The 54687-nt window shown below is 68.8% G+C and carries 58 protein-coding genes, 1 tRNA gene and 1 riboswitch (1 of these 60 running past the window's edge); of the genes, 29 read left to right on the top strand and 30 right to left on the bottom strand.

The genetic code is table 11. The annotated features are described in order from the left end of the window. The first annotated feature begins 153 nt into the window (after positions 1-153). From AW272_RS00875 to AW272_RS00865, 3 genes are all read left to right on the top strand, one after another. On the top strand, positions 154-3219 hold the full coding sequence (locus AW272_RS00875) for a CdiA C-terminal domain-containing protein (RefSeq protein WP_066360073.1): 3066 nt from the start codon (positions 154-156) through the stop codon (positions 3217-3219). Position 3220: 1 nt separating this feature from the next. Then, a complete protein-coding gene (locus AW272_RS00870; RefSeq protein ID WP_066360070.1) occupies positions 3221-3607 on the top strand; it encodes a hypothetical protein in 387 nt (128 codons plus the stop codon). Between the two features lie 82 nt (positions 3608-3689). Further along, entirely contained in the window at positions 3690-5192 is a 1503-nt protein-coding gene (locus tag AW272_RS00865; RefSeq protein WP_066361166.1) for a DUF5722 domain-containing protein, read from the top strand. On the opposite strand, the gene AW272_RS00860 is transcribed toward AW272_RS00865, so the two are convergent. The 3 genes from AW272_RS00860 to AW272_RS00850 are packed head-to-tail and all read right to left on the bottom strand — an operon-like array spanning position 5177 to position 8164. Further along, positions 5177-6475, bottom strand: a complete 1299-nt coding sequence (locus AW272_RS00860; RefSeq protein WP_066360066.1) for an alpha/beta fold hydrolase — start codon at positions 6473-6475, stop codon at positions 5177-5179. The genes AW272_RS00865 and AW272_RS00860 overlap by 16 nt on opposite strands. Positions 6476-6533: 58 nt before the next feature. After that, positions 6534-7184: a response regulator gene (locus tag AW272_RS00855; protein ID WP_066360064.1), complete on the bottom strand. Its 651-nt coding sequence runs from the start codon at positions 7182-7184 to the stop codon at positions 6534-6536. Then, positions 7181-8164: a sensor histidine kinase gene (locus AW272_RS00850; RefSeq protein WP_066360062.1), complete on the bottom strand. Its 984-nt coding sequence runs from the start codon at positions 8162-8164 to the stop codon at positions 7181-7183. Before AW272_RS00850 ends, AW272_RS00855 begins: the two co-directional genes overlap by 4 nt. 25 nt (positions 8165-8189) lie before the next feature. On the opposite strand from AW272_RS00850, the gene AW272_RS00845 reads away from it, so the two are divergent. After that, positions 8190-8687 carry a C40 family peptidase gene (locus AW272_RS00845; RefSeq protein ID WP_245657153.1) on the top strand — a complete coding sequence of 166 codons (498 nt, stop codon included), beginning with the start codon at positions 8190-8192 and terminating at the stop codon, positions 8685-8687. A 5-nt stretch (positions 8688-8692) separates the two neighbouring features. Here AW272_RS00845 and AW272_RS00840 read toward each other — a convergent pair whose 3' ends face one another. Beyond that, positions 8693-9019, bottom strand: a complete 327-nt coding sequence (locus AW272_RS00840) for a rhodanese-like domain-containing protein (RefSeq protein ID WP_066360060.1) — start codon at positions 9017-9019, stop codon at positions 8693-8695. Between the two features lie 26 nt (positions 9020-9045). Continuing rightward, the gene (locus tag AW272_RS00835; protein ID WP_066360059.1) at positions 9046-9924 is read right to left on the bottom strand and encodes an Fpg/Nei family DNA glycosylase; all 879 of its coding nucleotides are present in this window, start codon (positions 9922-9924) and stop codon (positions 9046-9048) included. Positions 9925-9950: 26 nt separating this feature from the next. Here AW272_RS00835 and AW272_RS00830 point away from each other — a divergent pair, with 26 nt between their 5' ends. Continuing rightward, entirely contained in the window at positions 9951-10598 is a 648-nt protein-coding gene (locus AW272_RS00830; RefSeq protein ID WP_066360058.1) for a GOLPH3/VPS74 family protein, read from the top strand. Here AW272_RS00830 and AW272_RS00825 read toward each other — a convergent pair. Further along, a complete protein-coding gene (locus AW272_RS00825) occupies positions 10595-11803 on the bottom strand; it encodes an LCP family protein (RefSeq protein ID WP_245657152.1) in 1209 nt (402 codons plus the stop codon). The genes AW272_RS00830 and AW272_RS00825 overlap by 4 nt on opposite strands. 243 nt (positions 11804-12046) lie before the next feature. Here AW272_RS00825 and AW272_RS00820 point away from each other — a divergent pair, with 243 nt between their 5' ends. Together AW272_RS00820 and AW272_RS00815 are read left to right on the top strand one after the other, a co-directional pair. Continuing rightward, complete coding sequence (locus AW272_RS00820; protein WP_066360057.1) at positions 12047-13468, top strand: hemolysin family protein; 1422 nt, start codon at positions 12047-12049, stop codon at positions 13466-13468. Continuing rightward, complete coding sequence (locus tag AW272_RS00815) at positions 13465-14463, top strand: CNNM domain-containing protein (RefSeq protein WP_083957787.1); 999 nt, start codon at positions 13465-13467, stop codon at positions 14461-14463. Before AW272_RS00820 ends, AW272_RS00815 begins: the two co-directional genes overlap by 4 nt. A gap of 273 nt (positions 14464-14736) precedes the next feature. Here the strand turns inward: AW272_RS00815 and AW272_RS00810 are convergent. Next, positions 14737-14819 (bottom strand) — tRNA-Leu (locus AW272_RS00810). Between the two features lie 107 nt (positions 14820-14926). On the opposite strand from AW272_RS00810, the gene AW272_RS00805 reads away from it, so the two are divergent. From AW272_RS00805 to pknB, 7 genes are all read left to right on the top strand, one after another. Then, positions 14927-15670 (top strand): FHA domain-containing protein, encoded by a 744-nt coding sequence (locus AW272_RS00805; RefSeq protein WP_061290275.1) that lies wholly within the window; start codon positions 14927-14929, stop codon positions 15668-15670. Between the two features lie 17 nt (positions 15671-15687). Further along, the gene (locus AW272_RS00800; protein WP_061290277.1) at positions 15688-16161 is read left to right on the top strand and encodes an FHA domain-containing protein FhaB/FipA; all 474 of its coding nucleotides are present in this window, start codon (positions 15688-15690) and stop codon (positions 16159-16161) included. Further along, a complete protein-coding gene (locus AW272_RS45495; protein ID WP_066360056.1) occupies positions 16158-17456 on the top strand; it encodes a Stp1/IreP family PP2C-type Ser/Thr phosphatase in 1299 nt (432 codons plus the stop codon). The genes AW272_RS00800 and AW272_RS45495 overlap by 4 nt, the downstream gene beginning before the upstream one ends. Continuing rightward, positions 17453-18841: an FtsW/RodA/SpoVE family cell cycle protein gene (locus tag AW272_RS00790; RefSeq protein ID WP_066360055.1), complete on the top strand. Its 1389-nt coding sequence runs from the start codon at positions 17453-17455 to the stop codon at positions 18839-18841. Before AW272_RS45495 ends, AW272_RS00790 begins: the two co-directional genes overlap by 4 nt. Then, positions 18838-20301 carry a peptidoglycan D,D-transpeptidase FtsI family protein gene (locus AW272_RS00785; RefSeq protein ID WP_066360053.1) on the top strand — a complete coding sequence of 488 codons (1464 nt, stop codon included), beginning with the start codon at positions 18838-18840 and terminating at the stop codon, positions 20299-20301. Before AW272_RS00790 ends, AW272_RS00785 begins: the two co-directional genes overlap by 4 nt. Beyond that, a complete protein-coding gene (locus AW272_RS00780; RefSeq protein ID WP_066360051.1) occupies positions 20298-21644 on the top strand; it encodes a serine/threonine-protein kinase in 1347 nt (448 codons plus the stop codon). Before AW272_RS00785 ends, AW272_RS00780 begins: the two co-directional genes overlap by 4 nt. Positions 21645-21708: 64 nt before the next feature. Next, positions 21709-23610, top strand: coding sequence for a Stk1 family PASTA domain-containing Ser/Thr kinase (gene pknB, locus AW272_RS00775; RefSeq protein ID WP_066360049.1), 1902 nt, complete (start codon positions 21709-21711; stop codon positions 23608-23610). A 78-nt stretch (positions 23611-23688) separates the two neighbouring features. On the opposite strand, the gene AW272_RS00770 is transcribed toward pknB, so the two are convergent. Genes AW272_RS00770 through AW272_RS00765 form a run of 3 tightly spaced genes read right to left on the bottom strand, consistent with a single transcriptional unit; the run spans position 23689 to position 25080 of the window. Beyond that, positions 23689-24255, bottom strand: coding sequence for an anthranilate synthase component II (locus AW272_RS00770; RefSeq protein WP_169807466.1), 567 nt, complete (start codon positions 24253-24255; stop codon positions 23689-23691). 4 nt (positions 24256-24259) lie between these two features. Further along, on the bottom strand, positions 24260-24415 hold the full coding sequence (locus AW272_RS43030) for a hypothetical protein (RefSeq protein ID WP_169807465.1): 156 nt from the start codon (positions 24413-24415) through the stop codon (positions 24260-24262). Positions 24416-24462: 47 nt separating this feature from the next. Beyond that, positions 24463-25080: a class E sortase gene (locus AW272_RS00765; RefSeq protein ID WP_066360047.1), complete on the bottom strand. Its 618-nt coding sequence runs from the start codon at positions 25078-25080 to the stop codon at positions 24463-24465. A 177-nt stretch (positions 25081-25257) separates the two neighbouring features. On the opposite strand from AW272_RS00765, the gene AW272_RS00760 reads away from it, so the two are divergent. Next, a complete protein-coding gene (locus AW272_RS00760) occupies positions 25258-25506 on the top strand; it encodes a cell division protein CrgA (RefSeq protein WP_066360046.1) in 249 nt (82 codons plus the stop codon). A gap of 74 nt (positions 25507-25580) precedes the next feature. Here AW272_RS00760 and AW272_RS00755 read toward each other — a convergent pair whose 3' ends face one another. Both AW272_RS00755 and AW272_RS00750 read right to left on the bottom strand, forming a co-directional pair. Then, positions 25581-26483, bottom strand: a complete 903-nt coding sequence (locus AW272_RS00755) for a rhomboid family intramembrane serine protease (protein ID WP_066360044.1) — start codon at positions 26481-26483, stop codon at positions 25581-25583. 87 nt (positions 26484-26570) lie between these two features. Next, a complete protein-coding gene (locus AW272_RS00750; protein ID WP_066360043.1) occupies positions 26571-27101 on the bottom strand; it encodes a peptidylprolyl isomerase in 531 nt (176 codons plus the stop codon). A 144-nt stretch (positions 27102-27245) separates the two neighbouring features. Between AW272_RS00750 and AW272_RS00745 the strand changes: the two genes are divergently transcribed. Then, positions 27246-27833: a hypothetical protein gene (locus AW272_RS00745; protein ID WP_157518089.1), complete on the top strand. Its 588-nt coding sequence runs from the start codon at positions 27246-27248 to the stop codon at positions 27831-27833. A 126-nt stretch (positions 27834-27959) separates the two neighbouring features. Next, on the top strand, positions 27960-29102 hold the full coding sequence (locus AW272_RS00740) for an AI-2E family transporter (RefSeq protein WP_066360041.1): 1143 nt from the start codon (positions 27960-27962) through the stop codon (positions 29100-29102). Here the strand turns inward: AW272_RS00740 and AW272_RS00735 are convergent. Next, positions 29099-29461: a hypothetical protein gene (locus AW272_RS00735; RefSeq protein WP_066360039.1), complete on the bottom strand. Its 363-nt coding sequence runs from the start codon at positions 29459-29461 to the stop codon at positions 29099-29101. The two genes, AW272_RS00740 and AW272_RS00735, sit on opposite strands and share 4 nt — an antisense overlap. An 85-nt stretch (positions 29462-29546) precedes the next feature. On the opposite strand from AW272_RS00735, the gene AW272_RS00730 reads away from it, so the two are divergent. After that, the gene (locus AW272_RS00730; protein ID WP_066360038.1) at positions 29547-30491 is read left to right on the top strand and encodes a GlxA family transcriptional regulator; all 945 of its coding nucleotides are present in this window, start codon (positions 29547-29549) and stop codon (positions 30489-30491) included. A 75-nt stretch (positions 30492-30566) separates the two neighbouring features. Here the strand turns inward: AW272_RS00730 and AW272_RS00725 are convergent, their stop codons facing one another. Then, the gene (locus AW272_RS00725; RefSeq protein WP_083957785.1) at positions 30567-31403 is read right to left on the bottom strand and encodes a DUF72 domain-containing protein; all 837 of its coding nucleotides are present in this window, start codon (positions 31401-31403) and stop codon (positions 30567-30569) included. Positions 31404-31552: 149 nt separating this feature from the next. On the opposite strand from AW272_RS00725, the gene AW272_RS00720 reads away from it, so the two are divergent. Together AW272_RS00720 and AW272_RS00715 are read left to right on the top strand one after the other, a co-directional pair. Further along, positions 31553-32881: an extracellular catalytic domain type 1 short-chain-length polyhydroxyalkanoate depolymerase gene (locus AW272_RS00720; protein ID WP_066360035.1), complete on the top strand. Its 1329-nt coding sequence runs from the start codon at positions 31553-31555 to the stop codon at positions 32879-32881. A gap of 55 nt (positions 32882-32936) precedes the next feature. Next, a complete protein-coding gene (locus AW272_RS00715; protein ID WP_066360033.1) occupies positions 32937-33422 on the top strand; it encodes a TspO/MBR family protein in 486 nt (161 codons plus the stop codon). Here the strand turns inward: AW272_RS00715 and AW272_RS00710 are convergent. Then, the gene (locus AW272_RS00710) at positions 33419-33796 is read right to left on the bottom strand and encodes an SgcJ/EcaC family oxidoreductase (RefSeq protein WP_066360032.1); all 378 of its coding nucleotides are present in this window, start codon (positions 33794-33796) and stop codon (positions 33419-33421) included. The genes AW272_RS00715 and AW272_RS00710 overlap by 4 nt on opposite strands. A gap of 88 nt (positions 33797-33884) precedes the next feature. On the opposite strand from AW272_RS00710, the gene AW272_RS00705 reads away from it, so the two are divergent. Both AW272_RS00705 and AW272_RS00700 read left to right on the top strand, forming a co-directional pair. Beyond that, positions 33885-34526, top strand: coding sequence for a response regulator (locus tag AW272_RS00705; protein WP_066360031.1), 642 nt, complete (start codon positions 33885-33887; stop codon positions 34524-34526). 51 nt (positions 34527-34577) lie between these two features. Further along, positions 34578-34982, top strand: a complete 405-nt coding sequence (locus AW272_RS00700) for a pyridoxamine 5'-phosphate oxidase family protein (protein WP_066360030.1) — start codon at positions 34578-34580, stop codon at positions 34980-34982. A gap of 51 nt (positions 34983-35033) precedes the next feature. Here AW272_RS00700 and AW272_RS44730 read toward each other — a convergent pair whose 3' ends face one another. Further along, on the bottom strand, positions 35034-35714 hold the full coding sequence (locus AW272_RS44730; protein WP_066360029.1) for a GAF domain-containing sensor histidine kinase: 681 nt from the start codon (positions 35712-35714) through the stop codon (positions 35034-35036). A 514-nt stretch (positions 35715-36228) separates the two neighbouring features. Here AW272_RS44730 and AW272_RS00690 point away from each other — a divergent pair. After that, positions 36229-37074 (top strand): acetate--CoA ligase family protein, encoded by an 846-nt coding sequence (locus AW272_RS00690; RefSeq protein WP_083957784.1) that lies wholly within the window; start codon positions 36229-36231, stop codon positions 37072-37074. A gap of 27 nt (positions 37075-37101) precedes the next feature. Here the strand turns inward: AW272_RS00690 and AW272_RS41615 are convergent, their stop codons facing one another. The 3 genes from AW272_RS41615 to AW272_RS00675 all read right to left on the bottom strand — a co-directional run bounded on the left by AW272_RS41615 (position 37102) and on the right by AW272_RS00675 (position 40729). Further along, on the bottom strand, positions 37102-37338 hold the full coding sequence (locus tag AW272_RS41615; protein ID WP_066360026.1) for a hypothetical protein: 237 nt from the start codon (positions 37336-37338) through the stop codon (positions 37102-37104). A 116-nt stretch (positions 37339-37454) separates the two neighbouring features. Beyond that, on the bottom strand, positions 37455-38450 hold the full coding sequence (locus AW272_RS00680) for a ribonucleotide-diphosphate reductase subunit beta (protein WP_066360024.1): 996 nt from the start codon (positions 38448-38450) through the stop codon (positions 37455-37457). Further along, positions 38450-40729: a ribonucleoside-diphosphate reductase subunit alpha gene (locus AW272_RS00675; RefSeq protein WP_066360023.1), complete on the bottom strand. Its 2280-nt coding sequence runs from the start codon at positions 40727-40729 to the stop codon at positions 38450-38452. The genes AW272_RS00680 and AW272_RS00675 overlap by 1 nt, the downstream gene beginning before the upstream one ends. Before the next feature lie 77 nt (positions 40730-40806). Further along, a riboswitch (cobalamin riboswitch) is annotated at positions 40807-41022 on the bottom strand. 101 nt (positions 41023-41123) lie between these two features. Between AW272_RS00675 and AW272_RS00670 the strand changes: the two genes are divergently transcribed. After that, the gene (locus tag AW272_RS00670; protein ID WP_157518086.1) at positions 41124-41903 is read left to right on the top strand and encodes an MBL fold metallo-hydrolase; all 780 of its coding nucleotides are present in this window, start codon (positions 41124-41126) and stop codon (positions 41901-41903) included. On the opposite strand, the gene AW272_RS00665 is transcribed toward AW272_RS00670, so the two are convergent. Beyond that, entirely contained in the window at positions 41877-42455 is a 579-nt protein-coding gene (locus AW272_RS00665) for a TetR/AcrR family transcriptional regulator (RefSeq protein WP_066360021.1), read from the bottom strand. The genes AW272_RS00670 and AW272_RS00665 overlap by 27 nt on opposite strands. Before the next feature lie 79 nt (positions 42456-42534). On the opposite strand from AW272_RS00665, the gene AW272_RS00660 reads away from it, so the two are divergent. Together AW272_RS00660 and AW272_RS00655 are read left to right on the top strand one after the other, a co-directional pair. Continuing rightward, positions 42535-43374, top strand: a complete 840-nt coding sequence (locus tag AW272_RS00660) for an SDR family NAD(P)-dependent oxidoreductase (protein WP_066360016.1) — start codon at positions 42535-42537, stop codon at positions 43372-43374. Between the two features lie 247 nt (positions 43375-43621). Further along, positions 43622-46072, top strand: a complete 2451-nt coding sequence (locus AW272_RS00655; RefSeq protein ID WP_245657151.1) for a DUF8508 domain-containing protein — start codon at positions 43622-43624, stop codon at positions 46070-46072. A gap of 68 nt (positions 46073-46140) precedes the next feature. On the opposite strand, the gene AW272_RS00650 is transcribed toward AW272_RS00655, so the two are convergent. Next, positions 46141-47223: an aldo/keto reductase gene (locus tag AW272_RS00650; protein ID WP_066360013.1), complete on the bottom strand. Its 1083-nt coding sequence runs from the start codon at positions 47221-47223 to the stop codon at positions 46141-46143. 88 nt (positions 47224-47311) lie between these two features. After that, complete coding sequence (locus AW272_RS00645; RefSeq protein ID WP_066360011.1) at positions 47312-47767, bottom strand: nitroreductase family deazaflavin-dependent oxidoreductase; 456 nt, start codon at positions 47765-47767, stop codon at positions 47312-47314. 71 nt (positions 47768-47838) lie between these two features. Between AW272_RS00645 and AW272_RS00640 the strand changes: the two genes are divergently transcribed. After that, positions 47839-48255: a MarR family winged helix-turn-helix transcriptional regulator gene (locus AW272_RS00640; RefSeq protein ID WP_066360009.1), complete on the top strand. Its 417-nt coding sequence runs from the start codon at positions 47839-47841 to the stop codon at positions 48253-48255. A gap of 4 nt (positions 48256-48259) precedes the next feature. Here the strand turns inward: AW272_RS00640 and AW272_RS00635 are convergent, their stop codons facing one another. The 4 genes from AW272_RS00635 to AW272_RS00620 are packed head-to-tail and all read right to left on the bottom strand — an operon-like array spanning position 48260 to position 51367. Beyond that, positions 48260-48745, bottom strand: a complete 486-nt coding sequence (locus tag AW272_RS00635; RefSeq protein ID WP_066360006.1) for a protein-tyrosine phosphatase family protein — start codon at positions 48743-48745, stop codon at positions 48260-48262. 53 nt (positions 48746-48798) lie between these two features. Further along, on the bottom strand, positions 48799-49329 hold the full coding sequence (locus AW272_RS00630; protein ID WP_157518083.1) for a hypothetical protein: 531 nt from the start codon (positions 49327-49329) through the stop codon (positions 48799-48801). Then, on the bottom strand, positions 49326-50693 hold the full coding sequence (locus AW272_RS00625) for an ATP-binding protein (protein WP_245657150.1): 1368 nt from the start codon (positions 50691-50693) through the stop codon (positions 49326-49328). The genes AW272_RS00630 and AW272_RS00625 overlap by 4 nt, the downstream gene beginning before the upstream one ends. After that, positions 50690-51367: a response regulator gene (locus AW272_RS00620; protein ID WP_066359998.1), complete on the bottom strand. Its 678-nt coding sequence runs from the start codon at positions 51365-51367 to the stop codon at positions 50690-50692. The genes AW272_RS00625 and AW272_RS00620 overlap by 4 nt, the downstream gene beginning before the upstream one ends. Positions 51368-51498: 131 nt before the next feature. On the opposite strand from AW272_RS00620, the gene AW272_RS44720 reads away from it, so the two are divergent. Beyond that, positions 51499-51822: a hypothetical protein gene (locus AW272_RS44720; RefSeq protein WP_066359996.1), complete on the top strand. Its 324-nt coding sequence runs from the start codon at positions 51499-51501 to the stop codon at positions 51820-51822. Next, positions 51819-52535, top strand: coding sequence for a class F sortase (locus AW272_RS40190; protein ID WP_083957783.1), 717 nt, complete (start codon positions 51819-51821; stop codon positions 52533-52535). The genes AW272_RS44720 and AW272_RS40190 overlap by 4 nt, the downstream gene beginning before the upstream one ends. Here AW272_RS40190 and AW272_RS00605 read toward each other — a convergent pair. The 4 genes in view from AW272_RS00605 to AW272_RS00590 are tightly spaced (at most 42 nt apart) and all read right to left on the bottom strand, a layout consistent with a single transcriptional unit that may run on beyond the window. Next, positions 52450-52779 (bottom strand): ArsR/SmtB family transcription factor, encoded by a 330-nt coding sequence (locus tag AW272_RS00605; RefSeq protein WP_066359993.1) that lies wholly within the window; start codon positions 52777-52779, stop codon positions 52450-52452. The genes AW272_RS40190 and AW272_RS00605 overlap by 86 nt on opposite strands. Then, a complete protein-coding gene (locus AW272_RS00600) occupies positions 52772-53200 on the bottom strand; it encodes an SRPBCC domain-containing protein (RefSeq protein ID WP_066359992.1) in 429 nt (142 codons plus the stop codon). Before AW272_RS00600 ends, AW272_RS00605 begins: the two co-directional genes overlap by 8 nt. Before the next feature lie 42 nt (positions 53201-53242). After that, positions 53243-53797 (bottom strand): dihydrofolate reductase family protein, encoded by a 555-nt coding sequence (locus AW272_RS00595; RefSeq protein WP_066359991.1) that lies wholly within the window; start codon positions 53795-53797, stop codon positions 53243-53245. Positions 53798-53810: 13 nt separating this feature from the next. Continuing rightward, on the bottom strand, positions 53811-54687 hold the 3' portion of the coding sequence (locus tag AW272_RS00590; protein WP_066359989.1) for an MFS transporter. It continues 320 nt past the right edge of the window; only the last 877 of its 1197 coding nucleotides appear in the window; its start codon lies beyond the right edge, outside the window; it ends in the stop codon at positions 53811-53813.

Below are 54687 nucleotides of genomic sequence, written 5' to 3'. Positions count from 1 at the left end.
TCTGAATATCGACTTCGGGGCGTTCGCCCATCGGTCGAGGGGGACGGCCTCGACCGGTGGCATTTCTTTTCGCGAAAACGGCACCGCCGGTCTTTCGCATGCCCGGACGCGCCCAAATCATCCGTGGTCAGCCGTACCGGCAAAAGGAGCACGATGAACCTAGTAAGGCGCTGTTCGTTCAGCGTCGTCGCACTGCTGGCGCTGTTCCTGTCGATTCTCGTCAGCACGCCCGCGCAGGCCGACCCGGCCAACCTGCTGTTCTCCTGGAAGTTCGGCGGCTACCCGGACGGCCCCAACTGCTCGATCTCCAGTTACGTCGCCTCGACCGTGACGTCGGGCCGGGTCCGCGTGTCCGGGGCGTTCCAGGGCTGCGACGAAAGCGGGGTGTACGGAAACGGCGACGGCGACCTGACCGTCACCGGCTGGGGGCCGCTCGAGGGCCCGAACGCGCGGCCGTTCAACCGCCGGGTCGGCGGGAGCGTCGGCACCGGCTGGTGTCCGGGACCGTGCTCCAACGTGGCCGACGTGCCGTGGGCCGGACCCGGCACCTACTGCGGCATGACGACCTATGGGGACACCGGCTACCTGATCAGGAACGGGAGCGACCCGTCACTGCGGCCCTGCCGCTACGTGTCGGGGGAGCCGCCGGTGTTCCCGCCGAACGAGATCCCCCCGGCGCCGACCGACCCGGTGCAGCCGCCGCCGGTCCCGCAGCCTGATCCGTCGGTGCCGATTCCCTGCCCGCAAATCTCCTCGATCAGCGCCGTACCGGACGGAACCGTCCTGCAGACCTGTGACACCGGCCGCGTGTACAAGGTGGTCGGCGGGGCGCCGCTGTGGATGACGAGCTGCCCCTCGGGCTTCTGCCCGGGGACGCCGGTCAAGGTCACCCAGGCGATCGTCGACGCCGGGCGGGCCTACCCGAGAGACGCGGCGACCGCCCGCGACGAGGCCGGCAACATCTTCAAGTTCGTCGGCGGCGCGCCGGTGCACCTGTCGAGTTGCACGGTCGGGTGCGGGAGCCCGATCTCCGTACCGGCCGGGACGCTGCAGCTGGTCCACCCGGCCAACCACATGCGGCAGCGGCCGGTGGACGCGGCGACCGCGCGCGACGAGGCCGGTCACGTGTTCAAGTTCGTCGGCGGCGCGCCGATCCACCTGTCGAGCTGCAGCGTGGGCTGCGGCAACCCCGTGCCGATCAACGGCTGGAGCGTCGCGAACCTCGACCACATGGACCCCCGCCCGGCCGACGGCTCCACCGCCAGCGACGAGGCCGGGAACATCTTCAAGTTCGTCGGCGGCGCACCCATCCACCTGTCGAACTGCAGCGTCGGCTGCGGCAACCCGGTGCCGATCACCGCGTGGAGCATCGTCTACTACGAGCACATGAACCCCCGCCCGGCCGACGGTTCGACGGCCAAGGACGAGTCGGGCAACATCTTCAAGTTCGTCGGCGGCGCACCCATCCACCTGTCGAGTTGCAGCGTGGGGTGCGGCAACCCCGTACCGATCAACGGGTGGAGCGTCGCGACGCTCGAACACATGAACCCGCAGCCCGCGGACGGTTCGACGGCCAAGGACGAGTCGGGCAACATCTTCAAGTTCGTCGGCGGCGCGCCCATCCTGCTGTCGAACTGCAGCGTGGGATGCGGCAACCCCGTGCCGGTCAACGGGGTGAGCCTGGCCCAGCTGGACCACATGAACCCGCAGCCCGTAGACGGTTCGACCGCCAAGGACGAGTCGGGGAATGTGTTCAAGTTCGTCGGCGGCGCGCCCATCCTGCTGTCGAACTGCAACGTCGAGTGCGGCAACCCGGTGGCGATCAACGGGGTCAGCGTGGCCACGCTCGACCACATGCGCCCGTTCCCGGCCGACAACGCCACCGTCGTGGACGAACGCAGCAGGACGTTCAAGTTCGCCGGCGGCGCACCACTGCTGATCACGAACTGCGGGGCCGGCTGCGGCAGCCCGGTGCTGGTCAACGCGGCCAGCATCGACAAGCGCGACCACATGCGCTCCGTCCCGGCCGACGGCACCCGCCTGACCACCTGGGACAGCCCCGCCAGGCAGTTCACCGTGAACGGCGGCGTGCCCGACCCGGGCGGATCCGGCGCGGGCGTGACCGTGAACCAGTATTCGGTGGACCACATCCTGCTCGACGGGACGCGGATCAAGGACGAGGCCACCACCAGCCAGGGAGCCGTCGTCGGCGGCGCGAAGATCCCCTTCATCAGCATGGACGAGCTCATCGCCGCCGGATACGGCGACAAACCGATGCTGGTGATCCCCACCCGGCTGTGGAACGCGTTGTCCACCCGCATCGAGGACGGCACCCGGCTCAAGAAGTCCGACACGGCGTCCCAGGCGGGCGTGGTCGGCGGCGCGAAGATCCCCTTCACCAGCGTGGAGGAGCTGACCGCCGCCGGATACGGCGACAAACCGATGCTGGTGATCCCCGCGCGGGTCTGGGACGCGCTACCCAGCAAGATCGCCGACGGGACCCGGATCAAGAACTCCGGTTCCGCCACCCAGGCGGGCGTCGTCGGCGGCGCGAAGATCCCGTTCACCAGCATGGCCGAGCTGGAGAACACCGGCTACGGCGCCAAACCCATGCAGATCGTTCCCGCCCGGGTGTTCGACGCGCTCCCGACCCGGATCGCCGACGGAACGCTCATCCGCAAGCCGGACGCGCCGCAGATCGGTCTGGTCATCGGCACCGGCCGGATCACCTTCCCGACCCTGCGGGACCTGCAGCTCAACGGACACGGCGACAAACCGATCCTGACCGTCCCGGCCCGCGTGTTCGACGCGATGCCGCCGGTCGGCTACATCGACGAGACCGAATCCCGGTTCGACAGTCCGCCCAACAGGGACCCGGAGCAGGAGCGCCGCGTGGCCGAGTTCCTCCAGGCCGAAGGCAAGTACGTCAAGGCGATCCCTTCCACCAACCAGAATCGTCAACCCGACTCGCTGATCGACGGGACGTTCCCGCTGGAGTTCAAACTGGTCACCACCGACAACCCGAACACGGTGCAGGGTCAGATCAGGAGCGCGAAGGGACAAGCGGTGAACGCCTTGATCGACTCGCGTGGCTACCCTCTGACGGAGGCGAACGCGCGCGAGGGGGTCCGCCGGTACCTGCAATTCACCACCGATCAGACGATGAAGTACCTCCGCATGGTGGGCGACGGTTTCGACATCGTGTGGACCTGGAGCTGACATGAGTTCGTACCACTACCTGTTCGTCCGGCCGCGCACGAATCCCGCGCGACTGCTGGAAGATCTCACCCCGCTGTTCGGTGCGGATTTCGAGCGGATCCACCGCGAGTACGCGGACTTCCGGGCGGTGGCCGGACAGGTAGTGGTCGAAGTCGCTTTCACCCATGGATTCGGGATCGAGCCTCAGTATGAGGACCGGGATATGCCGCTGTCGCGATATCCGATCTGCGTGACATTTCGCTTCAGCGAGAACGCGGTCACTCCGGGTGCCGAGGCGACGGCGGCTTGGCGTGGTTACCACGGGCTGGAAAAGCTCGGCGGATACGACCTGCTGCTTACTTACGACTTTCAGCAAGTACTGGCGGCATCGCCTCCGCTGGAGGGATAGCCGCACCTGTCGCGCTTCCACGAAAGGACAGCGTGTGATCTCCCACCGCTGGCGGTCGTTATCGGCCGCCTTTCTTCTCGCCATGCCCTTGATCACCGCAGTGCCCGCCGCCGCTGCGGCCCCCCTGCCCTACCCGACCCGAGATCCGTACCGGATCAAGTCCATCCAGCCCGACTCCTGGCCCGACAAGAACGAAATTTCAGGAAACGACGCCGGTGGAGTGGCGCTCAACTTCGTCTGGGCCGAATGGCAACCCACCCGGGCGACCGCGCCCTGCGCCCCCGGCGACCAGGAATACGACGGCCAGTGCTTCAGTGTCCCGGCCGCGCTCGACGCCGACGTCCGCGACTGGACCGCCCGCGGCCTGGCCGTCACCGCCGTCGTGTACGGCACGCCCGCCTGGGCCCGCGCCGGCAAGCCGTGCTCCCCGGCCGCCCCCGGTTTCGAGATCTTCTGTACGCCCAACGCCCCCACCGATTACGCCCGTTTCGCCGGGATGCTCGCCGACCGCTACGACGGCCTCCACGACCACGGCCGCATCGCCGACTTCGTGATCGGCAACGAGGTCAACAGCAACGCCTGGTTCGACATCGGCTGCGGCCAGGGCACCCGCTGCGACGTCACCCGCTGGCTGACCGAGATCGCCGCGAACTACAACGCCGCCTACGACAAGGTGATCGCCGAACAGCCGACCGCGAAGGTGCTCATCTCCCTCGACCACCAGTTTGGCGTGGAACTGGAACGCCCCGCCGCCTCGGACGCCACCCTGTCGGGCCAGACCGTCCTGCGCGGCCTGGCCGCCCGGGCGGGCGACCGCGCCTGGCGGGTGGCCTTCCACCCCTACGCGCCGGACCTGCGCAGCAACGTCTTCAGCGCCGACGACTACCCCTACGTCAGTTACGGCAATCTCGGCGCGCTGGTCGGCTGGTTGCGCGCCGACTTCCCCGCGCACGCCACCGAGGTGCAGCTCACCGAAAGCGGGGTGAACTCCCTGGCGCCGTCGTCACCACAACGCCAGGCCACCGCCGTGTGCGACTCGTTCCGCAACGTGCTGGGCACCCCCGGCATCGTCAACTACGTCTACCACCGCATGCGCGACCACCCCGACGAGGTCGCCGGCGGCCTGGCCCTGGGCCTCCGCAACGCCGACGGTTCCGCCAAACCGGCGTGGGCGACCTGGGCGCTCGCGAATCGCGGCGCCATGTCCTGCGGGTTCGAACGACTGCCGTACACGGCTCTGACCCGCGGCTACCACCCGAGTCGCGGCCACTGGGCGTCGTCCCGCCTGCTCCCGCCGGGATTCACCCCCGAATTCACCGTCAGGCTGGTCCGCGACGAGTCCTCCCCCGGCACGATCCCCCTGTACGAATGCCAGGTGGGCGGCCACAACCTCCTGACCGACGACCCGGGCTGCGAAGGACTCCGCCCGCTGGGCCCCGTCGGCGGCGTGTACACCGAACCGGCCCCCGGCCGGGTGCCCGTCTACCGCTGCTACATCCCCGGCAACGGCGACCACTTCATCGCCACCCGCCCAGACTGCGAAGGCCAGCGAACCGAACGCCTCCTGGGCTACGCGGTGGCCTGACAAACCAACGCGCCCCTGATCCCCTGCTGGTCCATATGCCGGACGACATGACCGGCCACGCAGGGGTTCAGGTGCACGACGTGCTGCGGGCTCTCCAGCTTGACCGTCGCGTGGCGCGGGAAGTGGGAGACCAGGGCGGCCGTCATGGCGTGATCGCCGCCGATCCCGCCGACGCCCAGCGCCGGGACCTCGGCGGCGAGAGGCCGGGGCGGGTTGGCGGGCTTGATCGGCCAGCCCGCGCAGAGCTGCGACTCGAAGCTGATGCCGCCGGAGTAGGGCGAGACGCGGTCCTCGTGCGCACGGCCCTTCACCATGGCGCGGTAGCTCTGGTAGCCGAGGGCGTCGGGGCAGCGGGCGGCCATCATCGCGGGCATCGTGAGGAAGCCCAGGCCCTTGCCGGCCTCCTCGAAGAACGAGTAGTCGCCGGCGGCGGCCCGCTGGATGCCGTCCTTGAGCTGCGGCCAGAGCCCTGGGGTGTTCAGGTAGGAGGCGAGGAACGGCTTGACGTACATACCCGAAGGCGCGTCGGCGACGATCTTCCGCCAGGTCGCCCGCACGTCACCGCAGTCACACCAGTCGGCGAAGGCGTCGAAGGCCGGGCCGGGCGGAGCCACGGGGGCGTCGGGGTCGGGTTCCGGCGGGCCGCCGATCTGGTCGGGCGTACCGTCGGCGGTGAAGGTGAGCACCCTCCCGGGGAACAGCCGGACGTAGGCGGTGGCCGCGATCCCCCCGTACGACCAGCCCAGAACGTGGACCCGATCGGCCCCGGCCAGGCGACGGACGGCGTCCATGTCACGGGCGACATCCAGGGAGTCGAGGTTCTCCATCAGCCCGGAGGCGTCGTCGGCGCGGCACTTCTCGACGGCCGCCCTCAGCGTGCGGGCCTGGGCGTCCCAGGTGGCCCGGTCGGGCGGGTCCTCGACGGTCGTGAGGGCGGGCGTCCGGCAGGAGGCCGGGAGGAGTTCCCCGGTGCCGCTGTTCCTGGGCTGGTAGCCGATGACGTCGTAGTGGTCGCGGATCGGGCCGTAGCGGCCGGCGTTCTCGCGGAGGGTGGCGACGCCGTCCTCGCCGGGCCCGCCGGGAGCGGTCAGGAGCGTGCCGCGCCGCTCGCCGGTGGCGGGCAGCTTGACCACCTGGCGTTCCAAGGACGGGCCGTCAGGCCGGTCCCAGTCGACCGGGACGGTGACGGTCGCGCAGAGGAGGCCGTCTCCGCAGGGGGTCCAGGTCGCCGGGGCGGCCGGGACGAGCGTGCTGAGCCCGAGGGCGAAAATGATCGTTTTCATGCATCCAGGCTCACCCGGAAGAGCTCGGCGGGCCTCCTGCTGACGTACCGGATCGCTTCTAGGACCCTGCTCCCATGGCCCTGACCAGCCCCGATTCGTAGGCGACCACCACGGCCTGGGCCCGATCGCGAGCGCCGATCTTGGCGAAGACGCTCGTGATGTGGTTCTTGACCGTCGACGGCGACAGCTCCAGATCGGTGGCGATCTCGCTGTTGGAGTGCCCGTGCGCGATGTACGTCAGGATCTCGCGCTCCTTGGGAGTCAGCTCCGCCAGCCGGGCCGGCCGCACCTTCGCGGCCCGCACGAACGACCCGATCAGCCGCGTCAGCAACCTCGGCGCGACCGTCGCCTCGCCCCGATGGACCACCCGGATCGCCGCGATCACATCCTCCGGCGACACGTCCTTGGGCAGGAACCCGGCCGCACCCGCGCGCAGCGCGTCCACGACCTGCTCGTCGAGATCGAAGTTGCTGAGGATGAGCACCTTGACCGGACTGACGGCGAGTTCGGCGGTGGCGGCCAGCCCGTCGACATGGGGCATGTGCAGATCCATCACCACGACGTCGGGCTCGGTCTCGCGGGCCAGCCGGACCGCCTGCGCCCCGTCGGCGGCCGCCCCCACGACCGTCATGTCACCGGTGGACTCCACGATCAGCCCCAGACCCTCACGGACCAGCGGATGATCGTCGGCGATCAGCACCCGGATCATGTGGGGATCCTCGCCCGCACCCGGAACCCTCCGGCGGGCTGAGGCCCCGCCCTCAGCACCCCACCACAGGCGGCGACCCGTTCGGCCATCCCCCGCAGCCCATATCCGCGCGGAGCGGGCGGACCTCCGGGCCCGTCATCCTGTACGTCAACCTCCACGCCCCCCTCCTCATAGGCGATGTGCACAGTCGCGGTCGCCCCCGAGGCATGCTTGCGGGTGTTCGTCAGCGCTTCCTGAACCAGGCGGTAGACGGCGTGATCAGCGGCCGGAGGCAGCTCGGCCGCCTCCCCGACGACCCGGTAGTCGACCGGCTGCCCGTTCTCCCGTGCCCTCTCGATCAGGCCGGGCAGCGCGGAGGTCCCGTAACTGGGCACCGGATCGCCGTCAGTGCGTAAGACATGAAGCAGCTGCCGCATTTCGGTCATCGCCTGACGCCCGGATTCTTCAGCCTTGTGAAGCAACGACTCGGACTTCTCCGGCTTCAACCTGGCCGCGCCCACCAGCACGTTCATGGCCGTGAGGTGGTGGGCGACCACATCATGGAGCTCCCTGGCGATACGCCGCCGCTCCTCCTTGATCAGCTCCGCCCGGTCCCGCTCCGCCATCTCCCGGCGCAGCCGCATGAGATGACCGGCGCCGACGAGGATGACCGGCCCCAGATTGACCGCTGGCCCGTAGTAGACCACCAGCCCGATGAGGGCGGCCGGCCAGGCGAAGCGGGCGGGCGCGTGACGTCCACAGGCATAGAGCGCACACGCCGACGCGGGCCCGAGCCACCAGAGAGGCCCGGCGGGCAGACTCGCCAGATGCGCGACGACTGTTATCGCGAATACGGGCAGCGGGAATCGACGCCGCCACAGCAACGCGACAGCCGTCACGAGAGCCAGCGCGATGATCGCCGCCGGGTGCATCGGCACTTTCGTCCCGAATGCGATCGCCAATTGAGAAACGGCGACGACAACGGCGAGCGCGATGTCCATGAGGGCCGCCTCTACCCTCGTACCGATGAAGATTCCCGTGATCGCCGCGCTTGTCCTGGCCGGTGCCGCCGCGTCCGTTCCCGTGCCGGACGCGCGGGACCAGATCCTCGCCTCCGCGCATGCCCTGATCGGCCGATATCCCTATTCATGGGGCGGCGGCCACGCCGGAGGCGCGGGCCCGTCGTTCGGCATCTGCCAGGGCTACCGGGGCGACATCAAGCCCTGCCCGGCCACCAAGACGCACGGCCTGGACTGCTCAGGCCTGACCCGCTGGGTCTACAAGATCGGCTACAACTACGACGTGCTCGGCCCCGGCACCACCGACGACCACGTGCGCCGCATGCGCCGGGTGAAGGTCCCGGCCCCCGGCGACCTGGTGTTCTTCGGTACGAAGAAGGGCACCCACCACGTGGGCGTCTACATCGGCAAGGGGCGGATGATCAACGCCTTCAAGACCGGGACGAGAGTCCGCATCGACCCGGTGAAGGCCCTCGACGACCTGCTCGGCTACTACCGCCTCTGAACCCGTCAGGCCACGTAGGGCGGCTGCGCATCGCTCTCGCTCTGCATCGGCAGCCCCGAAGCGGCCCACGACTGCATCCCGCCACCGACGTTGACGGCGTCCCAGCCCACGTGGTTGAGCCACGTGGCCGCCTGGGCCGATCGCCCGCCGACCCGGCAGATCACATAGACCGGCTGCCCCTGGGGCACCTCGCCCACCCGGTTCTGCAGCTCCCCGAGCGGAATGTGGGTGGCCGACGGCGCGTGCCCGGCCCGCCACTCGTCAACCTCACGCACGTCGAGCAGGTAAGCGCCCTCAGGCACACCGGTCGGCTGAACGTCCCGCAGAGTCATGGGCACAGTCTAGGGACAGCTGCTCCCTACTTGAGCAGTTTGCTCAGCCGCCGATCAGCGAGCGGTTTCCCGCCGGTCTGGCAGGTCGGGCAGTACTGCAGGGAGGAGTCGGCGAAGGACACCTCACGGATGGTGTCCCCGCAGACTTCGCACTTCTCACCGGTACGCCCATGCACCCGCAGACCCGACTTCTTCTCCGCTTTCAGGTCTTTGGCGGCGATCCCCCTGGCCCGCTCGATCGCGTCCCGCAGCGTCACGACGATGGCCTCGTACAGAGAGGCGATCTGCTCGGTCGTCAACGTCGAGGCGACTTTGAAGGGCGACATCTTCGCCGCGTGCAGGACCTCGTCGGAGTAGGCGTTGCCGATGCCGGCGATGACCTTCTGGTCGCGCAGCAGGCCCTTGATCTGGGTCCGCTTGCCTTCGATGAGAGAGGTGAGGGTCTCGACCGTGAAGGAGGGCAGCAGCGGGTCGGGGCCGAGGGCCGCGATGCCCGGCACGTCGTCGGGTGAGGTCACCACGTAGACGGCCAGACGTTTCTGCGTGCCCGCCTCGGTCAGTTCGAACCCGGGGGCGAGCCCGAGGTCGTCGGGGGCGAACCGCACGCGCAGAGCGAGCGGCCCTTTCCCCGGCCTGACCGGCTTGGCCCCGGAAAGATCGTCGCGCCACCGCAGCCAGCCGCCGCGGGCGAGGTGAAACACCAGGTGAATTCCGTCGCAGTCGAGGTCGAGGAACTTCCCGTGCCGCGCGACCGTCGTCACGGTGAGACCACCGAGGGCTCCAACTGAGGGTGAGACGGTCTTCAGCGCCGAAAACGCCGCCACGTCGACGGCCTGGACGACCTGACCGACCGCACGCTCCCGCAGGAACTCGGCCAGCGACTCCACCTCGGGCAATTCAGGCATAGTTCAGACTACGTAGGGACGGACACATGACCAGCATCATCGCCGAAGATGTCCTGCTTCTCGGTTACCACGAGAAGACGGGCCAGCCGACGATCGGCTCCACCGAGCTGAACGCGGGGCTCGCCGGCGCCATCCTGGCCGAGCTGGCGATCAGGGGCAGGATCAGCCTGGCTGACAAGAAGGTCGTCGTCACCGACAGCACGCCCCTGGGCGAACCGGAGCTCGACGGCGCGTTAGAGCGGATCGCGGCCGAGGCCAAGATCCGCAAGCCCGAGTGGTGGGTCGACAAACTCGAGGGCGCCAAGCTGCGCCAGCGCCTGCTCGTGCGGCTCGTCGAGGGCGGGGTGCTGTCGGAGGAGAAGGGCAAGATCCTCGGACTGTTCAAGACCGTCAAATACCCGGAGCTCGACGGGAGCGTCGAGAGGGCCGTCCGGGCGAGGGTGGAGAGCGTGCTGAGCGGCGCCGAGCCCGACGCGCGGACCGCCGTCGTCGTCGGGATCATGCACGCCACCAAGGCGCTGAAGAAGCAGTTCCCCGGCACCGACGAGGCCCGGGTGAAGGAGATCACCGAGGGCGACTGGGCCGGGGAAGGCGTGAAGCAGGCCATCGCGGCCGTGGAGGCCGCCGTGCTCATGGTTCTCACGACGGTCGTCATCGTCACGGCCGTGAGTTAGCCCTTCTCGAGCGCGTCCTTCGGCACCGGCAGGTCGGCCTCCAGGGCCTCGAACAGCTTGTTGGCCCTCGCGGCGTCCCACTTGACGACCGACTGGCCGTCGATGGTCGGCAGCGAACCGATCGGGACCGCCGTCGTCACCGGGTTGTTCTTCATGGCCAGGCCCAGCGACAGCAGATCGAACGGCCCGGTGCCGGACTCGACCGCGACCGACTCGGCGGCGCTGTTGGCCAGCGGGACGGCCGTGAACGGGTTGATCAAGGTGCCGGGGCTGGCGGCCTTCTTGACCACGGCCGAGAAGAACTCGCGCTGGCGCTGGGTGCGGTCGAAGTCGGGGATGGCGCCGGTCTTGCGGGTGCGGACATAGCCCAAGGCGGTGGGGCCGTCCATGATCTGGCAGCCCTTCTTGATGTTGAGGGCCGCCTTCGGGTCCTTGATCGCCTGCTTGGGGCAGATCTCGACCCCGCCGACCGCGTCGACGATGCCGACGAACCCGCCGAAGCCGATCTCCATGTAGTGGTCGATCCGGATGCCGGTGACCTGCTCGACGGTCTGGGTCAGCAGCTTGGGGCCGCCGAAGGCGTAGGACGCGTTGAGCTTGCCGCTGCCGTTGCCCGGGATCGGCACGTAGGAGTCACGCGGGAGGCTGACCAGGGTGGGCCGGCCGTCGCCTTCGGGGATGTGCAGCAGCATCATCGTGTCGGTGCGGCGGCCGACGGCGGAGCCGGTGCGGAGCTTCTTCTTCTCCGCGGCGCTCAGGCCGTCGCGGCTGTCGGAGCCGACCAGCAGCCAGTCTTGCCCCGGCGTCTCGGCGGGGCGGCCGTCGTAGTCGGTGAACGCCTCGACGTTGTTCATCTTGCCCTGGACGCTGAAGAACAGCGCGACGACCCCGATCAGCACCAGCGAGAGGAAGACCGCCACGCCGATGGCGATGTTCCGCCCGAGGCGGCGCGGCTTGCGAGGTCTGTCGCCCCCGCCGAAACCACCCACGCCGAAGGCGCCGCGGTCACCCCCGCCACCGGCATCCACCTTTGGCTCGTTCCCGCCGTTGAACATCCTGACCGGCGAGTCGCCCTTCCTCGGCTTGCCGTAGACCTTGGAACGGCCTTTGGGTTCGGGTCCCTTGACTTCCGGCTCGCGAACCGGGTAGGCCGGAGGCTCCAGCGGCCGCCGCACCATTCGCGTCGGCTCGTTGTCCTCAACCACGTTCCTCTACCCCCAGCTTGCCGACACCTGACACTCCCTTGACGGTACGCGCCTCAGACCCCCCGGGGCGGACCCGTTATCAAGGTTTTCCTATGGAAAAGTACACAGAGCTGATCCAGGAAACATCATCGGCCGGTCGGCCGTTACGGTTGAAGCACCCCTAGTTGAAAGGACCGTCGTGTCCGTTTCGGACCCCTGGAGTACCAGCCCGTGCCTTGGCACGGGTCCACGTGAGGCGATGAGATGACCATCGCCCTCGGCCTCCTCGCCGTCCTGCTCCTCACCTTGGCGACGGGATTCTTCGTCGCTCAGGAGTTCGCTTACGTCGCCGCCGACCGCGCACTGCTGCGCCAGCAGGCCGACACCAACCCCGCAGCTCAGCGGGCCCTCGAGGTCACCGGCCGGCTCTCCTTCATGCTGTCGGGCGCGCAACTCGGCATCACCATCACCACCCTGCTGGTCGGCTTCCTCGCGGAACCGGCCATCTCGGTGTCCCTGCGGGGGCCCCTCGAAGACCTCGGGGTGCCGGCGGGCGCCGTACCCGGCGTGAGCATCGCGATCGGCGTCGCCATCGCCACGATCATCCAGATGATCCTCGGTGAGCTGGCGCCCAAGAACCTCGGCATCGCCCGGCCCGAGCCGGTGGCGATGTGGCTGTCGCGCCCCACCATCATGTACTTGAAGATCTTCGGGCCGCTGATCCGGCTGTTCGACGGCGCGGCCACCCGGCTGGTCCGGCTGTTCGGCATCGAGCCCATCGAGGAGCTCGAACACGGCGCCACGCCCGAGGAGCTGCAACGCATCCTCGACGACTCCCGTGAGGCCGGCGACCTGCCGCCCCGGCTCGCCGACCTGCTCGAACGCGCCCTGGAGTTCGGCGACCGCACCGCGGAGGACGTCATGATCCCGCGTCCCCGCGTGGTCTCGCTGCGCGCCGACGCGCCGGTGTCGTCCCTGGTCGACGCGGTACGCGACCACGGCCACTCCCGCTACCCCGTGCGCGACGGCGACACCGACGACGTCGTGGGCGTCGTCGGCCTGCTCGACTACCTGGGCCGGGAGGGCGAGACGACGATCGCCGGCATCATGCGCACCCCGCTGCTGGTCCCGGCCTCGCTGCCGGTCCCGGTCCTGCTGTCGCGCATGTCCGGCGGCACCTTCGCCTGCGTCATCGACGAATACGGCAGCCTCGCCGGCGTCGTCACCATCGAGGACCTGGCCGAGGAACTAGTCGGCGAACTCGTCGACGAGAACGACCCCGAGCCGCTCGGCGTCACTGTCAACCCCGACGGCACGTGGGACGTGCCCGGCACGCTCCGCATCGACGAGGTCGACCGGGCGACCGGTGTCCTGCTGCCCGAGGACGACGGCTACGAGACCGTAGGCGGCCTCGTGCTGGCCGAGCTGGGCCGCATGGCCGAGCCCGGTGACGCGGTGACCGTCGCGACCGTCGAGGAGCACGACCTGCTCGACGACGACGAAGGTCCCCGCCACGCGCTGCTGACCGTGCTCGACGTGCACCGGCGGGTGCCTCAGATGATCCGCCTCTCGATCGCGGCCCTCGCCGCCGAGACGGTCGTCGAGGAGTCCGCCCACGAGAACACCGGTCCGCAGGACTACGCGCCCGAGCTGTTTTCGGCCCTGTTCCAAGGGAGGCCGGTGTGAGCTCCACGATGGCGCTCCTGCTCGGTGTCGTACTGCTGGCGTTGAACGGCTTCTTCGTGGCCGCGGAGTTCGCGGTGATCTCGGCCCGCCGCCACCGCCTCGAAGAGGCGGCCACCAGCCCGTTCGCCCGCATCGCCGCCAGGGCCGCCCTGCGCGGCAGCCGCCAGCTCTCGCTCATGCTGGCCGGCGCCCAGCTCGGCATCACGCTCTGCTCGCTGGGCCTGGGCATGGTGACCGAACCGGCGCTGCACCACCTGCTCGAACCGCTGCTGGCCGGCCTGCCCGAGAGCGTCGGAACCGCGATCTCGTACGTGCTGGCGCTCGCGATCGTCACCTTCCTGCACATGGTGGTCGGGGAGATGGCGCCCAAGTCGCTGGCCCTGACCCACCCCGAGTCGGCCGCCCTGGCCCTGGCGCTGCCGTTCCGCGGCTTCGTCTGGCTGGTCCGCCCGCTGCTGGCCGGGCTCAACGGGCTGACCAACGGCATGCTGCGCCTGTTCGGGGTCCGTCCCCGCGACGAGCTGGCCACCGCCCGCACACCTCACCAGCTCGCCGTGCTGGTGGCCGAGTCGGGCCGCATGGGCATGCTCGACCGCGACGAGCACGACCTGCTCACGCGGGCGCTGCGGGTGCAGAACCAGCCGGTCGAACGGCTGATGACCCCGATCGCCGACGCGGTCACGATCGCCGCCGACGCCCCGGCCGAACACGTGCACAAGACGGCGGTGGCGGCCAACCGGCTGCGCATGCTGGTGACCTCCCCTGAGGGCGTCAGAGGCGTGCTGCACGTCCGGGACAGCCTGGTTCATCCCGAGATGACCCCTGGGGAGCTGGCGACGCCCGTACCGACCCTCAAGGTCTCGACACCGATCCCCGACGCGGTGACCGCGCTTCAGGACGCGCGGGCGCAGCTCGGGCTGGTGGTCGACGAGCGTGGCGAGGTCGTCGGCGAGATCAGCGTGACGTCTCTCATCGGGGAACTGCTCACGGTGTGACCCCGGGTGTGAACACGGGCCGCTCCTGTCACAGGGAGCGGCCCATATTTCGGGATTTTCGGTCTCGCTTACTGAGACTTCGGGCAAACTTTTTCGTTCGATCCCGGGTGCAAGCGGTTTGAAAGCCGCGCTTCGGAGAATATGGATCAACGCCGTAGGGAACGGCCGTGAGTTTCGGAGGGATCCCCCGTGCGACCAGGGCCGTTGACCACCACAACGAAAAAACCCCGCCGGTGGAAGGCTTTCCTTCCGACCTGCGAGGTGAATTCTTTGTGGGCAAGGGGGGAGTTGAACCCCCACGTCCTTTCGGACACACGGACCTGAACCGTGCGCGTCTGCCATTCCGCCACTTGCCCTTGCGGGTGCGCCTCTTTTCGGCTGCCTGGAAAGGTTAGCACGGATCCGCCAGTGCCACTGAACCCGGATACGATCCGTGTAGACGATGGAGGAAGGGAGGTAGCCGGTGGGAGTCCTTCAGCGCTTCGAGCGCAGGCTCGAGGGTTTGGTTGAGGGGGCCTTCGCACGCGCGTTCAAGTCCGACCTTCAGCCCGTTGAGGTCGCGAGCGCGGTGCAGAGGGAGATGGACGACCGGGCCGCGATCGTCGCTCAGGGCAGAACTCTTGTCCCGAACGACTTCGTGGTCGAGCTGTCCACTACCGACAACGAGCGCCTCGAGGTGTACGCCGACAGCATCAGCCACGAGCTGGCCAACCTCGCGCGTGAATACGCCAAGGAGCAGGGCTACTCGTTCGTCGGACCCGTCCGGGTGCGTTTCGAGACCGCCGACGACCTCGCGGTCGGGCTGTTCCGGATCAGATCCGGAGTGATCCGCGGTGCGACGGTGGAGCAAGACGAGATCAGACAACCGGTCAGCGACGTTCCCGCGGCTCGCAAGAGCAGCGCGTTCGGTGGCCGGCCCCGCCTGCTGGTGTCCACCCAGGACGACCCGCAGGGCCAGCGGTCCTACGAGCTGACCACCCCGGTCACTCTGCTGGGCCGGGGGACCGATTGTGATCTACGGCTGGTGGATCCGGGCGTATCGCGGCATCATGCCGAGCTACGGGTCGAGGGTCAGCAGGTCGTTCTGGTGGATCTCGGTTCAACTAACGGCACCTTCGTCAACGGGCAGCCGGTCCGCAGGATCGAGATGCAGGACGGGACGAGGGTGACACTGGGGCGAACCACCCTGGTGTTCAAACGCGATTAAAGGTAGACAAACGGTCCATGTCCGAGCTCGCGCTGCTGCTGATCAGGCTCGCCTTCCTGGCGGTGCTCTGGTTCTTCGTCATTGCCGCGGTCGGCGTGATCCGGACAGACTTGTTCGGTCCGCGAACGGCTCCTTCCGCGAATCCGCGTAAGTTGCCCACCAAACCGGCGAAGAATATTCCTGCCAAGCCCAAGAGGGGGGAGCCGCGTCAAATGGTCGTCACAGGTGGCCCCCTGCAAGGGACCATCATCAACCTCACCGAACAGCCGATCACGATTGGCCGGGCGACCGACTCGACGCTCGTCCTGAGCGACGACTACGCGTCCAGCCGCCATGCCCAGCTCTTCCCCCAGGATGGCCAGTGGATCGTGGAAGACCTCGGCTCGACCAACGGAACCTATCTCGACCGTTCCAAAGTGACCCGCCCGACGCCGGTGCCTCTCGGGACTCCCGTCCGCATCGGCAAGACCGTCATCGAATTGCGCAAATGACAACAGCACTCCGATACGCCGCCCGCTCGGACGTCGGCCTCCTCCGTGAAGGAAACGAGGACTCGGCGTACGCAAGCGGCCGCCTTCTTGCCGTCGCCGACGGCATGGGCGGGCACGCACACGGCGAGGTGGCCTCCTCGGTCGCCATCGCCGCACTGTCGTCCCTTGACCGGGACGCCTACGGGAGTGACCTGGTCGGCACGATCGAGGCCGCGGTCCGCGACGCCAACCACCAGCTCCACACGATGGTGGCCCGCGATCCCAGCCTCAAGGGCATGGGGACCACGCTCACCGCCATGTTGTGGAACGGCACCCGGTTCGCGCTCGTCCATGTGGGCGACTCGCGGGCCTACCTGCTGCGCAACGGTGAGCTCTACCAGATCACCCACGACCACACACTCGTGCAGTCGCTGGTGGACGACGGCCGCATCACGCAAGAAGAGGCCGCCAACCACCCGCAACGCTCGATCCTCCTGCGCGCCCTCGACGGCAGCGGCGAGGTCGACCCCGACCTGCAGGACCGGGAAGCCCAGATCGGCGACCGCTACCTGCTGTGCTCGGACGGCCTGTCCACCGTCGTCAGCGCCGAGACACTCCATCACACGCTCTCCACCATCGACGATCCGGACGACGTGGTACGCCAGCTCATCGACCTGGCCAACCGCGGCGGCGGACCCGACAACATCACCTGCGTGCTGGCCGACGTCATCGAGACCGACGACGTGCAGCCGCTCAACCTCGTGGCGGCGGTGGTCGGGGCGGCCGGTTCCGGTCGCGGCCGGTCGGCACCGCCCGACAACCCGGCGGGCCGGGCCATGACGGTGACGGCGCCTCAGCCGGTCATCGTCGACCTGGAACTCGACGACAACCCCGCGCCGGAGGCCCTCGCGGCCTCCGGCCGCCGGGCCGTCGCCCGCAAGAGGCGCACCTGGCCGGTCGTCACGACGTTACTGGTCGTCGTCGTGGGGGTCCTGGGCGCCGGAGGCTACTTCGGCTACCAGTGGACCCAGAACCAGTTCTACGTCGGCGCCGACAACGGCCGCCTGGTCGTGTTCCAGGGGGTCGACGCCGACCTCGGATTCGTCTCGTTCAAGCACGTCGTCCACACCTCCGACCTGTCGGTCTCGGCTCTCCCCCAGGTGGAACAGGACAAGGTGCAGAGCGGGATCATGGTCAACAACGTCGACGCCGGCAAGGCGAAGATCGCCTCACTCACCGGCGGCACCGAGAGCCCGACGACGCCGGAGGCGTCCCCCAGTCCCGGTTCCGGCGACCCCTCGGAATCGCCGTCGTGACGACCGCACCCGTAGCGGAGGCGTCCGCCGTTCCGACGACCGACAAACGGCGAGGCGCGCAGCTGATCATGCTCGCGTTGGCGATCGTGGTCGTGATGGCCGCCTACGCGAGTGTCGGGCTCGGCATCGACGGCCAGATCCCCTCCGGCACCTTCACCTACGGCCTCGGCCTGGCCGCGCTGATGTTCGCCGCCTACGGCGTGCTGGCGAAATGGGCCCCCTGGGCAGATCCCCTGTTGCTTCCCCTGGTGACGCTGGTCAACGGGCTCGGTCTGGTCTTCATCTACCGGATCGAGCAAACCGGGCAGGCCGGTGCGTCGGCCTCACAGCAGATCTTGTGGACCGCGCTCGGCGTGGTGATGTTCTCCGCGACCCTGATCGTGTTGAAGGACCACCGGACCCTGCAGCGCTTCACCTACACGATGGGCTTCATCGGGCTCGCGCTGCTGGTCATGCCGCTGCTGCCGGTCATCGGCGACAGCGTCAACGGTGCGAGCATCTGGATCAGGATCGGCCCGTTCACCTACCAGCCGGCCGAGATGGCGAAGTTGGCCCTTGTCATCTTCTTCGCGGGCTATCTGGTCGCCAAGCGCGACGTGCTCGCCCTGGCCGGGCGGCGGCTGTTCTTCATCGACCTTCCCCGCGTGCGCGACCTCGGGCCCGTCATCATCACGTGGGGCCTCAGCCTCGGCGTGCTGGTGCTCCAGAAGGACCTGGGCAGCTCGCTGCTGGTGTTCGGCACGTTCATCGCGATGCTCTACATCGCCACCCAGCGCACCTCCTGGGTGCTCATCGGCGTGCTGCTGTTCGTGGGTGGCGCGATGCTCGCCGGGCAGGTCTTCGGCCACGTACAGGACCGCTTCGAGGTCTGGCTCGACCCCGGCAACCCCGCTTTCTACGAGCGTGAGCTCGGTGGCAGCGCGCAGCTCATGCAGGGGCTGTTCGCCATGGGCTCCGGCGGCATCCTCGGCACCGGCCTCGGCCAGGGTTTCCCCCGCGAGATCCCGCTGTCGTTCTCCGACTTCATCATCGCCGTCGTCGGCGAGGAGCTCGGGCTGACCGGCCTGATGGCCCTGCTGATGGTCTACGCCCTCATCGTCCAGCGCGGCCTGCGCACCGCCCTGGCCGCCCGCGACCCGTTCTCCAAGCTCCTGGCCGGCGGGCTCTCGTTCCTGCTGGCCTGGCAGGTCTTCATCATCGTCGGCGGCGTGACCAGGCTGATTCCGCTGACCGGTCTGGTCACTCCGTTCATGTCCGCGGGCGGTTCAGCCCTTTTGACTAACTGGATCCTTATCGCCCTGCTGGTACGCATGTCGGACGCGGCACGACGCCCGCCGCCCCAAGCCATCCAGAACGAAGGACTCACTCAGGTGTTCACGCGATGAACGCGACCATCAAACGCGCAGCCGTCGCCTGCATGGTGATGTTCGCCCTGCTCATGGTCAACGTGAACTTCCTGGGCGCGGTCAAGGCCGGCGATTACAGCACCGACAACCGCAACAAGCGGTCGTTCTACGCGCGCTACTCGGTCGACCGGGGCTGGATCACCGCCGACGACGGCAAGACCACGCTGGCCAAGACAGTCGACACCGGCGACAAGACCTTCCGCTACGAGCGCGAATACCCCAACGGCCGCATGTACGCCCACGTCCTGGGCTTCTTCGCGCCCGAGAGCGCGCGCGGCATCGAGCTGAACGAGAACAAGCTCCTCAACGGCAGCGACCCCGACCTGGTGGTCGGCCGCCTGATCGACTTCGTCAGCAAGAAGCCGCCGAAGGGCGCCAGCGTCGACCTGACGATCGTTCCGGCCGCGCAGAAGGTCGCCTACGACAAGCTGCGCGCCAGCGGCAAGCGTGGCGCCGTGGTCGCCGTCAACCCGAAGACGGGCGCCGTCCAGGTGATGGTGTCGCTGCCCACCTACGACCCCAACGACCTGGCGGCTCCCGACAAGGCGAAGGTGGCCACTGCTTACAACAAGCTCGCCGCCGACGACACCGACCCGCTGCTCAACCGGGTGACCGAGAAGACCTACCCGCCGGGCTCGACGTTCAAGGTCGTCACCGCGGCGGCGTTCCTGGAGGCCGACCGCAGCCGCGACCCCGAGACGACCGTCCCGGCGCCGCAGGTGCTCGACCTGCCCGACACCACCGCGGGTCTGCCCAACTACGGCGGCGCGGCCTGCGGCAGCGGCGAGGTGACGCTGCGGTTCGCGCTGGAGCGCTCGTGCAACACCCCGTTCGGCCAGATCGGCATGGACCTCGGCTGGGACACCATGCGCTCGGAGTCGGCCAAGTTCGGCATCGGCGAACCGATCCAGTTCGACCTGCCGACGGCCGGCACCACCATCGGGCCCGAGATCGAGACGGCGGCGCTCGCGCAGCTGGCCATCGGCCAGCGCGACAACCAGCAGACCCCGCTCCAGATGGCGCAGATCGCCTCGGCGATCGCCAACAGCGGCGTGCTGATGAAGCCGACCCTGATCAACAAGATCACCGGCCCCGACGGCGGTGTGATCCAGGAGTTCGAGGACGACGAGATCGGCGAGGCCATGAGCGGCGAGGTCGCCGACGAGCTCAAGCAGATGATGGTCTCGGTCATCACCAACGGCACCGGCACCGGCGCCCAGATCCCGGGCGTCACCGTGGCCGGCAAGACCGGCACCGCCGAGGCGGGCGACGCCCCGGCGCCGCACGCCTGGTTCATCGGCTTCGCCCCGGCCGAAGACCCGGTGACGGCGATCTGCGTCTTCATCGAGGCCGGCAGCGCCGGCAACGACGCCACCGGCGGTGGCACGGCGGCGCCGCTGGCGCGCGACGTGATGCAGGCGGTGCTCGAAGCCAAATGAGCCACGGCCTGCTCGGCAACCGATACCGGCTGACCTCCCGGATCGCCATCGGCGGAATGGGCGAGGTCTGGCGCGCGACCGACGACCTCCTCCACCGGGAGGTCGCGGTCAAACTGTTGCGCGCCCACGTGGCCGCCGATCCGGCGTTCCGCGACCGGTTCAGGACCGAGGCCCGCATCACGGCGGGGCTGGCCGATTCGGGCATCGCCCAGGTCTTCGACTACGGCGAGGAGAACGACGTCGCCTACCTGGTGATGGAACTGGTGCCGGGCGAGCCGCTGTCGGCCGTCCTGGCCCGCAACGGGCGGCTGAGCGCCGAGGTCACCCTCGACGTGATCTCGCAGGCGTCGCGCGGTCTGACGGCCGCGCACCAGGCCGGGGTCATCCACCGCGACATCAAGCCGGGCAACCTGCTGGTCACCCGCACCGGGATGATCAAGATCACCGACTTCGGCATCGCCCGCGCGCTCGAGTCGGCGTCGGTCACCCAGACGGGAACGGTCCTGGGCACCGCCCAGTACGTCAGCCCCGAGCAGGCCTCCGGCCACACGCTGACCCCCTCCACCGACCTCTACTCGCTGGGCGTGGTGGCCTACGAGTGCCTGACCGGCCGGCCGCCGTTCCTGGCCGAGACGCAGGTCGCCGTCGCACTGCTGCACCTCAACGAGGAGCCGCCGCCGCTGCCCGCCCACGTGCCGGCCGCCGTGCGGGCGCTGGTGATGGCGCTGCTGGCCAAGAACCCGGCGCAGCGGCCCGGCAGCGCGCGGGAGCTGGGCGACAGGGCGATGGTGCTGCGCGACTCCCTGGCCGGGCCGGAAGAGGCCCCGCTGAGCACTCTCACCGGCCCGAACGTCGTCATCACCAACCGGGTGGGCACCCCGCCATCGGGCGGGCCGCTGTCCACCAAACCGATGCCCCAGAACGGGCGGCGGACGACCGCCCTCGTCGTCGCGGCCGTCGGCGCGGTGGCCGCCGCCGGATTCGGGGCAATTCAATTCATGCCGACTTCGCAGGAGCCGGAGTCGGTGACCGGCACATCGTCGGAAGATGGTGGTCAGGTGTCCTTCGCGCCGGTCGATCAGCCGACGCGGGCCGCACGCACGCCCCTCGTGCCGGCCACGCGGCGGCCTCCCTCGGTGCCGTCGGCCCGGCCGATTCCCACGCCGTCGGCTACCGTTGTCAAGACGACGGTCCCGACCCAGAGCCCCGCGCCGTCGCCGACGACCACGACGACTCCCACCCCGACCCCGACGCCGAGTGAGACTCCGACGCCAAGTGAGACTCCAACATCGCCCACACCTTCCCCAACCGCCACGACCCTCCCGGATGAGGAGACGCCATGACGTACGGGGTTGATGATGGACAACGGCGGCACCCCACGATGAACGGCAAGGGACTGTGCAGGAAATGACTCAGCCACGGCAACTCGGCGGTCGATACGAACTCGACGGCGTCGTCGGGCGTGGCGGCATGGCCGAGGTCTATCGCGCCCGGGATCTCCGGCTCGACCGCATCGTCGCGATCAAGACCCTCCGCGCCGACCTGGCCCGTGACCACACGTTCCAGGCCCGGTTCCGCCGTGAGGCACAGTCGGCGGCGTCACTCAACCACCCATCGATCATCGCGGTGTACGACACCGGCGAAGACATGATGGACGGCACCCCGACGCCCTACATCGTGATGGAGTACGTCGACGGGCGGACCCTCCGCGACCTGCTGCGCGCCGACCGCCGGCTGATGCCCGAGCGCGCGGCCGAACTGGTCGACGGCATCCTGCGGGCCCTCGACTACAGCCACCGGGGCGGGATCGTCCACCGCGACATCAAGCCGGCCAACGTCATGCTGACCCGCAACGGCGAGGTCAAGGTGATGGACTTCGGCATCGCCCGCGCGATGGCCGACTCGGCCGCCACCATGACGCAGACCGCCCAGGTGATCGGCACCGCCCAATACCTCTCTCCGGAGCAGGCGCGCGGCGAGCGCGTCGACGCCCGGAGCGACATCTACTCGACCGGCTGCGTGCTCTACGAGCTGCTGACCGGCCAGCCCCCGTTCACCGGCGACTCCCCCGTGGCGATCGCCTACCAGCACGTCCGCGAAGACCCGATCCCGCCGTCGCGGATCGACCCGGAGATCCCCAAGTGGTGTGACGCCATCGTGCTCAAGGCGATGGCCAAGGACCCGGTCCAGCGCTACCAGAGCGCGGCCGAGATGCGGGCCGACCTCCAGCGCGCCGTCCAGGGCATGCCGATGGACCCGCAGACGATGGCCCTGGCCAACAACTACGGGCAGTACGCCGGCGCCGACCGCACCCGCACCATGACCAGCGCCCAGGGCGCCGCACCGGCGCAGGGCACCCGCCACATCCCCGCCTACGAATACGGCGACGAGGAGCGCACCAGCCGCAGCGACCGCCACCGGCAGAAGAACAGCGCCGGGGCGACCGCCGCCAAGACGGCCGCGTGGATCCTCATCCCGCTGCTGATCATCGGCGCGTTCGTCTGGGTCGGCCTCTCCTTCATCTCCTCCCCGGGTGACGGCGACAAGGTCGTGACGATCCCGGTCCCGGTGATCGAAGACCAGCCGAAGGCCGAGGCCGAGGCCGCGCTGACCAAAGAGGGATTCAAGGTCACGACCGAAGAAGAGTTCAACGAGGACTACAAGAAGGGCCGGGCGATCCGCACCGAGCCCGGGGCGGGCGAGCAGCTCGAGAAGGGCTCGGCGGTCAAGCTCTTCGTGTCGAAGGGCGTGGAGACCATCGCGGTCCCCGACGTGACGGGCAAGAACCGTGAAGACGCCATCGCCGAACTGACGGCCGCCGGGCTGAAGTTCACGATCGGCTTCGAGAACTCCTCGGCGAAACAGGGCACGGTCATCAAGTCCGACCCGGCCGCGGGCGAAGAGGTCAACAAGGGCAGCCGGGTCAAGCTGATCATGCCGACCGAACTGCTCGAGGTCCCGACCGTGACGACGCTGACGGTCGACGACGCGCGGCAGACCCTCGAAGAGGCCGGCTTCCGGGTCAACATCTCGGAGCAGCCCAGCGACGTGGTCCCACGGGGCATCGTGATCGACCAGACGCCCGCGGGCGGGTCCAAGCAGGCGCCGAAGCGCACCATCACGCTGGTCGTCTCCAGCGGCCCGCAGGCTCAGCCCGAGCAGCCGCCGACCGACGACCCGGGCACCGACTTCCCCAGCCAGGATCCGCCGCCGGACGGCACCGACGACCCCAACAACCCGCCCGACCCCGGTGACGGTGGAGACGGCGTCGACGTCGACACGGGTGGCGGCGGCTTCGGCGGCCAGTAGCAACGCAGAAAGGGTTTCCGCCACTCGGGGGCAATGGCGGAAACCCTCACTGTGATGTCGGTTACAGCCCTCGGGGTGTTACAGGTTTCTGAGCCAATTTCCGAGCAATTGTGAGCCATGCTCGGACAGGACCGACTCTGGGTGGAATTGCACCCCTTCCAAGGGCACTGACCTGTGCCGCAGCCCCATGATCACCCCGTCAGGGGTGGTCGCGGTGACGGTCAGCTCGGCCGGGACGCTCTCGGGCGTGACGGCCAGCGAGTGGTAGCGCGTCATGGTCACCGGGCTCGGCAGCCCCTCGAACACCCCGTGGCCGTCGTGCACGATCGGGCTGGTGCGCCCGTGCAGCAGTTCGGGCGCCCGGGTCACCTCGGCGCCGTAGGCGATGGCCAGGGCCTGATGCCCCAGGCAGACGCCCAGGTAGGGCAGCCGCTGCTCGGCGCACCAGTGGACCAGCGGCACGCTGACCCCGGCGTCCTCCGGCGCTCCGGGGCCCGGGGAGACCAGCACCCCGTCGAACCCGCCGGCGTCGGCGACGGTCACCTCGTCGCGGGGCCGCACATCGCAGTCGGCGCCGAGGACGCGCAGGTATTGGACGATCGTGTGCACGAAACTGTCATGGTTGTCGACGACCAGGATGTGCACCCACTCACCCTACGGTCACCTCGTCAAGGGCGACACGCGGCTCCAGCCAGGGGAAGACGCCGTACCAGAGGAAGAGCCCGGCCAGGCCCAGCAGCAGGAGCATGCCGACGAGCTTGGCGGCGGTGTTGCCGGGCAGGTGACGCCAGACGAAGCCGTACACGTGAACTCTTTCTTCGAGGCAGATTCAAGGCGCGGGCCACGTCTCGCTTAGATGACGTCGCGTTCCTCGGTTTTGGCCAGGGTGCCGAAGACGATGAGGCGCTGGCGGGCCGAATATTCGGGGTGGCACGTGGAGAGGGTGATCACGGCCTTCTCGGCCTTCTTCCCCGGGCGGCCGGGCACCGGTTCGATCACGTCGACCTCGGTCGGTTCGACGATCTTCGTTCCGGTGACCTTGTACGTGTACCGCGCCTCCCGGGCGTCGATCACGATGTCGTCACCCTTTTCGAGCTCGTCGATCCGGTTGAACGGCGCGGCGTAGGTGGTGCGGTGGCCCGAGACGACGAAGTTGCCGACCTCGCCGGGCTGGGCCGAGCCGGGGTAGTGGCCGGGGCCCTGGCGCAGGTGCTCGTCTTCGATGCCCTCGACGATGGCGTACTTGTACGTCGCGCCGAGGCGGGGGAGCTTGAGCAGCGCCACGGCACCGCCGAGCTGGATCTTTCCCAGCGTCTTCTCGGCCTGCTCGGCGACCAGTTGCTGCTGGAGAAGGCGCTGATGGCGTTCGGTGTAGGAGCTGGTCCCCCACAGCAGGTAAGCGCAGAAGAGCAGCAACACGACACCCAGAGTGATGCTGAGCTCACCGATGGTCCGCAGGATCGCTCTCACCGGGCCACAGTAGGCTTCAACCCGCCCGAGTTCCCCGCTTCGGCACTAGGTTGACAAATTGTTTGCGGACGTCCGATGGAAAGGGGAATCGCCCTTCGGGGACGTCGGCGTCTATTCTTAGCGACTACGCTTACTGCCAAACCCGCATCGAGCGCGGGTTACCATCAGGAGACTCCCGTGCCCAACTCGAAGGTTCGCAAGAAGGCCGTCTACACCCCGCCCCAGAAGATTACCTCGGTCAAGGTCAGCCCCCGCTGGCTGGCGCCGGTCATGGTGGCGTCGTGGATCCTCGGCATCGGCTGGATCGCGGCCTACTACATCATCGGCCGCACCGGCCCCGTGTTCGAGCCGCTGGGCAACTGGAACCTGGCGATCGGGTTCTCTCTGATCATCTTCGGCGTGATTCTTTCCACGAAGTGGCGTTAGCCGACACCGAGGCGACGGGCTGACACTTTCCACAGACTTTTCCACAGCCTGGGGAAGCCTCAGCCCGTGCTCGATCAGTCTCTGCCCGGCCAGGGGATGCCGAACTGGCGCTGCCACTCGGCGATATAGGCGTAGGGCTCACCGAAGTAGACGGTCAGCACCAGCACGAGCACGACCGCCGCCACCCCGGCCCACTGGATGACCGACCTGTTGCGTTCGGGTGCGTAGGCGAAGATGACCGCCACCAGAGCGCCCACCACCAGGCCGCCCAAGTGGCCCTGCCAGCTGATCCCGGGGACGACGAAGGTCAGGACGGCGTTGATGCCGATCAGCCAGACCACCCCGCGGGCGTCGTAGCCGAGGCGGCGGGCCATCACGAACAGCGCACCGAACAGGCCGTAGATGGCGCCCGAGGCGCCGACGGCGGCGGGAATGCTGAACAGGTAGACGGCGGCCGAGCCGCCGAGCGCGGCGACCAGATAGAGCACCCCGAACCGCAGGTGGCCCAGGCGGCGTTCGAGCTCGGGCCCGATGGCGTAGAGCGCCCACATGTTGAACAGGATGTGGGTGAACGAGAAGGCCGAGGTGGGGGGCGAGTGGAGGAACGCGCCCGTGATCAGCCGCCAGTATTCGCCCTCGTAGATGTGCACGGGTGAGGTGGCGAAGAGGTTGATGATGTCGTCGCTGCGCACCACTTCGGCGACGTAGGCGACCACGTTGACGGCCAGCAGGCCCCACGTGACCCTGGGCACGGTGACGTGGCCGCCGCCGAACTGGGCGCGGGCCTGGCGGACACCCTTGTTGCCCTCACGGACGCACTCGACGCACTGGAAGCCGACTGAGGCGTTCTGCATGCAGTCGGGGCAGATGGGCTTGTCGCACCGCTGGCAACGGACGTAGGTCTCGCGCTCGGGATGCCGGTAGCAGGTGGGCATCGCCGCCGAGCCCGGTTCCATCGAGGGAGGCTGGGTGGTCAACGGGGTCCTTCCGGAGGGGCCTAACCTCAGCCTGCCATACGAAAACGGCAGAGGCGCCCACAGTGGGACGCCCCTGCCGTTCGCCGACTACGAACGGTCGATGGTGACCGACTCGATGACGACTTCCTTGATCGGCCGGTCGCGGCCGTCGGTCTCGGTGACCCCGATCGCGTCGACCACGTCGGTGCCCTCGATGACCTCGCCGAAGATCGTGTGACCCTGGTTCAAGTGAGGGGTGCGGGCGACGGTGATGAAGAACTGCGACCCGTTGGTGCCCTTCCCGAACCGCTTGCCCGCGTTGGCCATGGCCAGCAGGTAGGGGCGGTTGAACTGGTTGTCGACGTGGATCTCGTCGTCGAAGTCGTAGCCGGGGCCGCCGACGCCCTGGCCAAGCGGGTCGCCGCCCTGGAGCATAAACCCGGCGATCACACGGTGGAAGACGGTGCCGTCGTAGAGCCTGGCATTGGTCTTCTGGCCGGTCTCGGGGTGGGTCCACTCCCGGGTGCCTTCGGCGAGCTCGACGAAGTTCTTCACGGTCTTCGGCGCCTGGTTCGGCCAAAGCTTGATTTTGATCGTGCCCCGGTTGGTGTTCAGGGTCGCGATGAGGTTCTCAGCCATGCGTGGCCGCCCCCTTCAGATCACGGACTCGATGTTTTCCAAGGGCAAGGGTAGCGATCGTCCGGAGCACCCCTGGTGATGATTGAGGGGCATTCGGGCGGGAAGGTGACGACTCGGGGCCCCATTTCGACAGGGGAGGTTGTCGTGTCCCGGACAATGAAGAAGAAGGCGCGCGCCGCGCTGGACTATCCAGATACGTGGGCAAGCCGGGCTAAATACTCGGCCTACCGCACGGCCAACAAGGTCGGCCCGATGGCCGGACAGGCACGTGAGACCGCGGTCGGGATGGCCGGCAACGCCCGTGACATGGCCGGCAACGCCCGTGACTACGCGGGCACCGCCCGTGACGTCGCGTCGCACCGGTTCGAGGACGCCCGATACTGGGCGGCCCCGCGGATCGACCACGCGGCGGTGACCCTGGAGGAGCAGGTGGCACCGCGGCTGGCCGCGATGCTGGCCGAGCTGTCCCGGCGGATCGACCCGGCTCCGCCGATCGTCAAGCGGCGCGGACGGATGCCGATGATGGTGCTGCTGGGCGGGATGGCGATGGGCGCGATCGGTTTCGCGCTCTACAAGCGGAACGCTCGGCAGTGGGCCGACACGATGTCCGACACCAAGGACGCCGTCCGCGGCAAGGTCGAGCATGTGCGGCACCGCGCCGCCCAGACGGCTCACCAGGCAGGCGAGACGGTGGAGCCGAAGAGTGACGAGATGCACAACAGGATGTCCTGAGATCTGATTCTGAGAAGCCGGCGCCCATGATCGGGCGCCGGCTTCTTTGTATATTGGGCCAGCTTTGGGGCAGTCTTGGCTCCTGTGACGGACAAATCCGTTTCTTCCGGGCCCCCAGACACTGAGGTGCCCATCGCCCACGCCCCCATCGGCGCCGTGGCCGACTCGGCGCCGCCACCGGCCCCGTCGTCGGCACCTGACCATTCCGGCGAGCACAAGCTCCCCTTCGGCCGCCCAGGCAAGCCCATGGGCAACAGCCCGTTCATGTTCGGGCTGGTGGCCGCCTTCGGCGTGCTGACCGCCTGGTGGCTGGTGCAGATGGTGGCCGCCGCCGGGTCGGTTCTCGTGCTGATCGTGGTGTCGCTGTTCCTGGCGATCGGGCTCAACCCGGCCGTCGAGTGGCTGCACGGCAGGGGGCTGTCGCGCCTCTGGGCGATCGTCATCGTGTTCGCCGGGGTGATCGTGTTCTTCGCGATCTTCGCGTTGTCGATCGTGCCGGCCCTCACCGAGCAGACCGCCGGATTCGTCCAGGACGTGCCGAATCTCGTACAGCAACTCCAGAACCATCCGCTGATCCGGACACTGGACCAGCAGTATCAGGTGCTGGAGAAGCTCCAGCAGTACCTCACCAGCGGCGACCTGGCCACCTCGCTGTTCGGCGGGATCCTGGGCGTGGCCGGGGTGGTGATCAGCGCCGTGTTCAGCTTCCTGACGGTGCTGGTGCTGACGCTCTACTTCCTCGGGTCGCTCAACTCGATCAAGGAGTCGGGCTACCGGATGGTGCCGAGGTCGCGGCGCGACCGGGTCAGGCTGCTGGTCGACGAGGTGATCCGGCAGATCGGCGGGTACGTCGGCGGCAACCTGATCATCTCGGTGATCGCCGGTGTGGTGACGTACATCTTCCTGACCATCGCCGGGGTCCCCTACGCGCTGGCGCTGGCGATCTTCGTGGCGATCACCGACCTGATCCCGATGGTCGGCGCGGTCATCGGGGCGGTGGTGGCCTCGCTGGTGGGGCTGCTGACCTCGCTGCCGATCGGCATCGCGTGTGTGATCTTCTTCGTGATCTACCAGCAGATCGAGAACTACGTGATCTCGCCGAGGGTGTTCAAGTCGTCGGTCAACGTGCCGCCGATCGCGACCATCATCGGGGCGCTGCTCGGCGGCGCGCTGCTCGGCGTGGTCGGCGCGCTGCTGGGCATCCCGCTCGCCGCCGCCGTGCTGCTGGTGATCAGGGAGGTGGTCCTGCCCCGGCAGGAGAAGGTCTAGTGATGGGCGTGGACGTAGTCCTCGCGGCGCCGCAGCATCACGGCCAGCATCAGCGGGAACATGACGACGTGGGCGATCATCATCAGCCCGTGGTCGTCGACCGCGCCCGCCCAGAACAGCGGGAACGCGATCACCGCGGGCGCGAACATGGCCGCGCACATCTCCAGCGTGCGTGGCCATGAGTGGCCTCTCAGGACCATCACCACGGCCATGCCGATCGACATGTTGACCGCCATGACGAGATAGCCGGCCTCCGGGCCGAGGTCCCAGCCGCCGGTGATCAGGCCGAGCAGGAACATCCCGGCGAACATCGCGATGACCATCTCGAGGTAGTGCAGGACGAATCGGGTCCAGTTCATGCCGTCGACAATGGTCCGCGAGGAGGAGCCGAACCTACGTCCGAAGACTAATGTGTCCGGAAATCTGGGCTCTTAGTCTGCTGTCATGCGGAGAGTCGTGGTCGTCGGGTATCCCGCCGCCGAGTTACTGGACATCGCCTGCGTGACCAGTTCCCTGATCATGGCCAACGTCTTCGGCGCCGCGCCTCCCTACGACATCGCGTTCGCCACCCCCGGCGGCCGTCCCATCGTCTGCGCCAGCGGCCTGACCCTGGCCGCGCAGGCCACCCTCGAACACGAGACCGGCCCGCTCGACACGCTGATCGTCGTGGGCGGCATCGGCTGCGACGACGCCGCCAGCAACCCCGTGCTGGTCGCCCACGTCCGGCGGCTCGCCAACGTCAGCCGCCGGGTCGCCTCGGTCTGCACGGGCGCCTCGATCCTGGCCGAGACCGGCCTGCTCGACGGCCGCCGGGCCACCACCCACTGGCAGGACGCGCCCCGCCTGGCCGCCCGCCACCCGCAGATCACGATCGACCCCGACCCGATCTTCATCCGCGACGGCGCGTTCGCGACCTCGGCCGGGGTGACCGCCGCGCTCGACCTCACCCTGGCCTTCATCGAGGAGGACCACGGCGCCGAAGTGGCCCGGATGACCTCCCGGCACCTGGTGACCTACCTGCAGCGGCCGGGCAACCAGGCGCAGATGAGCATGTTCGTCAAGCCGCCCGCCCCCGACGGCCCGCTGAGCACGCTGACGGGGTTCATCGGCGCCAACCTCCACGAGGACCTGTCGACGGGCGCCCTCGCCCGCCGGATCGGCACCAGCGAGCGGCACCTGACCCGGCTGTTCGTGAAGCACCTGGGGCTCGCGCCGGCCCGGTATGTGCGGGAGGCCCGGCTGGAGGCGGCGGCCCGGCTGCTGGAGACGACCGACCTGACGATGGCGGTGATCGCCCATCGGACCGGGTTCGGACGGGCGGAGTCGCTGCGGCAGGCGTTCACGGGCCGCTACGGGATCGCGCCGTCGCGGTTCCGGAAGAGCCGCTAGTCGCGTGCAACCTTTCTGACCCGCCCGCTTCACGACCTCACCCACGCCGATGACCGGCGTTCACCTCCACCTCCGCTAGAACAGCGTCAGCGGCTCGACCTCCGGCGGGTCGGGGAGCGGGTCGAGTTCGGGAAGTCTGGCTCTGACCTCGTCGTGGAAACGGCGGGCCAGGGTCAGCGCCTGGGTGTTGTCCGGGGTGTGCACGAACATCGTCGGCGAGCGCCCCTCCTTCAGCCATTCGACCGTCTTGTCGATCCAGAAGGCCCAGCCCTCAACCGTGCGGTCGGCGTCGTCGCGCCCGAGGTAGCGGATGAGCGGGTGGCCCGTCAGGGCGCGGTCCCGTCGGGGCATCCGCGGTTTCCTGGTCCAGGCCTCGCGTTCGGCGTCGGAGGTCGGCGGCCGCTCGAAGAGGACCGTGGTGTCGAAGGGGACCCATTCGGCCTCCCGTGGGGCCAGGACCTTCTCCAGGGCCGCCGCGGCCCTCTCGTCGTCGAAGAAGGCCCGGTGGCGGACCTCCACGGCGTAGCGGTGGTCTGCCGGGAGGCCGCGCAGGAAGGTCGCGAGGGTGCCGAGGTCCGCCGGGCCGAAGCCGCCGGGGAGCTGGATCCACAGGGCGTGGTTGCGGGGGCCGAGCGGTTCCATCCGGTGGAGGAACGTGGCGAGTTCGTCGGCCGCGCCGATGAGGTGGCGTTCGTGGGTGATGGTCTTGGGGAGTTTGACCAGGAAGCGGAAGCCGGGATCGGTCTGCCTGGCCCACGACTCGACCGTTTCCCGCGACGGGACGGCGTAGAAGGTCGTGTTGCCCTCGACGGCGTTGCACCATGTCGCGTACGCCTCCAAGCGCTCCCCGGGCGGGAGCTGGGGCTGCCACGATTTCTGGTTCCACATCGCACATCCAACGTGAAGACGCATGAGATCACCCAACCATCACCGCCGGACATCGATGTCCGGTCGAAAGTTTCACAGCCCGTCCCAGGTGGGGCGTTACCACTCTTCGCGAACCTTGCTTCCAGAAATGTTTCGGGTCATTCTCCAAAATATTTCGATCGTTCGGAGGAGACATGAAACGACTCCTGGTCGCCATCTTGATCCTGGCCGCGGGGCTGGTCCCCCTGCGGCCGGCTCAGGCGGCCTCGCTCGTCGAGGTGACGGGTTTCGGCACAAACCCCACCAACCTTCGCATGCACCTGTACGTCCCCGACAACGTCGCGCCGCGCCCGGCGATCCTGGTGGCGGTCCATTACTGCACCGGGACGGGGCCCGCCTTCTACTCGGGTACGGAGTTCGCCTCCCTCGCCGACCGTTACGGGTTCATCGTGATCTACCCGTCGGCGACCCGCAGCGGCCAGTGTTACGACGTCTACACTTCCGGTGCGCTCACCCACAACGGCAACAGCGACCCCGTGGGCATCGTCTCGATGGTCAACTACGTGAAGTCGCGCTACAACGTCGACCCCAACCGGGTCTTCGCCGCCGGGGCCTCCTCGGGCGGCATGATGACGAACGTCCTGCTCGGCGACTACCCGGACGTGTTCAGGGCCGGGGCGTCGTTCATGGGCGTGCCGTTCGCGTGTTTCGCCACCACGGGCGGGTCGACGTGGAACAGCGAGTGCGCCAACGGGCAGATCATCAGGACCCCGCAGGCGTGGGGTGACCTGGTTCGCGGCGCCTACCCGGGCTACACCGGGGCCCGGCCGAGGATGCAGATCTGGCACGGCACCGAGGACGCCACGCTGCGCTACCCGAACTTCCAGGAGCAGATCAAGCAGTGGACCAACGTCCACGGGCTGTCGCAGACGCCGACCTCGACCGACACGCCGCGCTCCGGGTGGACGCGGACCCGCTACGGGACCCAGGTCGAGGCGATCAGCCTGCAGGGCGTGGGCCACAACCTGCCGCAGTCCGGCCAGGCCGCGATGGCGATCAGCTTCTTCGGCCTGGACGGCAGCCAGCCGTCGCCGTCGCCCACACCCACGCCCACTCCGACGCCGACACCCACTCCGACGCCCACTCCTTCCCCGACGCCGACGCCCACTCCGTCACCCACACCCACGCCCACGCCTTCTCCGGGCGGGCCCTGCCGGGTGGCGTACACGGTCAATCCCTGGAACACCGGGCTGACCGCGAGTGTGACGATCACCAACACCGGGACCAGCCCGATCAACACGTGGGGGCTGGCGTTCACGCTGCCCTCCGGGCAGACGATCACCTCGGCGTGGAACGCCACCGTCTCGCCGACCAGTGGGAACGTCACGGCGCGGAACATGGCCTACAACCCGACGATCCCCGTGAACGGGACCCAGTCGTTCGGGTTCAACGCCAACCACACCGGTAACACCGCACGTCCGAGCGCGTTCTCGCTGAACGGGAGCGCCTGCGCCATCGCGTAGCAGCGGAACGGCCTGGCTCCGGCCAGGCCGTTTTTCCGCCGGATACGGTGTCACCATGAGTGACGACGAGGGCACCCATTGGCTTCGGCGCTGGCCGGGGCTGGTGCTCGCGGTGCTCGCCGTGCTGGGGACGGCGATCGACAACCGGCTGGTCTCGATCAACGCAAGGCCGGGGCTGGCGGAGTTGCAGCGCCCCCCGTTCGAGCTGCCCATCTGGCTGCACGGGCCGGCGTTCGCCTTCCTGTCGCTCACGATGGCGCTGATCGCGGGGCTGCTCTGGTATGAGGAGGCCAGGCCGTTTGCCCTGTGGTGGTGGGTGGCCCAGCTGGTCGCCTACGCGCTGTGGGCGCCGCTCTCGCTGGGGCTGCGCTGGCACTTCCTGGCCGCGATCGACGCGGCGCTCTTCCTTGGCCTGCTCGTCGTGGGCTTCTTCGTCTTCTGGCGCGACAGCAAGATGGCGGCCCTGCTCCTGCTCCCCTTCGTGGTCTGGACGTCGTATCTCACCGCCCTGAGCATCGAGTTCGCCCGGCTCAACCCCTAACGCACCTCGGTGTTCTGGCAGGCCGTCAGCAGCCATCGGCCGTCTTCCTTCGCCATGACCCACATCGGCGAGCCGGGGTTGCCCTCGGGTTCGCCCTCCAGCGTGCGGTACTGCTGGACCAGCTTCACTGCCGCGACGTCGGGGCGGATGAACAGGATGTGCTCGATCTCGAAGGTCATCGACAGACCTGTCATGCCGCCCGGGAGCACCTTCCGGGTGAAGTCGGCGATCTCGTCGCGGCCGAACAGGCGGCGGCCGTGGCCGGTGGTCCAGATGGCGTCGTGCCGGAAGAGGGCGACGAACTCCTCGACCTGCTCGTCGCGCTGCGCGTGCTCGACGGTGGTGACGATCCGGGTGATCTCCTCGATGTCCATGCGGTTCAGCGTCCTTCATCAAGTTGACTTGACGTCAAGAGGGCCGAAGGCCCTTCCGCTGGAGACCTCCGGTACCTAGATTCGTCCCATGATTCGTGTCTTCCTGCTTGACGACCACGAGGTCGTACGGCGTGGGGTGGCCGCGCTGCTGGAGACGGAAGACGACATCGAAGTCGTCGGCGAGGCCGGCAACGCCGCCTCGGCCATCGCGCGCATCCCGGCCCTGCGGCCCGACGTGGCGATCCTCGACGTACGCCTGCCGGACGGCGACGGCGTCAAGGTCTGCCGCGAGGTCCGCGCCCAGCTGCCCGGTCTGGCCTGCCTGATGCTCACCTCCTACGCCGACGACGACGCCCTCTTCGAGGCCGTGATGGCGGGGGCGGCCGGCTATGTGCTGAAGCAGATCCACGGCTCCGACCTGGTGGGCGCGGTCCGCACGGTCGCGGCCGGGCAGTCGCTGCTCGACCCGCAGACCACCGCGTCGATGCTGCACCGGCTGCGCGACCAGGCCGGGCGCACCGACCCGCTGGCCGCCCTGTCCGACCAGGAACGCACGATCCTGGACCTGATCGGCGAGGGGCTGACGAACCGGCAGATCGGCGAGCGGATGTATCTGGCCGAGAAGACCGTCAAGAACTACGTCTCGAACCTGCTGGCCAAGCTGAACATGCAGCGGCGGACCCAGGCGGCGGCGCTGTCGGCGCGGATGAGAGCGGATCGGCGAGATTAAAGGGACTTAAGTCCCTAATCGGCAGATGTGGCTCCAGGACAGACTCACTTCATGAGAATCGACTCGGCCGGACTCTCGGTGCTGTCCCGGGAGGAGTGTCTGCGCCTGCTGGCCACCACTCCTATCGGGCGCCTCGTGTTCACGCATCGGGCGCTGCCCGCCGTCGAGCCGGTCAACTACGTGCTCGACGGGGAGACCGTCGTCGTCCGGACCACCATCGGTTCTCGTCTGGCCGCCGCGACCCGGGACGCCGTGGTGGCGTTCGAGATCGACGACATCGACAAGACCACCGGGACCGGCTGGTCGGTGACCGTGCTCGGGCACGCCCGCGGGGTGACCGGCATCGGGGAGATCGCCCGGCTGGCCGCGCTGCCGCTGCTGCCCTGGACACCGTCGGCGTTCGACCACTTCGTGACGCTGTCGGCCGAGGAGGTCTCGGGCCGCCGGATCATGTGAGCGAGACGCGGACGGCCGAAGGCCGGCCGTGGCTCGCGCTTCGAATCTGCCTCAATGAACTGGCACGCTCCAGCGCAACCGGGTGTTCCAGCCGTCGGCCGCGCCGATCGTGAAGGACCCGCCCAGCAGCGTCGCCCGCTCTTCGAGGTTGCGCAGACCGCTGCGGCGGCCCTCCGGGGGGACGCCGACGCCGTCGTCCTGGACGATCAGGGTCAGTTTGCCGCCCGTCACCTCGGCCACCACTTCGGCCCGGGTGGCTTTCGCATGGCGTACAAGATTGGAAAGGGCCTCGCGCAGGACGGCGAGCAGCTGCTCGGCGACCGCGTCGCCCACGGCGTTGTCGAGCCAGCCCTCCATCCGCAGGCCGGGCATGAAGCCCAGGTGACCCCGGGCGCCCTCGACCAGTTCGACGATGTGGGCGCGCAGGTCTTTGGCGATGCGGTGGCGGTCTTCCAGCAGGCCAAGGCGCTCGGCGTCTTCCCGGGCCTCGGCCAGCTCCAGCGCGATCGAGGCCTGGTCGGCGAACGCGCTCAGCATGCGCAGCAGCGACGGCGTGAAGGGCAACCGGCCCGGCCGCTTGCCGATCTCCAGCACCGCGCGCACCGAACCCTCCCGGCCCAGCGGGATCGACGCCGACTGCGCCGATTCGTCGTCGACCAGAGCGGTCACGTCGCCGTCGGCGATCTCGGTGCCGTTGCCGAAGCGCAGCACCGCGACGTCGGCGTCGGTCATCTCGCGGGCCCGGCCGACGACGTGGGGGCGGGAAGCCGTAGGAGTCGGGGTGGTCGGAGATCCGCGCCATCCGCAGCGGAACCGGCTCCTTGATGAGCAGCCCGAGCAGCCCCAGGCCGTGGGGCCAGTGTTCGATCCTGGCGATCTCCGTCTCGCTCAGCCCGACCGGGATGAACTCCAGCAGCGTGGACTCCTCGCCCACCACGCCGAGCGCGCCGTAGGTCGCGTCGACCAGCCGGGCGGCGGTCTCCACGATCCGGCCGAGCACGATCTCCAGCTGGAGGTCGCTGCCGATGAGGACCACGGCTTCGAGGAGCGCGTGGACCCGATCACGGGTTGGCCAGCACCGCCTCGAGCCGCGTCTGGAGCTCGGCGAGCAGCTCGTCCAGGCGCATGCTGGGGACCAGGGGGTGGGCCATGGCGACATTCTGCTACCAAGCGGTGTGACTTTGGTCCCATCGGGGTGAGTCATCCGGCCCTACTTCGTGAATCTTGACGCCGCCAGCATGTTGGCGTGGATTCCATTCCTGGTGAGGTGGCCGTGCTGTCACGGTCGGAGGCGGTCCTGGCCGCGCTCGTCGACGTGCTGCCGGTGTGTTCATACGTCCGGGCCGACGACGCCGAGATGCTGACCCACTGGGGAGACGATCCGGTCACGACCGTCATCGTCGTCGACTCCCTGGGGGACCCTAGAGAGTTTTCGCAGGTGGCGGCGCAGGTCAGCCGACGCAAGCCGATCGTGGTCTTCACACCCGCCGGGATCACGCCCGAACTGGCCGCCCTCGCCCGCGCCACCGGCGTGATCCTGGTCGACGGGCTGCGCGACCTGGTCGACACGGTCCGGCTGCTGGCCTACCAGCCGCTTCCGGCCGGCCGCCGGGTGGCCATCAGCGGGGACGTGCTGAACGCGCCCGAGTGGCTCCCGGTGTCCGACGATCCGGCCGCGCACGAACTGGTTCACGACACGGCCCGGCTGCTCGCCCACTTCGGGATCACCCTCGACTCCGGCGGCGGGGTGGAGATGGTCGTACGGGGCGTCAACGACCCCGTGACCGGGCCTCTCGTGGTGCTGGACTACGGCGGGGTCGTCGCGGATCTGGCCGGGGACCGTTCCTATCGGGTCCCGCCGCTGGGGCCGGACGCCGCCGCCGAGATGATCACCGACCTGCGCTGTTCTCCGCTTCTGTACGGCTACCGCGACCATCCCCGCGCCGACACGACCGCCTTGGGCGACCTGCTGGCGAAAGTCGGGCGCCTGGTCGCGACCCTTCCCGAGGTGACCTCGGTGGACCTGTCACCGGTGACGGTGTCGCCGAGCGGGGTCACGGTCGCCGGCGCCCGCATGAGTGTGCGCGGCTGACAGAGGCCGCGCACACTTCCGACCACCTCAGTGGTGGTGGTTGTTGTGGTGGTTGTTGTGGTGATGGTTGTTGTGGTGCTTCTTGTGATGGTGGTCGTTGTGATGGCCATGAGGCGGGTCATGATGTGACGTCGCCACCACGGGCGTCGTGCCGGTCGGCAGCGCAGCCGCACCGGCCGACGCCGACGTGGCCACCGGACCGAGCACCAAGGCGCCGGCTCCGACGAACCCCGCGCAGACCGCCGCCGCTCTCCTCTTGTCCATGAGGATCTCCTTTGGCATAGCCGTACTTCCATCGTGACCACGCCCGTCACACGGATGTCGAGGGAGGACGGCCCGGAATGGGGCCCGGTGGTGCGGGTCTTTAAGCCCCGCTTATGTCAGAAGTCGGCGTCGAAGCTGACCGTGCCGGTGACGCCCACCTGGTAGGCCGAGACCTTGCGCTCGAAGAAGTTGGCCAGCTCCTGGACGTCCTGGAGCTCCATGAAGGCGAAGGGGTTCTTCGAGCCGTACAGGGGCGGGATGCCGAGCTGCGCGAGGCGGCGGTCGGCGACGTGTTCCAGGTAGCGGCGCATGTCTGTGGGCGACATGCCGGACACGCCCTGGTTGAGCAGGTCCTCGGCGAACTGGGCCTCGCACTCGACGGCCTCGGCGAGCATGTCCTTCACCTGGGCCACGAGCTTGTCGTCGAACAGGTCGGGCTCTTCCGCGCGGGCGACCTCGACGACGTCGAAGGCGAACGCCATGTGCATCGACTCGTCGCGGAACACCCAGTTCGTGCCCGAGGCCAGGCCGTTCAGCAGCCCACGGGAGCGCAGGAAGTAGACGTACGCGAAGGCTCCGTAGAAGAACAGGCCCTCGATGCAGGCGGCGAAGCAGATGAGGTTGAGCAGGAAGGCGCGGCGGTCGTCCTTCGTCTCCAACGTCTTGAGGTCGCCGAGGGAGTCGATCCACCGGAAGCAGAACTCCGCCTTGCGGCTGATCGACGGGATGTTCTCCACGGCGGCGAAGGCCGCGAAGCGCTCCTGCTCGTCGGGGACGTAGGTGTCGAGCAGGTTCAGATAGAACTGCACGTGCACGGCCTCTTCGAAGAGCTGCCGCGACAGGTAGAGCCGCGCTTCGGGGGCGTTGACGTGCTGGTAGAGGTTGAGCACCAGGTTGTTGGCGACGATCGTGTCACCCGTGGCGAAGAAGGCCACCAGGCGCGACACCAGGTGGCGCTCCGCCTCGGAGAGTTTGCCCAGGTCGGCCAGGTCGGAGTGGAGGTCGATCTCCTCGACGGTCCAGGTGTTCTTGATGGCGTCGCGGTAGCGCTCGAAGAACGCCGGGTAGCGCATCGGGCGCAGGGTCAGGCTCATGCCGGGGTCGAGCAGCATCACTGGCACGCCTCACAGGATTCGGGGTTCTCCAGGGAGCAGGCCTCGGCCGCGGTGAGCACCGGGACGGTGGCCTGCTGGATGCGCGTCGCGGGGCGCGAGCGCAGGTAATAGGTGGTCTTGAGGCCCGACTTCCAGGCGTACAGGTACATCGACGACAGCTTGTCGATGGTCGGGCTGGCCATGAACAGGTTGAGCGACTGGCTCTGGTCGATGTACGGCGCCCTCGCGGCCCCCATGTCGATCAGGGCCCGCTGGGGCAACTCCCAGGCGGTGCGGAACAGGCTGCGCACGTCGTCGGGAAGTTCGTTCAGACCCTGGACCGAGCCCTCGGCCTGGCGGATGGCGGTGCGGACGGGTTCCGTCCACAGGCCACGGGCCTTGAGCTCGTCGACGAGGGCGTTGTTGATCTGGAGGAACTCGCCGCTCAGCGTCTCGCGCTTGAACAGGTTCGAGACCTGGGGCTCCACACACTCGTAGCAGCCGGCGATGGAGGCGATGGTCGCCGTGGGGGCGATGGCGATCAGGAGCGAGTTGCGCAGGCCGTGCTCGGCGATCTTCTTCCGGAGCTCGGTCCATTGCGGGCTGAGGCCGTGCAGGTCGGGCTGGAGCCGGCCGCGGGCCGCCCAGGTCTCCTGGTAGGCCGGATGCGGGCCGTGCACCGCCGCGAGGTCGGCCGAGGTGTCGAGGGCGGCCAGGTAGATCTCCTCGGAGATCTTGGTGGACAGCTCCCGTGCCGCCGGGGAGTCGAAGGACAGCTTCAGCGCGAAGAAGACGTCCTGGAGGCCCATCAGGCCGAGGCCGACCGGGCGCCAGCGGGGGTTGCTCGCCGCGGCCTGCTCGGTCGGGTAGTAGTTGATGTCGATCACGCGGTCGAGGAAGACCACGGCCGTCCTCACCGTCTGGCGGAGCTTGTCCCAGTCGATCCCGCTCTCGCTGAGGTGCGCGGCCAGGTTGATGGAGCCCAGGTTGCAGACCGCGGTCTCCTCGTCGCTGGACACCTCGATGATCTCGGTGCACAGGTTCGACAGGTGCACCACGTTCTGCGGCTCGGCGGCCTGGTTGCAGGTGCGGTTGGCGATGTCCTTGAAGGTCATCCAGCCGTTGCCGGTCTGGGCCAGGGTGCGCATCATCTTGGCGTAGAGGTCGCGGGCGCGGATCTGGCGTACCGCACGGCCGTCTTCCTCCGCCTGCCGATAGACCTCGTCGAACGCGTCGCCCCACAGGTCGGGCAGTTCGGGCAGGTCGTTCGGGTCGAACAGGGACCACATCTGGTCGGCCTCGACGCGGCGCATGAACTCGTCGGGGATCCAGTTGGCCAGGTTCAGGTTGTGGGCGCGGCGGGCGTCCTCGCCGGTGTTGTCCTTGAGCTCCAGGAACTCCTCGACGTCGGGGTGCCACGGCTCCAGGTAGACGCAGGCCGCGCCCTTGCGGCGGCCGCCCTGGTTGACGGCGGCCACGGAGGCGTCGAGGGTGCGCAGGAACGGGACGATCCCGTTGGAGTGGCCGTTGGTGCCCTTGATCAGGGCGCCCCGGGAGCGGACCCGGGACCAGGAGATGCCGATGCCGCCGGCGAACTTCGACAGGTGGGCGACCTGGGAGTACCGCTCGTAGATCGAGCCGAGCTCGTCGCGCGGTGAGTCGACCAGGTAGCACGACGACATCTGGGTGTGCCCGGTGCCGGAGTTGAACAGCGTCGGCGAGCTGGGCAGATAGGCCAGCGACGACATCAGGCGGTAGAGCTCGACGGCCTCGTCGGACGTCTGGGCCAGGCCACAGGCCACCCGGAGCAGCCAGAACTGCGGGGTCTCGACGGGGAGCCGGGTCTGGGGGTGGCGGAGCAGGTAGCGGTCGTACACGGTCCGGAGGCCGAAGTATTCGAAGCGGTGATCGTTGATCGGGTCGATCACGGCGTCGAGCAGGTCGGCGTGGTCGGCCACGAAGGCGGCGGTGGGGTCGCCGATCAGGCCGAGGGCGTGGCCTTCCTTGATCGACCGGCTGAACGAGTCGGCGTTCACTTCCTTCTGGATGTACGCCGCCAGCAGCCGTGCGGCCAGCCGGGAGTACTGCGGCTCCTCGCCGATCATCTCGGCGGCGGTCTGGATCGACAGACGGTCGAGTTCGGCGGTGGTGGCGCCGTCGTACAGGCCGCTGATGGTCCTGGTGGCGACCCGGAGCGGCTCGACGTCGGCGAGCCCGCCGGAACAGCCTTCGACCGCACGCACGATCCTGGTCACGTCGACCGGTTCGAGTGATCCGTCGCGCTTCTTGATGCGCATTCCCGTGCTCGTCCTCTCCTCGCGAACTCACCGAGGCGCGCGGGCACGAGGGCACCGGGCGGGGCCGTCCCACGCGGCCTCGGACCAAAGCGTTGGCAGGTCTTCGGACTCGTGGGCGTGCTCTGTTCAAGCGCCTACCGGCCGTCGCTTCCCAGACCTCTCGACAGGCCCAGTGCTTCAATGACGGCTTTCGTTCCCACTCACCGCTGCGGGGCAGTCCCGGATTCCCACCGGGTTCCCTCTTGCGACGCCCCGACTGGCAGTCGAGGCGAACCAACGCGTGGGACACCATATCTGGGATCGAACTCGGCTGTCACATCAACATGTGGTGCCCGATTGCGCTAGGAGTGACCCCGCCCGAGCGCGCCTGGGCGGGTGTGCGCAGGATGGGATGATGGAGTCCGAACGGAAAACCTGCACCGTACGGCTGGTCGGCGGGCCCACCGCGCTGCTGGAGATCGGCGGTCTCCGACTGCTCACCGATCCGGCCTTCGACGGGCCCGGACCGATCGCCAGCGGCACCCGCACGCTCATCAAAACCGCCGGTCCGGCCGTCTCGCTGGAGGAACTGGGCGATCTCGACATCATCCTGCTCTCCCATGATCAGCACGCCGACAACCTCGACATCTCGGGCCGGGCCCTACTCGACGAGGTGCCCGAGGTCCTCACCACACCCGAGGCCGCCGAGCGGCTCGGCGAGGACATCACCGGGCTGCGATCGTGGCAGCACCAGACCTTCGAACGGCCCGACGGCGGCTCGCTCCGCATCACCTGGGTGCCGGCCCAGCACGGCCCGCCGGGCACGGAAGATCTCACCGGGACGGTGACGGGTTTCGTGCTGACCGCCTTCGATCTACCGGCGATCTATGTGAGCGGGGACAACGCCTCACTCGACGTGACCCACGAGATCACCGAACGCCTGGGCCCGATGGACGCCGGCATCTTCTTCGCGGGGGCCGCCAGAACCCCGATGCTCGACGGCTTCCTCACCCTGACGGCCGAGGAGGTCGTCGAGGCGACGTTGATCACAGGCGCGGAAGTGGTGATCCCCGTCCACATGGAAGGCTGGCAACATTTCACCGAAGGCCCGGCCGACCTGTACGACGCCTTCCAGAAATACGAGCTCGATGACCGGCTGGTGCTGCTGTCACCCGGTGATTCCGTCAGCTTCTAGCGTTTCCACGTATGCCCGCACCGCCGCGATCACCGCTGCGCGGTGGCGGGCTCGTCGTGCGTCGTCGTGGGGGGCGCCCAGGGTGCGGATGGCGGGCGGGGTGATGCTCCACGCCTGGGCCACCGCCAGCGCGATCATGAGGGCGTCCATGCCGCGTTCGGCGTCCAGGCCCAGGGCCTCGGACACCTCCGCCGACTTGCTCAGGTGGGCGGCCAGTTCGGCGTCGGAGGCGTCGGGGTGTTCCAGGGCCTTCCACTGGGTCAGCCGCAGCAGGCCCGGGTCTTCGGCGAAGCGGTCGAACAGGCGGGCGGCGTAGTCGGGCAGGTCGGCCGGGGTGAAGGGGACGATGTCGGCCAGGACCCGCAGGCGGGCGTCGAGGACCGCGTCGAACAGGGCGTCCTTGGAGCCGAAGTAGGCGTAGATGGCCTGTTTGTTGGCCTCGGCGGCGGTCGCGATGCGGTCGACCCGCGCGCCGGCCAGGCCGCGTCCGACGAACTCGTCGTAGGCGGCGTCGAGCAGGCGGGCGCGGGTCGCGGCGGAGTCGTAGGCCATCACCTCGACGATCCTAAACCAACTGGTTGGTTTCTGTGATTAACTAAACCATCCAGTTGGTTTACTTAGGAGATCGATCATGCGTGCTGTCGTGACCGGCGGAGCTTCCGGCATCGGCTACGAAACCGCCCTCGGCCTGGCCCGGGCCGGGGCCGAGGTGACCATCGCGGTGCGGAATCCGGAGAGCGGGCTGGTCGCCGCCGAGCGCATCCGCGAGGCGACCGGGTGGAAGGTCGCGGTCGGGCGGCTCGATCTGGCCGACCTCGCGTCGGTGCGGGAGTTCGTCTCCGGCTGGGACGGGCCGCTCGATGTGCTGGTGAACAACGCGGGGATCATGGCGCTGCCGGAGCTCACGCGTACCGGAGAAGGGTGGGAACTGCAGTTCGCCACCAACCATGTCGGGCACGCCGCACTGACCATCGGGCTGCGGCCCGCCATGCCCGACGGGGGCAGGATCGTGGTGGTCGCCTCCGCCGCGCACCTGATGTCGCCGGTGCACTTCGACGACCTCCACTTCGAGCGGCGGGCCTACGACCCGTGGCAGGCCTACGCGCAGTCGAAGACGGCCAACATCCTGTTCGCCGTGGGGGCGGCCCGGCGGTGGCCCGGTCTGTTCGTCAACGCCGCGCATCCGGGCGGCATCATGACCAACCTCCAGCGGCACCTGGACGACGCCCAGCTCACCTTCGTCGGGGCGAAAGACGAGCAGGGCAATGTCCTGGAGGTGCCGCCGGGGTGGAAGACGCCCGAGCAGGGCGCGTCGACCTCGTTGTTGCTGGCCCTGGGGGCGGTCGGGGTCACCGGGCGCTACTTCGCCGACGATCGGGAGGTGCCGGTGGGTCCTTCGCTGGCCGACTACGCGGTTGATCCGGCGCAGGCGGACCGGCTATGGGAAGAGACGGCTCGCCTGCTCGGTTAGTCAGAGTTTGGCGTTCATTCACACGCGTTCTTGTCCGGTGGGGCGGGGACACTTCACTGGGATTGTCGGCAAGCCGTATCCGCGCGGGGTCAAACCGTTGTTTTCGCACGTCGCAAGGCCTGCGAAGTGAAACGTCACGGAAAGAAACGGAGAACTCCTCGGGAGTAGCAGAATGTGCCATTTCCAAGCGATATCGGCTGGCACCATGCTCTCTGGAGAACACTGTCCTGAGGAGGAGCACTCACCCGTGGCAAAACCCAGAGCACGCCGGCTGATCACGGCGGCCGGTCTGTCGTCGTTAATGCTCGCGGCATCGCTGAGCACCCTTCCCGCCGCGAACGCGCTGTCCACCGACGTCGTCATCTCCGGCGTCTACGGCGGCGGTGGCAACTCGGGTGCGGCGTTCAAGAACGACTACATCGAGCTGGCGAACCGTACCGGCAGCCCGATCGACGTGTCCGGTTGGAGCGTTCAATACGCCTCCGCCGCCGGTGTCGTCTTCCAGATGACGAACCTGTCTGGATCGATCCCGGCCAACGGCCGTTACCTGATTCGCCAGGCGCAGGGCGCCGGTGGCACCCTCGACCTGCCGACCCCCGACGCCACGGGCACGATCCCGATGTCGGGCACCTCCGGTGTCGTCGCGCTGGTCACCGCGCAGATCCCGCTGGTCGGCTGCGGCACCAGCTGCGCCACCGCGCCGAACGTCAAGGACCTCGTCGGATACGGCGCCACCGCCAACGTCGAGACCCTCGCGGCCCCCGGCCTCAGCAACACGACGGCCAACGCCCGCAGCGGCGCGCTGGTCGACACGGACAACAACTCCGTCGACTTCACCTCCGGCGTGCCGAAGGCCACCAACACGGCCGGCGTCACGGTCTCCGCCGCCGGTGACCCCGAGGACCCAGAGGACCCGACCCCCGGCACCACCCGGATCCACGACATCCAGGGCTCTGGGCGGATCTCCCCGATCGTCGGCACGAACGTCACCAACGTGCCCGGCATCGTCACCGCCGTCCGCATCACCGGCAGCTCGCGCGGCTACTGGATGCAGGACCCCTCGGTCGACGCCGACCCGCTGACCAGTGAGGGCATCTTCGTCTTCACCGGCACGACCACCCCTGCGGTCGTCGCCGGCGACTCGGTCCTGGCCTCCGGCCGCGTCACCGAATACCGCCCCGCCACCGGCTCGCAGTCGCTGACCGAGCTGGGCGGCACCATCAACACCATCAAGCTGACCGGCGGCAACGCGCTCCCCGCGCCGGTGCCCGTCAGCCTGCCCGCCGTCTACACCAAGACGGGCGCCCTTGAGGCGCAGCCGCTCGAGCCGTCCTCCTACGTCCTCGACTACTTCGAGGTCCACGAGGGCATGCGGATGACCGTTGCCCAGAGCACCAAGCTGGTCAGCCCGGTCAACACCGAGTTCGGCGAGCTCTGGGTGACCTTCACCCCGAGCCACAACCCGACCCCGCGCGGCGGCCACATCTACCTCGACTACGCCGACAACAACGCCGGCCGCTTCTTCATCCAGTCGCTGCTCGGCGCCCCCGCCGCCAACGTCGGTTCGACGCTGGCCGCCGGCACCACCGGTGTCATGGACTACCAGTCGTTCGGCGGCTACACCCTTCAGGCCACCGAGCTCGGCGCCATCACCGAGGGCGGCCTCAAGCGCCAGAAGGTGACCCCGGCCAAGAAGGCCGGCGACCTGTCGATCGCGACGTACAACGTCGAGAACCTCACCGTCGCCGACTCGGCCGCCAAGTATCAGCGCCTCGCCGAGGCCGTCGTCACCAACCTCGGCACCCCCGACATCCTGGCCCTCGAAGAGATCCAGGACAACAACGGCACCGGCACCGGCGTCGTCGCGGCCGACCAGACGATGGCGAAGTTCATCGCCGCGATCGTCGCGGCCGGCGGCCCGACCTACGACTGGCGCTCGATCGACCCCAACGAGGGCACCGACGGTGGCGCCCCCGGCGGCAACATCCGCCAGGTCTTCCTGTTCAACCCGGCCCGCACCACCTTCGTGGACCGTCCGGGCGGCGACGCCAACACCGCGGTGACCGTGCTGCGCGAGCGCCCGACGAGCAACCAGGTCTACCTGTCGGCCTCCCCCGGCCGCATCAACCCCGGCAGCAGCGTCTGGGCCTCCAGCCGCAAGCCGCTCGTGGGTGAGTTCCTGTACGACGGCAACAAGCAGCTCTTCGTCGTCGCCAACCACTTCAACAGCAAGGGCGGCGACCACCCGCACTCCGCGGCCATCCAGCCCCCGAACCGGACCTCCGAGGTCCAGCGCATCGGCCAGGCGACCGAGGTCCGCAACTTCATCGCCGACCTGGCGGCCAAGTCGGGCGGCACCGCCCGCGCGGTCGTGCTCGGCGACATCAACGACTACCAGTTCAGCCCGACCCTGGCCACGCTGACCGACAACGGTTCGCTGCTCAAGGCGCTGATCAACGACCTGCCCGCAGGTGAGCGCTACAGCTACATCTTCGACGGCAACTCGCAGACGCTGGACCACATCCTGATCAGCCCGAACATCAAGGGCTACTCGTACGGCGTGGTCCACATCAACGCCGAGTTCTCCGACCAGGCCTCCGACCACGACCCGCAGATCCTGCGGATCCTGACCGGTTGCGGCTCCGAGCCCCTGCCCGAGCGCTGCCGCCCGGGCAGCCCGGTCGTGGACGTCGAGTAACACCCTTTCAGCAAGGAGAAAGCGCCCGTCCTCTTCCCCGGGGGACGGGCGCTTTTCGTGTACGTCGGTCAATAGCGCACGGAGCTCTGGAGCAGGGGCGGGTAGACGTTCGAGGATTCGCCGTCGACCGTGGCTCCGGCGAACTGGAGCATCGCGCGGGTCTCGCCGTTGACCGCCGCCGGGTAGCCCAGTGTGGGGGCCGAGACCTCGTCCAGGACTCTGATCTGTTCGGGGGTCAGGGCCACGTCCAAGCCCGCGAGGTTGCTCTCCAAGTGCTCGACCTTGCGGGCGCCCACGATCGGCACCACGGTGCCCGGCCGGGCGCGGAGCCAGGCCAGCGCGACCGCTGCCGACGACGCGCCGGCCTCGTCGGCGACCGAGGCCAGCGTGTCGATGACGCGGTACTCCTCCTCGGTCGGGCCGCCCACGTAGCTCGTGCGGGCCGAGTCGGTGACCTCGGTGCCGCGGCGGTACTTACCGGACAGGAAGCCGTTCTTCAGCGGGCTCCACGGCGTCAGCGCCAGGCCCTGGTCCAGGGCCAGTGGGGCGACCTCGCCCTCCACTGTGCGGGCCAGCAGTGAGTATTCGACCTGCAGGGCGATCAACGGGGTCCAGCCTCGGAGCAGCGCCATGGTCTGGGCCTGGGCGGTCACCCACGCCGGAGTGTTGGAGAAGCCGATGTAGCGGATCTTCCCGGCCCGCACCAGGTCGTCGAGGGTGCGCATCGTCTCGGCCAGAGGGGTGTTGCGGTCCCAGTTGTGGAGCCAGTAGAGGTCCAGGTAGTCGGTCTGGAGTCGCCGCAGCGTCTCGTGGAGCTGGGCGATGATCGAGCCTCGGCCGGCGCCGCCGCCGTTCGGGTCGCCGGGGTACATGTTGCCGAAGAACTTCGAGGCCACGACCGTGTGGCCGCGCAGGCCGGGACGGGCCGCGAAGTAGTCGCCGAGGATCTTCTCCGAGTGGCCGTTGCTGTAGAAGTTGGCGGTGTCGACGAAGTTCCCGCCCCGGTCGAGGTAGGTCCCGAGGATCTTCTCCGACTCCGCCACGTCACACCCGGCCGAGCCGGGGTCGTCGCCGAACGTCATCGCTCCGAGGGCGAAGGGGCTGACCCGGAGGCCGGACCTTCCGAGGGTCACATAGTGGTCGAGCGGCATAATCGTGTTCCTTTCGTCTCCCTTCAATAGAAGCGCTGATCAGGGTGTTCACGGTAGCCGAATCCGATCGACCTCTTGCACGATCCTGCTACGGGCGGGATTTCAGGCGGATGACCGGCAGCTCCCGATCGGTCTTCTCCTGGTATTCGGCGAACCTGGGCGCCTTGGCGACGATCTCCCGCCAGGCCTGCTCGCGTTCGGTTCCGTGCAGCTGGTCGGCGGTGACGTCGAAGGTCTTGCCGTCCAGCTCGATGCGGACCTGGTCGGGGTGTGCGCCGAGGTTGTAGTACCAGGCCGGGTTGCCGGGGGCGCCCGCCGCCGAGGCGACGATCAGCCACGTTCCGTCGGGGCCGGGGAACCAGCCGACGGGGGTGGTGCGTGGCTGGCCGGTCTTGCGGCCGACGGTGGTCAGGACCAGGGCGTTGAAGCCGCCGAAGGCGCCGCGCTTGCGGATGCGCCGGGCCATCAGGGAGTTGAACCAGACGAGGAGGCGGCCGGCGGGCTGGCGGCTGCCGCGGGTGCCGGCCGGGGTGTCGAAGGTCATGGGCTACCTCGATAGTTAATGGCGCGTACTGTACGCGGCGCTAACTATATGCAGCATGTACCGTTGTGTCCATGAACGACGTCGCCGGCGGGCTGGTGCGGCTCTCCGGGCTGGTGCAGGGCCTGTACACGCGTGTCTCACAGCGTCACGATCTGACCCCCGTCCAGGCCAAGCTGCTCTGTGTCCTGCTGGAAGGGCCGCGGGGGATGGCCGAACTGGCCGGTTACTTCAGCGTCGAGAAGGCGGCCCTGACGGGGCTGATGGATCGGGCCGAGAAGCGCGGGCTGGCGCGGCGCACGCCGGTGCCGGGCGACCGGCGGGCGCTGACGGTGACGCTGACCGAGGAAGGGCACCGGGCGGCGACGGCCTTCTACACCGACGTCCACGCCGAACTGGAAGCTCTCGTCGGGTCCCTGACGCCCGAGGGGCGCAAGCATTTCGAGCAGGCGATGGGCGAGATCATCGAGCGCTGCGGTGGGGGCTGCTGAGCCCTCATTCGTCGCGGATCTGGGCCAGTCCTGTCGTCAGGTACTCCACGAAATGGCTGTTGTGCAGGGCGAAGAGTGATCTCCGGGAGCGGATGAGGTCGATCGCGTCGTCCAGGGCGTAACCGAGAAGGAGAAGGGTCTGGGCCACCACCAGACCCGAGCGGTTGTAGCCCGCCCTGCACCGGACGAGAACCCGCAGGTCGGAGCGGATCGCCTCGGCGGCGAAGCCGGCCATCGTCACGACCGTGCCGACCTCCACCGACGTGAGCCGGCCGTCGGGGACGTGGCAGACGTGGTGGGGGATCGAGCCGCTCGGGCCGTGGCCGTCGAGGCGGATCATGCTGACGACCACGTCGAACTCGTCGGCCACGACCACCGGCAACAGTCCTTCGGACAGGCCGTCGCGGAAATGGCCGCCCATGAACAATCCGGGGATGATTTCGTGCCACGGTTCTTCGGCATACGGTACGCCGGTGAATCTGTAATCCATGGGCACCTCGCTCAGCGGCTCAACGCCCATTCTGCCGGGTGATACCTGATGAATCATTCGGCCGCGCGCGGAAATTCCGAACACCGGAACGACCCGAAATTCTCCCTCTCACGCCGCACCTCGACCCTGACCGCGTCGGGGTCGATGTTCGACTGCGCCGCCAGTGCGGCGGCGGCCGTGCAGGTGAGCTGGCCGAGCCACAACAGGCGGTCCCGCTGCGCGGCGATGGTCTCCCGGGGGACGGGCATCGGCGCCGCGGACGACGTGGGCGCCTCGACGGCGATCCGCACCTTGGCGTCGTCCGAGGTGACCTTCCCCAGGGTGCCGATCCAGCTTTCGAGTTCGGTGCCGAGGCCGAGTTGTTGTTCCTGCCTGCTGGGGCCGTCGACCAGGAGGTTCAGCGTCTCTTTCAGCGACGGCCACGGCATGGGCCGGGTCGCCGCCTTCAGCCGCTGACCCGACACGAAATAGAGCCGCATGCTGGGCTGGAATCCGCTCCCGGGTTCACCGCCGTCCTGTACGCCCGTCGGGCTGATGCCACAACCGGCTAGGAGAACCAACAGCAACAGGATTCTGAGTCTCATCGTGGCTCCCGGGGCAACGTGAGCCTGAACAGCGCGCCTCCGGCCGGTGGGTTGCTGACCTCGATCGTGCCCCCGTGGAGGCGGGCGTTCTCCAGCGCGATGGACAGGCCGAGGCCGCTGCCGTCTGATCTGGTGCGGGCGGTGTCGGCTTTGGAGAAGCGGTCGAAAACGTGCGGGAGCAGGTCGGGGTCCACACCGGGACCGGCGTCGGCGACCTCGATGACCATGCCCTCTTTCAACGTGATGGTCACCGGCTGGGCGCCGTGGCGCAACGCGTTTCCCACCAGGTTGGCCATGATGACGTCGAACCGGCGCGGGTCCAGCCGGATGCGCACGCCCGCCTCGATGTCCACCGTCACGTCCGACGTCCATCCCCGGGTACGCAGACACGCCGCCACCGCCTCCGCGATGTCCACGTCGTCCACGACGAGCCCGACGGCGCCCGCGTCGAATCTGGAGATCTCCATGAGGTCCTCCACGAGCTTCACCAGCCGTCCGACCTCGAGGTTCAGCAGCCGCGCCGCCTGCGGCAGGTCGCCATCGAGCCGGTCGGCCTCCTCCTCGAAGACGTCGGACATGGCGAGGATCGACGCCAGCGGGGTGCGCAGTTCGTGGGACACGTCGGCGACGAACCGGCGCGCGTTGCCCACGCTCGTCTCCAGGGCGGCGGCGGTGGCGTTGAAGGTCTGCACGAGACGGGCCAGTTCATCTCGTCCGGTCGCCTTCAACCGGGTGTCGAGTTCCCCGGCGCCCAGTCTGCGGGCGGCGCGGTCGAGTTCACGTACCGGCCTCAGCACACCACCGGCGGCGACCAGCGCGAACAGCACGGCCAGTAGCAGCACCGGCAGGACGCCGTTCCGGGCGGCGGCGACCAGCGCCTCCTGGTCGGCGGCCTCGGCGTCGAGCGAGGCCACCAGGTAGACCTCGACGCCGGAGGGTGTCCCCTCCCGGCGGAGCAGCACCGGCGTGCCCACCACCAGGTAGGGAGCACCTTGGAACACCACCCGCTGGTAGACCAGGCGCTGCTCAGCGGCGATGCGTCGCCGCAGGTCAGAGCCGATCGGCTCGGTTCCGTCACCGGAGGCGACCAGGCCCGAGTCGCCGTAGACGGCCGCTCCGACGGCTTCCAGGAACGCGGGGGCGACGCCGTTGGCCAATTGCTGGAGCGCCGCCCGCGAAGGCGGGTGCTGCATGTTCTCGGTCAGGGTCGAGACCCGCAGGCGGAACTCGTTGACGACCGACCATTCCGTGCGGGTCAGCATGAGGTCGCGGGCCTGCTTGTAGACCAGTCCGGCCGCGGTCAGCGCGCTCAGACCGGCGAGCACCGCGAAGACGACGACCAGCCGGGCCCGCAGCCCTCTCACAGTGGACCGAATCGGTATCCGAATCCGCGCACGGTCTGCACGTAGCGTGGCTGCGGCGGAGTGTCCTCGATCTTGGTACGCAGCCTCTGCACGCACGCGTCCACCAGCCGCGAGTCGCCGAGGAAGTCCAGGTCCCAGACCGATTCCAGGAGCTGCTGACGGCTGAACACCTGCCCGGGAGAGGCCGACAGCTCCAGCAGCAAACGCAGCTCCAGCGGGGGCAGCGTGATGGACGTCCCCCCTTTGAAAACCGTCAGCGAGCCCCGGTCGATCACCAGGTCGCCGTACGTCTCCGGCCCGCCGCCAGAAGGGGCCGCCCAGCGGCGCAGTACCGCGCGGATGCGGGCCTCCAGCACGCGCGGACGCACGGGTTTCACCACGTAGTCGTCGGCACCCGCCTCCAGGCCGCTGACCACGTCGAGGTCGTCGCCCCTCGCGGTCAGCATGACGATCGGCAGGTGGCCGCCCGCCCGGATCCGCCGGCAGACCTCGAAACCGTCGAGGCCGGGCAGCATCAGGTCGAGCACGACGATGTCCGTCGTCGTTTCGCGAAGCCGTTGCAGCCCCTCTTCGCCGGTCCGCGCCGTGTCGACCTCGTGGCCGTGACGGCTGAGGGAAAGGCGCAGTCCTTCGCGGACGGACTGGTCGTCCTCGATGAGCATCACCCTGGCCACGGGTCCCAGTATGTGGCTTGATCAGCACCTTCTCGGTCAAAAGCGACGTTCATTACACGCTCATGACATTCCGCTCATGGCCCGCGCACATCGCCTTGCCACGATCACCCCGACCCGTTCAAGGAGGATGTATGCGATTCGTTCTGACCGCCACCGGCCTCGTCATCGCCGCGCTGACCTTCGCCGCCCCGGCGGCCGCATCACCGTCACCCGTACCGGCCGAGACGACCGCGGACTCGCCGGCTCCGGCGCCCGTACCGAGCCAGCGGTCCCGGGCCGCGGCGTCGCCGGCGCCCGTGCCGGCCGAGAGCCAGGTCCGCCGCCCGGTGCCCGACGGCGCGCCGCAGACGGGTGGCGGACCTTCGGGCGACGCGCTGGTTCCGGTCGGCGGGGCCCTTCTCGTGGCGGGGGCCGCGACGGGCCTCATCGCACTGCGCCGCCGCACGTCCGCGTGACCCGCGGGGTCCCCGGCCCGGCGGCCGTCACTGTTCGCGGGGTTCTCGGACTTGCGGCCGTCACCCTCACCGTGGCCGGGGCCCTGCTCGCGTGCGGCGCCTTCCCCTCCGGGGAGACGCCGCCCGCACCGCCGCCGGCCGAGGCGGTCGCCGTGCCTTCGCCGGCTGAGCCCGCCCAGGTTGGTATGCCCAGGTCACGGCCTGTTCGGCTCGATGTCGAGAGCATCGGCGTCCACGTGGATCTGACCATGCTGACCCTCAACCCCGACGGCACCGTGCAGGTGCCGCCGGTGCCCGAGGAGGCCGGTTGGTACGAACCCGGTTACGCCCCCGGTGAGCCGGGTTCGGCGGTGATCCTCGGGCATGTCGACGGCGAAGGGCAGCACGGGGTCTTCTACGACCTCGGCCGGATGCGGCGGGGCGAGACCGTCGACGTCACCCGCGCCGACGGCCGGCGCGCCCGGTTCACGGTCACCTCGGTGGAGCGGGTGCCCAAGGACCGCTTCCCCGCCCAGGAGGTGTACGGCCCCTCGAAGCACCCTCAACTGAGGCTGGTGACCTGCGGCGGAACCTTCGACGAGCGCACCGGCCACTACCGCGACAACGTGATCGTCACAGCCAGGCTCGTCACTCCAGGTGGGCCCGCAACGCCGCCAGCGGGCCGTCCCAGTCACGGGCCATCGCGGCCAGGAACTGCTGCGCCACCTGCATAGGCCCGGTCTGCACCCGGTAGCGCACCCGGCGGCGTTCGCCCGGTTCGGCCAGCACGAGCCCCGCGTCGCCGAGCAGCGCGAGGTGTTTGGCGATGCCCTGCCGGGTGATCGGCAGCCAGGCGGCCAGGTCGGTCGCGGTGGCCGGCCCCCGCTCGGCCAGGGCGGCCAGGATGGCCCGCCGGTTCGGGTCGGCCAGCGCCGTGAAAACGGCCTCGGCGACCGACTCGGGCGACTCGTCAGCCATGGAGATAGGCGACCAGCTCGTCGAGCTCGGACTTCCAGCCTGCGGTGTTGCCCTCGTAGGCCTTGGCGTGCTCGTCGGTGTCGAGCTGGGCGAACCCGGTCTCGACGACGGTCAGGGTGGTGGCCGCGGCGTCGGGCGCGAGGGTGAACTCGACGTAGGTGCGGCGCGGGTCGCCTTCGGGCAGGCCGTAGACCGGCCACGAGTAGGCGAAGACGCTCTCCGGGTCGAGCCGCTCGATCCGCAGCCGGGCCGAGTCACCGCTCTTCCAGCTCAGCGTGACCGTGCCGCCCACCTTCACCTCGCCTTCTGCGCTCTCGCCGAACCAGGTGCCGAGCCCTTCGGCGGTCGTGATGGCCGCCCAGACCCGCTCCTGCGGGCGGTCGATGCGGACGGTGCGCTCGATGCGATTCGGGAATCCCATGGGACTTCCTCCTTGTGTGGCAACCAGTTGGTTGCCATTAATCTATAGCAACCGATTGGTTGCGTCAAGGGGCCGGAAGCGCACGTTCACGACCTGGTCGGGCTGAAGCCGGATCGGCACCCCACCCGGGTTGTCGTAGAGCCGGATGCCGTCGCCCAGCAGCACCGGCGCGATGTGCAGGTCGATCTCGTCGATGAGACCCAGTTCGAGCAACTGCCGCCCGATCGACGGCGAGAAGATCTCGACGTTCTTCCCCCCGGCCGCCTCCTTCGCGATCTGGACGGCGTCGGCGACGTCGCAGTCGAGGAAGGTCACCCCTTCCTCCGTCCGGGCGTCTTCGGGGTGGTGGGTGAGGACGAAGAGCGCCCCCTCCCAGGCGCCGCCGTAGGGCCGGACACCGGGCGGGGTGGCGTCCCAGCCGTCGCGCCCGCCGATGACGGCGCCGGTGGTCTCGACGTATTCCTCGACCAGGCCCGGACGGGACGTGCCGGTCATCCAGTCCATCGAGTGCCCGGGGCCCGCCACGAATCCGTCGACGGACATGGTGAAGTGCCAGAGCACCTTGCCGTTCGCCGTCTGCGGTTCGGTGTCGGTCATGGGGATCTCCTTCTTAGACGTCACCCCTGACACTTTCCGAAAGATCGGTCCGTAACGCGTAGGGCACGAAAGCCGCCAGCACCGCCAGCGATATGACGGTGGCCAGCACGAACACCGTCCGCACGCCCCAGAGTTCGGCCGCGACCCCGGCCAGGGCGGCGCTGACCGGGATGACGCCCCAGCTGATCATCCGGGACGCGGCGTAGATGCGTCCCAGCAGGTCGGGCGGGGACAGGTTCTGCCGGATCGTGGCGACGAGGATGCGCCAGACGCTCGACCCGGCGCCCGCGACGACCGCCCCCGCCGCCACCGCCCAGACCGGGGCGTCGAGCGCGACCGGCGCGACGAGCAGAACCGTGCCGACGGCATCGGCGATGAGCAGTCTCGTCACGCCGAACCTTTCCCGCAGCCGTTCGACCACGGCCGACGCGATCAGCCCGCCAACGGCCATGCCGGTGAGGATCAGTCCGTATTGGGCGGGGGTGAGGCCGAGGGGGCCGGGAGTGATGGCGTACACGACGAAAAGGGCTGTGGAGACGGCCCACGGGATGTTCATCGCGGCCGTGAAAAGGGTCAGCGTGCGCACGACCGGCTGCCGCCACAGGTGCCGGAACCCGGCGATGACCTTGGTGTTCCCGCCGGTCGCCGGGGTCTGCCGCAGGGCCATCAGGGCGAGTCCCGCGACGGCCAGGGCGTAGAGACCCGCGCTCAGCCCGGTCGCCAGCACGAGGCTGACCGCCGCCAGCAGGCCCGCGAGAGGCGGGCCGACGAGCTGGTTGGTGAGGTTGATGGTCGCCTCGATGCGGGCGTTAGCCCGGTTCCTGCCTTTCTGGTCGACGACCAGCGGGATCGTCGAGGTCAGCGCGGTGTCGACCAGCGTCTCCGCCACG

Origin of the sequence: Herbidospora mongoliensis, assembly GCF_001570545.1 — a bacterium.
Taxonomy (GTDB): domain Bacteria; phylum Actinomycetota; class Actinomycetes; order Streptosporangiales; family Streptosporangiaceae; genus Herbidospora; species Herbidospora mongoliensis.
This window is presented reverse-complemented; position numbering and strand designations above follow the sequence as displayed.

What these genes read in the sequence shown, in the direction of transcription:
- AW272_RS00675 (WP_066360023.1), bottom strand. Translation starts at nt 40,729, where the DNA reads ATGCGCATCAAGAAGCGCGACGGATCACTCGAACCGGTCGACGTGACC.
- AW272_RS41615 (WP_066360026.1), bottom strand. Translation starts at nt 37,338, where the DNA reads ATGGACAAGAGGAGAGCGGCGGCGGTCTGCGCGGGGTTCGTCGGAGCC.
- AW272_RS00730 (WP_066360038.1), top strand. Translation starts at nt 29,547, where the DNA reads ATGCGGAGAGTCGTGGTCGTCGGGTATCCCGCCGCCGAGTTACTGGAC.
- AW272_RS00800 (WP_061290277.1), top strand. Translation starts at nt 15,688, where the DNA reads ATGTCCGAGCTCGCGCTGCTGCTGATCAGGCTCGCCTTCCTGGCGGTG.
- AW272_RS00710 (WP_066360032.1), bottom strand. Translation starts at nt 33,796, where the DNA reads ATGGACATCGAGGAGATCACCCGGATCGTCACCACCGTCGAGCACGCG.
- AW272_RS00660 (WP_066360016.1), top strand. Translation starts at nt 42,535, where the DNA reads ATGCGTGCTGTCGTGACCGGCGGAGCTTCCGGCATCGGCTACGAAACC.
- AW272_RS00840 (WP_066360060.1), bottom strand. Translation starts at nt 9,019, where the DNA reads ATGACTCTGCGGGACGTTCAGCCGACCGGTGTGCCTGAGGGCGCTTAC.
- AW272_RS00680 (WP_066360024.1), bottom strand. Translation starts at nt 38,450, where the DNA reads ATGCTGCTCGACCCCGGCATGAGCCTGACCCTGCGCCCGATGCGCTAC.
- AW272_RS00720 (WP_066360035.1), top strand. Translation starts at nt 31,553, where the DNA reads ATGAAACGACTCCTGGTCGCCATCTTGATCCTGGCCGCGGGGCTGGTC.
- AW272_RS00845 (WP_245657153.1), top strand. Translation starts at nt 8,190, where the DNA reads ATGAAGATTCCCGTGATCGCCGCGCTTGTCCTGGCCGGTGCCGCCGCG.
- AW272_RS00820 (WP_066360057.1), top strand. Translation starts at nt 12,047, where the DNA reads ATGACCATCGCCCTCGGCCTCCTCGCCGTCCTGCTCCTCACCTTGGCG.
- AW272_RS00645 (WP_066360011.1), bottom strand. Translation starts at nt 47,767, where the DNA reads ATGACCTTCGACACCCCGGCCGGCACCCGCGGCAGCCGCCAGCCCGCC.
- AW272_RS44720 (WP_066359996.1), top strand. Translation starts at nt 51,499, where the DNA reads ATGCGATTCGTTCTGACCGCCACCGGCCTCGTCATCGCCGCGCTGACC.
- AW272_RS00700 (WP_066360030.1), top strand. Translation starts at nt 34,578, where the DNA reads ATGAGAATCGACTCGGCCGGACTCTCGGTGCTGTCCCGGGAGGAGTGT.
- AW272_RS00595 (WP_066359991.1), bottom strand. Translation starts at nt 53,797, where the DNA reads ATGACCGACACCGAACCGCAGACGGCGAACGGCAAGGTGCTCTGGCAC.
- AW272_RS00725 (WP_083957785.1), bottom strand. Translation starts at nt 31,403, where the DNA reads ATGCGTCTTCACGTTGGATGTGCGATGTGGAACCAGAAATCGTGGCAG.
- AW272_RS00750 (WP_066360043.1), bottom strand. Translation starts at nt 27,101, where the DNA reads ATGGCTGAGAACCTCATCGCGACCCTGAACACCAACCGGGGCACGATC.
- AW272_RS00640 (WP_066360009.1), top strand. Translation starts at nt 47,839, where the DNA reads ATGAACGACGTCGCCGGCGGGCTGGTGCGGCTCTCCGGGCTGGTGCAG.
- AW272_RS45495 (WP_066360056.1), top strand. Translation starts at nt 16,158, where the DNA reads ATGACAACAGCACTCCGATACGCCGCCCGCTCGGACGTCGGCCTCCTC.
- AW272_RS00630 (WP_157518083.1), bottom strand. Translation starts at nt 49,329, where the DNA reads ATGAGACTCAGAATCCTGTTGCTGTTGGTTCTCCTAGCCGGTTGTGGC.
- AW272_RS00875 (WP_066360073.1), top strand. Translation starts at nt 154, where the DNA reads ATGAACCTAGTAAGGCGCTGTTCGTTCAGCGTCGTCGCACTGCTGGCG.
- AW272_RS00705 (WP_066360031.1), top strand. Translation starts at nt 33,885, where the DNA reads ATGATTCGTGTCTTCCTGCTTGACGACCACGAGGTCGTACGGCGTGGG.
- AW272_RS00665 (WP_066360021.1), bottom strand. Translation starts at nt 42,455, where the DNA reads ATGGCCTACGACTCCGCCGCGACCCGCGCCCGCCTGCTCGACGCCGCC.
- AW272_RS00715 (WP_066360033.1), top strand. Translation starts at nt 32,937, where the DNA reads ATGAGTGACGACGAGGGCACCCATTGGCTTCGGCGCTGGCCGGGGCTG.
- AW272_RS00670 (WP_157518086.1), top strand. Translation starts at nt 41,124, where the DNA reads ATGGAGTCCGAACGGAAAACCTGCACCGTACGGCTGGTCGGCGGGCCC.
- AW272_RS00830 (WP_066360058.1), top strand. Translation starts at nt 9,951, where the DNA reads ATGACCAGCATCATCGCCGAAGATGTCCTGCTTCTCGGTTACCACGAG.
- AW272_RS00735 (WP_066360039.1), bottom strand. Translation starts at nt 29,461, where the DNA reads ATGAACTGGACCCGATTCGTCCTGCACTACCTCGAGATGGTCATCGCG.
- AW272_RS00865 (WP_066361166.1), top strand. Translation starts at nt 3,690, where the DNA reads ATGCCCTTGATCACCGCAGTGCCCGCCGCCGCTGCGGCCCCCCTGCCC.
- AW272_RS00785 (WP_066360053.1), top strand. Translation starts at nt 18,838, where the DNA reads ATGAACGCGACCATCAAACGCGCAGCCGTCGCCTGCATGGTGATGTTC.
- AW272_RS00860 (WP_066360066.1), bottom strand. Translation starts at nt 6,475, where the DNA reads ATGAAAACGATCATTTTCGCCCTCGGGCTCAGCACGCTCGTCCCGGCC.
- AW272_RS00600 (WP_066359992.1), bottom strand. Translation starts at nt 53,200, where the DNA reads ATGGGATTCCCGAATCGCATCGAGCGCACCGTCCGCATCGACCGCCCG.
- pknB (WP_066360049.1), top strand. Translation starts at nt 21,709, where the DNA reads ATGACTCAGCCACGGCAACTCGGCGGTCGATACGAACTCGACGGCGTC.
- AW272_RS00650 (WP_066360013.1), bottom strand. Translation starts at nt 47,223, where the DNA reads ATGCCGCTCGACCACTATGTGACCCTCGGAAGGTCCGGCCTCCGGGTC.
- AW272_RS00870 (WP_066360070.1), top strand. Translation starts at nt 3,221, where the DNA reads ATGAGTTCGTACCACTACCTGTTCGTCCGGCCGCGCACGAATCCCGCG.
- AW272_RS00855 (WP_066360064.1), bottom strand. Translation starts at nt 7,184, where the DNA reads ATGATCCGGGTGCTGATCGCCGACGATCATCCGCTGGTCCGTGAGGGT.
- AW272_RS00780 (WP_066360051.1), top strand. Translation starts at nt 20,298, where the DNA reads ATGAGCCACGGCCTGCTCGGCAACCGATACCGGCTGACCTCCCGGATC.
- AW272_RS00635 (WP_066360006.1), bottom strand. Translation starts at nt 48,745, where the DNA reads ATGGATTACAGATTCACCGGCGTACCGTATGCCGAAGAACCGTGGCAC.
- AW272_RS00605 (WP_066359993.1), bottom strand. Translation starts at nt 52,779, where the DNA reads ATGGCTGACGAGTCGCCCGAGTCGGTCGCCGAGGCCGTTTTCACGGCG.
- AW272_RS00850 (WP_066360062.1), bottom strand. Translation starts at nt 8,164, where the DNA reads ATGGACATCGCGCTCGCCGTTGTCGTCGCCGTTTCTCAATTGGCGATC.
- AW272_RS00835 (WP_066360059.1), bottom strand. Translation starts at nt 9,924, where the DNA reads ATGCCTGAATTGCCCGAGGTGGAGTCGCTGGCCGAGTTCCTGCGGGAG.
- AW272_RS44730 (WP_066360029.1), bottom strand. Translation starts at nt 35,714, where the DNA reads ATGACCGACGCCGACGTCGCGGTGCTGCGCTTCGGCAACGGCACCGAG.